The 57,671-nt window shown below is 69.9% G+C and carries 43 protein-coding genes (2 of these 43 only partly in view); 24 read left to right on the top strand and 19 right to left on the bottom strand.

The window, feature by feature from the left end:
- From AABA78_RS06810 to AABA78_RS06780, 7 genes are all read left to right on the top strand, one after another.
- Positions 1 to 297: the 3' portion of an ABC transporter ATP-binding protein gene (locus AABA78_RS06810; RefSeq protein ID WP_338262159.1), read on the top strand. 1,428 nt of this gene lie to the left of the window's left edge; the window shows 297 of its 1,725 coding nt (coding positions 1,429-1,725); its start codon lies beyond the left edge, outside the window; the stop codon is at positions 295 to 297.
- Positions 290 to 2,041 (top strand): ABC transporter ATP-binding protein, encoded by a 1,752-nt coding sequence (locus AABA78_RS06805; protein ID WP_338262158.1) that lies wholly within the window; start codon positions 290 to 292, stop codon positions 2,039 to 2,041. Before AABA78_RS06810 ends, AABA78_RS06805 begins: the two co-directional genes overlap by 8 nt.
- Positions 2,042 to 2,203: 162 nt before the next feature.
- Positions 2,204 to 2,383: a hypothetical protein gene (locus tag AABA78_RS06800; protein ID WP_338262157.1), complete on the top strand. Its 180-nt coding sequence runs from the start codon at positions 2,204 to 2,206 to the stop codon at positions 2,381 to 2,383.
- Between the two features lie 106 nt (positions 2,384 to 2,489).
- Entirely contained in the window at positions 2,490 to 3,968 is a 1,479-nt protein-coding gene (locus AABA78_RS06795; protein ID WP_338262156.1) for a radical SAM/SPASM domain-containing protein, read from the top strand.
- Positions 3,969 to 4,007: 39 nt separating this feature from the next.
- Positions 4,008 to 5,855 (top strand): B12-binding domain-containing radical SAM protein, encoded by a 1,848-nt coding sequence (locus AABA78_RS06790; protein WP_338262155.1) that lies wholly within the window; start codon positions 4,008 to 4,010, stop codon positions 5,853 to 5,855.
- The gene (locus AABA78_RS06785) at positions 5,848 to 7,623 is read left to right on the top strand and encodes a RiPP maturation radical SAM C-methyltransferase (RefSeq protein ID WP_338262154.1); all 1,776 of its coding nucleotides are present in this window, start codon (positions 5,848 to 5,850) and stop codon (positions 7,621 to 7,623) included. The genes AABA78_RS06790 and AABA78_RS06785 overlap by 8 nt, the downstream gene beginning before the upstream one ends.
- 196 nt (positions 7,624 to 7,819) lie before the next feature.
- Positions 7,820 to 8,815: an alpha/beta fold hydrolase gene (locus AABA78_RS06780; RefSeq protein WP_338262153.1), complete on the top strand. Its 996-nt coding sequence runs from the start codon at positions 7,820 to 7,822 to the stop codon at positions 8,813 to 8,815.
- Between the two features lie 104 nt (positions 8,816 to 8,919).
- Here AABA78_RS06780 and AABA78_RS06775 read toward each other — a convergent pair whose 3' ends face one another.
- The 7 genes from AABA78_RS06775 to AABA78_RS06745 all read right to left on the bottom strand — a co-directional run bounded on the left by AABA78_RS06775 (position 8,920) and on the right by AABA78_RS06745 (position 18,591).
- Positions 8,920 to 10,545: a sodium:solute symporter family transporter gene (locus AABA78_RS06775; protein WP_338262152.1), complete on the bottom strand. Its 1,626-nt coding sequence runs from the start codon at positions 10,543 to 10,545 to the stop codon at positions 8,920 to 8,922.
- Positions 10,546 to 10,557: 12 nt separating this feature from the next.
- A complete protein-coding gene (locus tag AABA78_RS06770; RefSeq protein WP_338262151.1) occupies positions 10,558 to 10,836 on the bottom strand; it encodes a DUF485 domain-containing protein in 279 nt (92 codons plus the stop codon).
- 24 nt (positions 10,837 to 10,860) lie between these two features.
- Positions 10,861 to 12,825: an acetate--CoA ligase gene (acs, locus tag AABA78_RS06765; protein ID WP_338262150.1), complete on the bottom strand. Its 1,965-nt coding sequence runs from the start codon at positions 12,823 to 12,825 to the stop codon at positions 10,861 to 10,863.
- 11 nt (positions 12,826 to 12,836) lie between these two features.
- Positions 12,837 to 13,940 (bottom strand): hypothetical protein, encoded by a 1,104-nt coding sequence (locus AABA78_RS06760; RefSeq protein ID WP_338262149.1) that lies wholly within the window; start codon positions 13,938 to 13,940, stop codon positions 12,837 to 12,839.
- A 156-nt stretch (positions 13,941 to 14,096) separates the two neighbouring features.
- Positions 14,097 to 15,482 carry a sigma-54-dependent transcriptional regulator gene (locus tag AABA78_RS06755; RefSeq protein WP_338262148.1) on the bottom strand — a complete coding sequence of 462 codons (1,386 nt, stop codon included), beginning with the start codon at positions 15,480 to 15,482 and terminating at the stop codon, positions 14,097 to 14,099.
- Positions 15,479 to 18,433 carry an ATP-binding protein gene (locus AABA78_RS06750; protein WP_338262147.1) on the bottom strand — a complete coding sequence of 985 codons (2,955 nt, stop codon included), beginning with the start codon at positions 18,431 to 18,433 and terminating at the stop codon, positions 15,479 to 15,481. The genes AABA78_RS06755 and AABA78_RS06750 overlap by 4 nt, the downstream gene beginning before the upstream one ends.
- Positions 18,430 to 18,591: a hypothetical protein gene (locus tag AABA78_RS06745; RefSeq protein WP_171419721.1), complete on the bottom strand. Its 162-nt coding sequence runs from the start codon at positions 18,589 to 18,591 to the stop codon at positions 18,430 to 18,432. The genes AABA78_RS06750 and AABA78_RS06745 overlap by 4 nt, the downstream gene beginning before the upstream one ends.
- A 90-nt stretch (positions 18,592 to 18,681) precedes the next feature.
- Here AABA78_RS06745 and AABA78_RS06740 point away from each other — a divergent pair, with 90 nt between their 5' ends.
- Positions 18,682 to 20,268, top strand: a complete 1,587-nt coding sequence (locus AABA78_RS06740; protein ID WP_338262146.1) for a GspE/PulE family protein — start codon at positions 18,682 to 18,684, stop codon at positions 20,266 to 20,268.
- Here the strand turns inward: AABA78_RS06740 and AABA78_RS06735 are convergent.
- Together AABA78_RS06735 and AABA78_RS06730 are read right to left on the bottom strand one after the other, a co-directional pair.
- A complete protein-coding gene (locus AABA78_RS06735; RefSeq protein ID WP_338262145.1) occupies positions 20,186 to 21,847 on the bottom strand; it encodes a sensor histidine kinase in 1,662 nt (553 codons plus the stop codon). The genes AABA78_RS06740 and AABA78_RS06735 overlap by 83 nt on opposite strands.
- A gap of 197 nt (positions 21,848 to 22,044) precedes the next feature.
- Positions 22,045 to 22,617 (bottom strand): dihydrofolate reductase family protein, encoded by a 573-nt coding sequence (locus tag AABA78_RS06730; protein WP_338262144.1) that lies wholly within the window; start codon positions 22,615 to 22,617, stop codon positions 22,045 to 22,047.
- Positions 22,618 to 22,725: 108 nt separating this feature from the next.
- Between AABA78_RS06730 and AABA78_RS06725 the strand changes: the two genes are divergently transcribed.
- The 5 genes from AABA78_RS06725 to AABA78_RS06705 all read left to right on the top strand — a co-directional run bounded on the left by AABA78_RS06725 (position 22,726) and on the right by AABA78_RS06705 (position 26,853).
- Positions 22,726 to 23,094, top strand: a complete 369-nt coding sequence (locus tag AABA78_RS06725; RefSeq protein WP_338262143.1) for a hypothetical protein — start codon at positions 22,726 to 22,728, stop codon at positions 23,092 to 23,094.
- A gap of 8 nt (positions 23,095 to 23,102) precedes the next feature.
- Positions 23,103 to 23,672 carry an imm11 family protein gene (locus AABA78_RS06720; protein WP_338262142.1) on the top strand — a complete coding sequence of 190 codons (570 nt, stop codon included), beginning with the start codon at positions 23,103 to 23,105 and terminating at the stop codon, positions 23,670 to 23,672.
- Positions 23,673 to 23,736: 64 nt separating this feature from the next.
- On the top strand, positions 23,737 to 24,924 hold the full coding sequence (locus AABA78_RS06715) for a GNAT family N-acetyltransferase (RefSeq protein ID WP_338262141.1): 1,188 nt from the start codon (positions 23,737 to 23,739) through the stop codon (positions 24,922 to 24,924).
- A gap of 76 nt (positions 24,925 to 25,000) precedes the next feature.
- Positions 25,001 to 25,975 carry an NAD-dependent epimerase/dehydratase family protein gene (locus tag AABA78_RS06710; RefSeq protein ID WP_338262140.1) on the top strand — a complete coding sequence of 325 codons (975 nt, stop codon included), beginning with the start codon at positions 25,001 to 25,003 and terminating at the stop codon, positions 25,973 to 25,975.
- An 11-nt stretch (positions 25,976 to 25,986) separates the two neighbouring features.
- The gene (locus AABA78_RS06705) at positions 25,987 to 26,853 is read left to right on the top strand and encodes a WGR domain-containing protein (protein WP_338262139.1); all 867 of its coding nucleotides are present in this window, start codon (positions 25,987 to 25,989) and stop codon (positions 26,851 to 26,853) included.
- Between the two features lie 29 nt (positions 26,854 to 26,882).
- On the opposite strand, the gene AABA78_RS06700 is transcribed toward AABA78_RS06705, so the two are convergent.
- Positions 26,883 to 27,716, bottom strand: coding sequence for a hypothetical protein (locus AABA78_RS06700; protein WP_338262138.1), 834 nt, complete (start codon positions 27,714 to 27,716; stop codon positions 26,883 to 26,885).
- 150 nt (positions 27,717 to 27,866) lie between these two features.
- Here AABA78_RS06700 and AABA78_RS06695 point away from each other — a divergent pair, with 150 nt between their 5' ends.
- The 3 genes from AABA78_RS06695 (at position 27,867) to AABA78_RS06685 (ending at position 32,307) form a co-directional block, all read left to right on the top strand.
- On the top strand, positions 27,867 to 29,063 hold the full coding sequence (locus AABA78_RS06695; RefSeq protein ID WP_338262137.1) for a substrate-binding domain-containing protein: 1,197 nt from the start codon (positions 27,867 to 27,869) through the stop codon (positions 29,061 to 29,063).
- A gap of 261 nt (positions 29,064 to 29,324) precedes the next feature.
- A complete protein-coding gene (locus AABA78_RS06690; protein ID WP_338262136.1) occupies positions 29,325 to 30,800 on the top strand; it encodes a hypothetical protein in 1,476 nt (491 codons plus the stop codon).
- Between the two features lie 19 nt (positions 30,801 to 30,819).
- On the top strand, positions 30,820 to 32,307 hold the full coding sequence (locus AABA78_RS06685; RefSeq protein ID WP_338262135.1) for a hypothetical protein: 1,488 nt from the start codon (positions 30,820 to 30,822) through the stop codon (positions 32,305 to 32,307).
- Between the two features lie 12 nt (positions 32,308 to 32,319).
- Here AABA78_RS06685 and AABA78_RS06680 read toward each other — a convergent pair whose 3' ends face one another.
- From AABA78_RS06680 to AABA78_RS06665, 4 genes are all read right to left on the bottom strand, one after another.
- Entirely contained in the window at positions 32,320 to 32,556 is a 237-nt protein-coding gene (locus AABA78_RS06680; protein WP_338262134.1) for a FruA-associating protein, FapA, read from the bottom strand.
- 174 nt (positions 32,557 to 32,730) lie between these two features.
- A complete protein-coding gene (locus AABA78_RS06675; RefSeq protein ID WP_338262133.1) occupies positions 32,731 to 33,612 on the bottom strand; it encodes an aldo/keto reductase in 882 nt (293 codons plus the stop codon).
- Positions 33,609 to 34,418: a M14 family metallopeptidase gene (locus tag AABA78_RS06670; RefSeq protein ID WP_338262132.1), complete on the bottom strand. Its 810-nt coding sequence runs from the start codon at positions 34,416 to 34,418 to the stop codon at positions 33,609 to 33,611. Before AABA78_RS06670 ends, AABA78_RS06675 begins: the two co-directional genes overlap by 4 nt.
- Before the next feature lie 103 nt (positions 34,419 to 34,521).
- Positions 34,522 to 34,968, bottom strand: a complete 447-nt coding sequence (locus AABA78_RS06665) for a Spy/CpxP family protein refolding chaperone (RefSeq protein ID WP_338262131.1) — start codon at positions 34,966 to 34,968, stop codon at positions 34,522 to 34,524.
- Positions 34,969 to 35,120: 152 nt separating this feature from the next.
- On the opposite strand from AABA78_RS06665, the gene AABA78_RS06660 reads away from it, so the two are divergent.
- Positions 35,121 to 36,035, top strand: a complete 915-nt coding sequence (locus AABA78_RS06660) for a CPBP family intramembrane glutamic endopeptidase (protein WP_338262130.1) — start codon at positions 35,121 to 35,123, stop codon at positions 36,033 to 36,035.
- 2 nt (positions 36,036 to 36,037) lie between these two features.
- On the opposite strand, the gene AABA78_RS06655 is transcribed toward AABA78_RS06660, so the two are convergent.
- Positions 36,038 to 37,210 carry a serine hydrolase domain-containing protein gene (locus AABA78_RS06655; RefSeq protein WP_338262129.1) on the bottom strand — a complete coding sequence of 391 codons (1,173 nt, stop codon included), beginning with the start codon at positions 37,208 to 37,210 and terminating at the stop codon, positions 36,038 to 36,040.
- Positions 37,211 to 37,392: 182 nt separating this feature from the next.
- Between AABA78_RS06655 and AABA78_RS06650 the strand changes: the two genes are divergently transcribed.
- Positions 37,393 to 38,316 (top strand): CPBP family intramembrane glutamic endopeptidase, encoded by a 924-nt coding sequence (locus AABA78_RS06650; RefSeq protein WP_338262128.1) that lies wholly within the window; start codon positions 37,393 to 37,395, stop codon positions 38,314 to 38,316.
- Positions 38,317 to 38,330: 14 nt separating this feature from the next.
- Here the strand turns inward: AABA78_RS06650 and AABA78_RS06645 are convergent, their stop codons facing one another.
- Positions 38,331 to 40,433, bottom strand: a complete 2,103-nt coding sequence (locus tag AABA78_RS06645; RefSeq protein ID WP_338262127.1) for a sulfatase family protein — start codon at positions 40,431 to 40,433, stop codon at positions 38,331 to 38,333.
- 235 nt (positions 40,434 to 40,668) lie between these two features.
- Between AABA78_RS06645 and dnaE the strand changes: the two genes are divergently transcribed.
- The 5 genes from dnaE (at position 40,669) to AABA78_RS06620 (ending at position 52,842) form a co-directional block, all read left to right on the top strand.
- Complete coding sequence (gene dnaE, locus AABA78_RS06640) at positions 40,669 to 44,214, top strand: DNA polymerase III subunit alpha (RefSeq protein WP_338262126.1); 3,546 nt, start codon at positions 40,669 to 40,671, stop codon at positions 44,212 to 44,214.
- A 20-nt stretch (positions 44,215 to 44,234) separates the two neighbouring features.
- Positions 44,235 to 45,038 carry an SDR family oxidoreductase gene (locus AABA78_RS06635; RefSeq protein ID WP_338262125.1) on the top strand — a complete coding sequence of 268 codons (804 nt, stop codon included), beginning with the start codon at positions 44,235 to 44,237 and terminating at the stop codon, positions 45,036 to 45,038.
- A gap of 126 nt (positions 45,039 to 45,164) precedes the next feature.
- Positions 45,165 to 50,117: a lamin tail domain-containing protein gene (locus tag AABA78_RS06630; RefSeq protein WP_338262124.1), complete on the top strand. Its 4,953-nt coding sequence runs from the start codon at positions 45,165 to 45,167 to the stop codon at positions 50,115 to 50,117.
- A 153-nt stretch (positions 50,118 to 50,270) separates the two neighbouring features.
- Complete coding sequence (locus tag AABA78_RS06625; protein WP_338262123.1) at positions 50,271 to 50,696, top strand: Ig-like domain-containing protein; 426 nt, start codon at positions 50,271 to 50,273, stop codon at positions 50,694 to 50,696.
- Between the two features lie 193 nt (positions 50,697 to 50,889).
- Positions 50,890 to 52,842: a M3 family metallopeptidase gene (locus tag AABA78_RS06620; protein ID WP_338262122.1), complete on the top strand. Its 1,953-nt coding sequence runs from the start codon at positions 50,890 to 50,892 to the stop codon at positions 52,840 to 52,842.
- An 18-nt stretch (positions 52,843 to 52,860) separates the two neighbouring features.
- Here the strand turns inward: AABA78_RS06620 and AABA78_RS06615 are convergent, their stop codons facing one another.
- Both AABA78_RS06615 and AABA78_RS06610 read right to left on the bottom strand, forming a co-directional pair.
- A complete protein-coding gene (locus AABA78_RS06615) occupies positions 52,861 to 53,331 on the bottom strand; it encodes a YybH family protein (RefSeq protein WP_338262121.1) in 471 nt (156 codons plus the stop codon).
- A gap of 7 nt (positions 53,332 to 53,338) precedes the next feature.
- Entirely contained in the window at positions 53,339 to 55,846 is a 2,508-nt protein-coding gene (locus tag AABA78_RS06610) for a glycogen/starch/alpha-glucan phosphorylase (protein ID WP_338262120.1), read from the bottom strand.
- Between the two features lie 278 nt (positions 55,847 to 56,124).
- Between AABA78_RS06610 and AABA78_RS06605 the strand changes: the two genes are divergently transcribed.
- Positions 56,125 to 56,712 carry a DUF2378 family protein gene (locus tag AABA78_RS06605; protein ID WP_171415167.1) on the top strand — a complete coding sequence of 196 codons (588 nt, stop codon included), beginning with the start codon at positions 56,125 to 56,127 and terminating at the stop codon, positions 56,710 to 56,712.
- A gap of 80 nt (positions 56,713 to 56,792) precedes the next feature.
- Here the strand turns inward: AABA78_RS06605 and AABA78_RS06600 are convergent, their stop codons facing one another.
- Positions 56,793 to 57,671, bottom strand: the 3' portion of a protein-coding gene (locus tag AABA78_RS06600) for a M23 family metallopeptidase (RefSeq protein WP_338262119.1). Its footprint extends 312 nt past the window's final position; the window shows 879 of its 1,191 coding nt (coding positions 313-1,191); the start codon falls outside the window, past its right edge; its stop codon occupies positions 56,793 to 56,795.

Genomic DNA, 57,671 nt, shown 5'->3' with positions numbered 1-57,671 from the left:
ATGGCGCGCGCACTCGTGCGGGACGCGCCCCTGGTCCTCATCGACGAGGGCACGTCCGCGCTGGATCCGCAGCTTGAGTCCCGGCTCCACGCCGAGGTCTTCGCCCGCAACCCTCGCAAGGCCTTCATCGTGGTGGCCCACCGCTTGAGCGCCATCCGGGATGCCGACTGCATCTACGTCTTCGAAGGGGAGCGCATCATCGAAAGCGGCTCCCACGATGAGCTCCTGACACGGGGAGGGCGGTATGCCGTGCTCTGCCGCGCCCAGACGTGGCGTCAGGAGGAAGCGAATGGCTAGCCGTCGCGACGTGGTCGGGCGGCTGCTGGACTTCCTGGGGCCCGCCAGACGCGAGTTCCTGCTGGGCATCTGCGGGATGGGACTCATCAACCTGGGCCTCAACCTCGGCCTCGCGTTCATCATGGCCCACTTCACCCGCGCGATCCTCGACGGAGACCGGCCCCGGCTCCTGGCGGCGGTGCTGGGTTTCGCCCTCGTCACGGCGACGGCGGCGGTCGCCATCCAGCAGTCCGCCGTCGCGTTGACTCGGAGCGCCGTGCGCGCGGATGGCCACCTGCGGGCCGCGCTCTTTCGCAAGCTGGTCCACGTTCCCCTTCCGGAGCTGGAGGGACGGGGTTCGGGGGAACTGCTGTCCCGGCTCAACTCGGATGCCACCCAGACCGCGATGCTCTACAGGCAGAGCCTTCAAGGCTTGTGCATCACCCTGCTCAATGGGGTGGGCTCGACCGTGGCGATGCTGTTCATCGACTGGCGGGCTGGCCTCCTGGTCATCGGCCTCTCCGCGTTGATGCCGCTTCTCATGCTGCCCCTGCGAAAGCCGCTGGGCGACTGGAGCCGGGCGGTCCAGGAATCTCAATCAGGCTTCCTGGCTGCCGCGGGACAGCTTGTCCAAGGGGCGGCGGTCATCCGCTACTTCAATCTGTCAAAGTGGATCCTGGACAGGGTGGAGGCCCACAACCAGCGCCTGGAGCGCGCTGGCATTCGCCTTGCTTGCCTGGAGTCCACCCGGGGCTTGATTGAAGGCCTGGACCTCGCCGTTTCCACCAGCCTCATCGTGTATGGCGCTTGGCGCGGCCTCCACGAGCCCGATTTCGTTCCCAGACTGCTGGCCCTGGTCCAGGTCAGCCATGGCACGGTCACGCTGTTCGCTGGGCTCGCCAGCGTCTGGGCAGACTTCCAGGTTCGGCTCGCGAGCGCCGAGCGCCTCACCACGCTCCTCTCCCTTCCGGACGAGTCCCGAGCGCCGGGGAGGCATCAAGGACTTCCCGTGCCCGGCCAGGGGCTGACCGTCCGGGGCCTTGGCTTCGCGTATGGCAATGCCTCTGACATCGCCCTCCACGACGTCTCCTTTCACGTCGCACCCGGCCAACGCGTTGCGTTCGTAGGACTGTCAGGAGCGGGCAAGAGCACCCTGTTCAAGTTGCTGCTTGGATTGTACCCATCGGCAACGGGGGACGTCTGGCTTGACGGCTGCGGCATCCACGAGGAAGGCCTTGACGCCTGGCGGCGCTGCTTTGCCTATGTGCCTCAGGGGGCTTCCCTGTTCAGTGGGACGGTCTACGACAACATCCTGGGTGGCCTGCCAGATCCAGGTCCGGAGGCTGTCGAGCAGGCGGCGCGCGCGGCGAACGCCCACGAGTTCATCCAGGTGCTCCCCGCCGGCTACCGCACCGCATTGGAAGAAGGCGCCAGGAACCTGAGTGGCGGCCAACGCCAGCGGATTGCCATTGCGCGCTCCTTCCTCCAAGCCCCCCGCGTGCTGCTCCTGGACGAGCCCACTTCCGCCCTGGATGGAGAGAATGAGCGGCATGTCCAGGAGGCCTTGGACAGACTCATGGCGGGGCGCATCACGCTGCTCATCACCCACCGGCTCTCCGCGTGCCGTGATGCGGACCAGATCTTCTACGTCGAGGCGGGCGCGCTCCAAGAGCACGGGCGCCACGAGGACCTCATGCGATTGCCCGGGGGCAGGTACCGCCGCCTCGTTGACGCGGGGCCCCAACCGCTCAGGCGGGCTGGGTAGGGAGCCGTCTGTCGGTGAACGACGTGAAGCAAGACGGACCCGGGAGATTGGGCTGCCCTTTTGCTGACATGGCAGTGTTTCTGTCTGGCTGGATTTGCATGGCTTGACTATTTAAAAACATTTCCAGACAATTCCTTGCGCCCTAACAAAAGGGAGGTGCGCATGGTGAAGGAAACCGTTTCGTCCGTCGCTCAGTCCAACTCGAAGCCGGAGTCTCCCCTGTCCATCGTCAAGATGAGCTCGGAGCAGCTCAAGGGCTACACGGCCCAGCTGAACGAGTACCTCAACTCGGGGACCGGGACCGCGATCCGCGTCTGCGAGTGCTGCATCAACGTGTCGTAGCCGTTCAGCGCAGCGAAGGCTTCAAGGTCGCTGGGTTCCAGATGAGGTGGCCGCGTGAAGGCTCTTCACGTGGCTGCTCAACTCAAGATGGGAGACGGACATGTTGATGCCAAGCACTTACAACGTGGTGGTACCGCTGAAGGGGAATGACGGGGCAGAGCAGGACTACCACGTGCTCTTCAACACCCTGGCGGGGACCCTGGACGTCATCGATGGGAAGGTGGCCACGGCCCTGAAGGAAGGCGGCGGCGGTTCCCTCCCGCTTCCCCCCGACGTGCTGGGGTATCTGGACCAGCGCGGGTATTACTTCGAGTCCAGGCAGGACGAGGTGCTACGCTCCCGCATCCTCTATGACGAGATGATGCGCTTCCACCGCCAGAGCGCGCGGCAGCCGCTGGTCGTCATTCCCAGCTACAACTGCGACCTGAAATGTCCGTACTGCTGGCAGCGGCTCTATCACATGGATTCGCCCGTCATGTCGGAGGAGATGGCCAACCATCTCTTCGAGGCACTGCCGACGTTCCTGGAGAAGAACCACTCGCCAGACAAGACCGACCTCATCATCTTTGGCGGCGAGCCGTTGCAAGACAAACCCGCGCTGCGGGCGCGTGTCCTGCACCTGCTGGAGCTGGGGCGCCGAGCTGGGTACTCGACCAAGGCCATCTCGAATGGCGTGGGGCTTGCTCCGAACGTGCCGTATCTGAAGGGGAACATCGACGTCATCCAGGTGACCATCGACGGCCCCGCGGAGATCCACAACAAGCGCCGTCCGCTTCCCGGACGCCGTGAGTCGTTCGCCCCTATGATTGAAGGCATTGCCCGCGCTGTCGATGCGGGAATCCACATCAATGTCCGGGTGAACACGGACATGACCAACCTCTACACGCTGCCCGAGTTGTCGGAGTTCGCCCAGGCGCAGCCCTGGTTCTCCAGCGGGCTGGTCCGCTTCCACCTGGCACCCGTGAAGAATCACAACCCCCGCAAGGAGTCGCCCTCCGAGTCCGACCTGCTCCTCAAGGTCCTGGAGCTGGTGGGCCGCGACGAGCGGATGTCCATCTATGACCTAAGCGGGTTCCCGGGCATCAAATACTTCCAGGGGTTCAAGGACTCTGGGCTCTTCTCACCCCACCGGTTCTTCAACTGCGAGGCACAGATCAACTTCTTCGCATTCGACCTGCACGGGGATGTCTATGCCTGCTGGGACACCGCGGGGCTGAAGCATCTGGCCGTGGGCTCGTTCTCGCCGGAGGTGAAGCTGGATCCCACGAAGCTGGGCCAGTGGCGCAAGCGCACGGCGCTCGACATCGCGGGGTGTCAGCCCTGCCCATCGTCCCCGCACTGCGGCGGCGGGTGCCAGTTCCTCGCGCTCGAGCACAAGAAGACGTTCCTGGAGTCCGCGTGTGATTCGATGATGGAGGGCTACGTCCAGGCCATCCAGTCCAACGCGAACTGGCTGCTGGAGCGTGCCCGGGCAGGGGACCACGCGGTGGGGCTCGTCACGGCGCGGGAGGTGGTAACCCCGGTGACGCGGCTCTTCGGACTCGCGGATTCCGACGGCAAGGCGGAACTCATCGGCTGCGCATGATGACCAGCGGCCCGCGCGCACGAACCATCAGGAGGCGGCATGAGTGACGTGGAACCCCGACGTCTGCGGATGCTCTTCTTCCTGGACTACTTCGACCCCGGTAACGGAGGGCGGTTCGTCAATGCGCCCGGACTGCTGCCGCTGATCGGGTCCACTCGAGCCGCTGGCTTCGACGTGGACTTCGTCACCGAGGAGGCCGCCCTGCTCAGGGCGATCGAGGCCCCCGAGGTGGACGTCGTCGGCATCTCCTCCATGGAGCGCCTCCTGCCCCGTTCGGTGGTGCTCGCGAGGACGATCCGACGGCTCCGGCCGGACGTGGTGCTGATGATCGGGGGCAATGCCATCGACCCGTTCGCGCGGGACTTGGCTGGCGGCTTGTTCGATATCGTGGTTCTGGGGGAGGCGGAGCATGCGCTGCCCGCGCTACTGAGGTCGGTGGCGTTGGTGAAGGGGCTCTCACCGGGCGGCAGCCCGCCGACGCCGGTCCGTCGCATTGAGGGTACGGCGCGGCGGCAGGGCCCGGCCTCCGCTGGCGGAGCGCTGCCTCCGGACGCCGTGGACGTCGTCCTCCAGGCGAGCTTCCAGCGCCATGTGCCAGGGCACGGCGCCATGGAGCTGCGCGTGGGCAACGTCTACGTCCGCGACTCGGCCCGCGGGGTCGTCTGGTTCCTGGAGGAGCCAGGCCCGGCCGCGCGCCTGGCTGCCGAGGCCGGCCGGCTCGCGCTGGACACCGGCACGGCACCGGTCGCCCAGGAACTGGATGCCTTATGCGTCCTCCCCTGGGAGGTCCTCTCCCAGGAAGGCTGGAAGCACTTCGAGTTCTACACCCAGCGTGGCTGCCGGTGGGGCCGGTGCCACTTCTGCTCCGTCAGCAACCGGAGCATCCGTGCGCTGAGCCCGGGGAAGGTCGTGGAGGTCATTGCCGAGGCCGCCGGCCGGGGCATGGAGACCATCTCGTTCGCGGATGACCTGTTCGTGCAGGACCCGGCCTGGAACCGGGAGATGCTCGAGCGGCTGCGGGAGCAGGGCCTCCGCGTGAAGTTCCGGGCGCAGACGATGGCGAACCGCTCGGTGTGGCCATTGTTGGAGCTCATGCAGCAGGTGGGCTTCGTGGAGCTGGCCTTCGGGCTGGAGACCCTCAACCCGGAGCGGGCGGAGTTCATGGCCAAGTCGTTCAACGGCAAGGCCTATGTGGAAAACGCCCGGGAGACGGTCTGCAGGACGGCCGCCGCCGGCATCTACCCCATGATCTACATGATCATGGTCGACCCGAAGTCCACCCTGCGGCAGATTGCCTCGGAGCTGGAGGACGTGGTCCGGTTCGCCGGGGACGTCTATGGGCGCACGGGGGTGGTCCCGAAGCTGTCCTATTCGCTGATGATGTTGCCGGTGGCCTGTACGGACGTCACTTCCCGGTTCGAGTCCCATACGACGCGGGTGGAGCTGGATGACGGTGCCTTGGTGATGCCCACCGAGTTCAGGGTTTCGGAGCCGGTGCGGCGCTACCTGCTGATGATCGACCGGGAGACCGCGCAGCTGCCTTCACGCCGTGAGAACCTGTCGTCGCTCGACGCCTACTTGCGTTGCGCGGTGCTGCTGGCCGAGGAGTTCCAGGACCCAGAGCAGGAGGCCATCCAGGCCAGCGTCGAGCGGGGCCTAGAGGCGTTGCGGACGCTGACGGGCCGGCTGGACGCGGACGCCGAGGCGTCGGTCGGCTCGTTGATCGCGCGAGCAAGACACGAGGACTTGGGGGCGCTGCTGGCGGACAGGCGCTATGACTTTCGCCGCTTCGGCGGGTACTTCACGGGCATCCAGCGGTTCTACACGCAGCTGACCGCCGCGATGGAAGGCCGTGCGGAGGAACCCGGAGGGCGCGCGAATGGCTGAACCTGTCGCCCATCCGCCCGCGCGGGTGTTGCTCGTCTGCATGCCCTACCAGAGCGCCTCCCTGTCCTCGCTGGCCATCGCGCTGCTCGCGAGCACGCTGCGGGAGCGGGGCGTGGAGACGGAGGAGGCCTACCTCCACTTCGACTTCGCGCGCTTGGTGGGCGCTTCCGCCTATGCTGACCTTGTCGAGGGAGGAACGCAGCAGGGCCTCCTCGGGGAGATGCTCTTCGCGGAGGGCTTCCATGGCCCCAGCGCCGAGGAGGGAGTCGAACAGCGGCTGGGCCCATGCTTCGGGCCCCCAGCCCAGCGGTCGGCGCTGCTGGCGGAGTTCAGGCGGATCTGCCTGGCGCGAGTCGAGGCGGCCCGGCCGGACCTAGTGGGCTTCTCCACCTCCTGCAACCAGTTGCTGCCTTCGCTCTGGCTCGCGCGGCAGATCAAGGACGTCTGGCCTGGGGTCCGCATCGTCCTGGGCGGCTCGGCCTGTTCACTGCCCATGGGGGAGCGGATCAGCCAGAGCTATGACGTAGTGGACCACGTCGTGAGCGGCTACGGCGAGGCGCCACTTCTGGAGCTGGCCCTGGGCGGCCCGGGGGCGGGGCAGCGGCTCATGGTCAGCGAGCGTCCCGTCAACATGGATGCCCTGCCCCTTCCCGACTACAGCACCTATCTCCAGGCCGCGCATGCGTTCACTGAGGACCCCCATCGCGTGATGCTGGCCTTCGAAAGCTCCCGGGGCTGTTGGTGGGGGCAGAAGAACCACTGCACGTTCTGCGGCTTGAACCGGCTGGAGATGGCCTACAACTCCAAGTCCAGCGCGCGTGTCGTCAAGGAGGTCCGGACCCTGTGGGAGCGCTACGGAAAGCCTCTGTTCGCCACGGATAGCATCCTCTCCCGCGCGCACCTGAAGGAGGTCATGCCGGAGCTGGCCGCGTACGAGAGCAAGCCGGTCCTCTTCTACGAGGTGAAGGCGAACATGACCGGCCGCGAGGTCATGGCGCTGCACAAGGCCAATGTCGCCTGGGTCCAGCCCGGTATCGAGAGCCTCAACTCCCACCTGCTCGCCCTGCTCAAGAAGGGCGTCAAGGCGATCCAGAACCTGGCACTGTTGAAGTGGTGCCGGGAGCTGGGGATCTCCGTGTCCTGGAACCTATTGTGCGGGATCCCGGGGGAGACGATCGAGGACTACGACGCGCAGCTGCGGCTCATCGAGCGGTATCCCCACCTGGCGCCTCCCCAGGGCATGAACCCCATCCGGGTAGACCGCTTCGCTCCGTACTTCAGCGCCTTCGAAAAATACGGCTGGTCAGCCCTCGAACCGCTTGAGGAGTATCGCTTTCTGCATCCCTCCCTGAGCAGGGAAGAACTCAGGGACATCGCCTACCACTTCGATGCGCTGGGGGGCTCCAGTGTCTTCAACGCGTACCGGGACGACGTCCAGGCGTCCTTGGTGCGCTGGAAGCGGGCCCATGCCCGTGGCGATGGGCTGTTCTGGGACGAGCCCCGGGGCCTCATCCTCATCCGTGACGGGGCCGTGTCGCTCATCGAACGCGAGGAGGAACTGGCGGCAGTGATCAACGCCTCGCATGAACTCGTCGCGCTTCCGGCATTGAAGGCGCTCTCGGCGAAGGCTCCCTCGCTCGTCGAGGAGCTGCTCGACATGGGAGTGCTCTACCAGGAGGACAACCGGGTGGTGAACCTCGCGGTCCGAGTGGGCCTGCGCAGCATGGGCATGGCGTGGCAGGGGGCCCCGTCCCAGCCAGGCGCCTGACGGGCAGGTGAGGCCCGCGGGCTAGGCAATGGCCGGACGCGTGGTTCGTTCCCAGTGTGTCAGCGCATCTGGCGCCTGGGAGTTCAAGCACATGATGCAAAGCGTTGGTCGTTTCCCACTTTCGGCACTCGTGCTTGGGCTGTCGCTGACGGCCCTCCCGGCCGCCGCGGAGCAAGCGCCCACGCCCCAGGCGGTCATGCGCGAGGCCCGCCGCAGCGTGCTCACGGACGGCATCGAGAAGGCGGAGGCGGTGCGCATTGGCGGCATCGACCAGTGGATCTCCGTCCGGGGACGCCACAAGGACAACCCGCTGCTGCTCTTCCTGCATGGCGGGCCGGGCTTCACCGCGCTGCCCTCCGCGTACTTCTACCAGGGCGAATGGGAGGAATACTTCACCGTCGCGCACTGGGACCAGCGCGGCGCGGGCAAGACGTACGCCCTCAATCCGCCGGACAAGGTGCGCCCCACCATGACGGTGGACCGCATGGTCGCGGACGCGGAGGAGGTGGTCGCGTACCTGCGCAAGACGTACGGCAAGAAGCGCATCGTGCTCGTGGGCCACAGCTGGGGCACGGTGCTGGGCGTGAAGCTCGCGCAGAAGCACCCGGACTGGTTCGACGCGTACGTGGGTATCAGCCAGGGCGTGGACATCCCGAGGAACGAGGTCCTGGGCTACGAGGCCACGCTCGCCGCGGCGAAGGCGGACGGCAACGCGAAGGCCATCGCGGACCTGGAGTCCATCGCCCCGTTCCCGGACCCCAAGGACCCCGAGCGCACGCTGGCCAACCTGGGCAGGGAGCGCCGCTGGCTCATGCACTATGAGACGCACGGCTGGCGCGCGCCGGACTGGCACGGCGCGGAAGTGTGGCGCTACAGCCCGGACGTCACCGACAAGGACATGCAGGCGCGCGACGAGGGCCTGGACCTGAGCCTCGCGGCGTTCTGGGGGCCCATCACCCAGCTGAACCTCACGAAGGCGAACCGCTTCGCGCTGCCCGTCGTCTTCTTCCACGGCCGGCATGACCGCACCACGTCCGCGCAGCTCCTGGACGCGTGGTACGCCACCGTCCAGGCGCCCTCGAAGAAGCTCGTCTGGTTCGAGGACTCCGCGCACATGGTGCACGAGGAGGAGCCCGGCAAGGTGCTCGTCCACCTGGTGCAGGACGTGCTCCCGCTCACGCGCGGGAAGTAGTCACGGAGAAAAAGAAGGGCGGAACCCGAGCCCCTTTGGAAACTCCCGGGTTCCGCCCTGTCCTCCACGCCGAGGAAGAAACCGTGGAGGACGGCCGAGCAGCCTCAAACCTTTTGGGGTGCCTCCGGGACGCCCGGCGGCACCGAGCCCGCGACGCCGGTGGGGACCGTCACGGGCGGAAGCACCACCGCGCCCACGTGCATGCGGTGCTCCACCTCCGCGAACCGCCGCGACGCCTCCGCCTCCGGCGACAGCAGGGACACCACCCAGCCGACGACGAAGGACAGCGGGAGGGTGACGATGCCCGGGTTCTTCAGCGGGAAGAGGGCGGACGCGTTGCCCAGCAGGTCCACCTGCACCGTGGGCGACAGGAAGATGAGCAGCACCGCGCTGAGGGAGCCCGTCAGCATGCTGGCCACCGCGCCCCGGGTGGTGAAGCCCCTCCACAGCATGGACAGGAGCAGCGCGGGGAAGTTCGCGCTCGCCGCGATGGCGAACGCCAGCCCCACCATGAAGGCCACGTTCTGGTTCTTGAAGAGGACGCCCAGGAGGATGGCCAGGATGCCCAACAGCAGGCTGGAGATGCGCGCCACCTTGAGCTGCTCCGCCTCCGGCGCGTGCCCCTTGCGCACCACGCTGGACCACAGGTCGTGGGACAGCGCCGCCGCGCCCGACAGCGTCAGGCCCGCCACCACCGCGAGGATGGTGGCGAAGGACACCGCGGAGATGAAGCCCAGGAAGCCCGTGCCGCCCACGGCCTCCGCCAGCATGGGCGCGGCCATGTTGCCGCCCTTGTCCACGCCGATGATGGCCTGACGGCCCACCAGCACGGACGCGCCGAAGCCCAGGATGAACGTCACCAGGTAGAAGAAGCCGATGAGCCCCGTGGCGTAGAAGACGCTGGTGCGCGCCGCCTTCGCGTCCGGCACCGTGTAGAAGCGCATCAGGATGTGCGGCAGGCCCGCCGTGCCGAACATCAGCGCCACGCCCAGCGAGACGGCCTCCAGCGGGTTGGACACCAGCTTGCCCGGCGCCAGCGCCTCCGGGCCGTAGCGGTTCGCCGCCTCGCTGAAGAGGGCCGTGGGGCTGAAGCCGAACGGGTACAGCACCGCGCCCGCCAGCGCCGTCGCGCCGCCCAGGAGCAGCACCGCCTTCACAATCTGCACCCACGTCGTGGCGATCATCCCGCCGAACAGCACGTAGAGGATCATCACCGCGCCCACGATGACGACGGCCGTCTCGTAGGAGAGGCCGAACAGCAGGCGGATGAGGTTGCCGGCGCCCACCATCTGGGCAATCAGGTAGAAGACGACGACAGTGAGCGTGCCCACCGCGGCGGACAGGCGCACCGGGGTCTGCTTCAGCCGGTAGGCCACCACGTCCGCGAACGTGTACTTGCCCAGGTTGCGCAGGGGCTCCGCGATGAGGAAGGTCACCACCGGCCAGCCCACCAGCCAGCCCACGGAGTAGATGAGCCCGTCGAAGCCGGACGTGGCCACGAGCCCCGCGATGCCCAGGAAGCTGGCGGCGCTCATGAAGTCACCGGCCAGCGCGAAGCCGTTCTGCGCCGCGCTGATGCCGCCGCCGGCGGCGAAGAACTCGGAGGTCGTCTTCGTCTTGCGCGCGGCCCAGTACGTGATGGCCAGCGTGATGCCGACGAAGAGGAGGAAGAAGAAGATGGCCGTGGTGTTGGGCTGGCCAATCTGCGTGCCCGCGGTCGAGGGATTCATGGGTGGCCTCTGTCAGCGGCGCAGTTCGTCGAGCGCGCGGTCGTACTTGCGGTTCGCCCACAGCATGTAGACACCCGTCAGCACCCAGGCGAGCAGGATGGTGAGCGCCCCCAGCACGATGCCGACGGACAGCCCGGGCACGAGCTGGTGCCCCATCAGCGGCCGGTTGAACGCCACGAGCAGGATGAAGCCCAGGTAGGCGACGAGCATCGCCACCGTCAGCGCGCCGGCCACGCGCCAGCGCCTCGCGGCCAGCGCCTTCAGCAGGTCGTCCTTCGAATTGCCATACATCGGTGCGCTCCGGAAGTGAGGGTTTCAGCGTCGCGAGGCCGGCGGCAGGCCCTTGGTCAACAACTCATCCAGCACGGCGGGGTCCGCGAGCGTGCTCGCGTCGCCCAGGTTCTCCGTCTCGCCGCCGGCGATCTTCCGGAGCATGCGGCGGAGGATTTTTCCCGAGCGCGTCTTGGGCAGGCCCGACACCAGCACCACCCGGTCCGGCGTGGCGATGGGGCCAATCACGTGCCGCACCTGTTCGCGCAAGCTGCCCACCATCTTCTCGTCCGGGGTGCGCAGGAAGTCCGGCTTCACCGTGACGAAGGCGCACACGCCCGTGCCCTTCAGGTCGTGCGGGTAGCCCACCACGGCGGCCTCGGCGACGGCCTCGTGCGCGACGAGCGCGCTCTCCACCTCCGCGGTGCCCAGGCGGTGGCCGGACACGTTGAGCACGTCGTCCACGCGGCCGGTGATCCAGTAGTAGCCGTCCTCGTCGCGGCGGCAGCCGTCGCCGGTGAAGTACAGCGGCAGGAACCGCGCGTAGTACGTCTCCACGAAGCGCGAGTGGTGGCCGTACAGCGTGCGCGCCTGGCCCGGCCACGAGCGCGCGAGGCACAGGTTGCCGCTCACGCCGTTGCCCTCCAGCTTCTTGCCCTCCTCATCCACCAGCACCGGCTCCACGCCGAAGAAGGGCAGGGTGGCGCTGCCGGGCTTGCAGGGCGTCGCGCCCGGCAGCGGGGCAATGAGGATGCCGCCCGTCTCCGTCTGCCACCAGGTGTCCACCACGGGGCAGCGGCCCTCGCCCACCACGTCGTGGAACCAGCGCCAGACCTCCGGGTTGATGGGCTCGCCCACGCTGCCCAACAGGCGCAGCGACTTGCGGGAGGACTTCGTGACGAAGCCGTCGCCCTCCTTGATGAGCGAGCGCAGCGCGGTGGGCGCGGTGTAGAGCGTGGTGGCCTTCAGGTCGTCCACCACCTGCCAGAGGCGGCTCGCGTCGGGCCACGTGGGGGTGGACTCGAAGAGGACCGTGGTGGTGCCGGTGGAGAGCGGGCCGTACACGAGATACGAGTGGCCCGTCACCCAGCCCACGTCCGCGGTGCAGAAGTGCACGTCGTCCGGCTGCGTGTCGAAGATGTAGCGGAAGGTTGTATTGGCGTAGACGAGGTATCCGCCCGTGGTGTGCAGCACGCCCTTGGGCTTCCCGGTGGAGCCGGAGGTGTAGAGGATGAAGAGCGGGTCTTCCGCGTCCATCCACTCCGCGGGGCACACGCCGCGGTGCTTCTGGACCTCCACGTCCAGCCAGTGGTCGCGCCCCTCGCGCATGGGCACGTCCCCGGGCGTGCGGCGCGCGACGAGCACGGACGTCACCTGGGACAGGCCCTCCAGGGCCTCGTCGGTGATGGCCTTGGTGGCCACGCTCTTGGGGCCGCGCGGGCCTTCGTTGGCGGTGATGACGACCTTCGCGCCGGAGTCCCGCACGCGCTCGCGCAGCGAGTCCGCGGAGAAGCCCGCGAACACCACCGAGTGCACCGCGCCGATGCGCGCGCACGCGAGCAGCGAGTACACGAGCTCCGGAATCATGGGCAGGTAGACGATGACGCGGTCGCCCTTCCGCACGCCGTGCGCCTTGAGCACGTTGGCCAGGCGGTTCACGTGGTGCGCGAGGTCGCGGAAGGTGATGGTCTCGTACTCTCCGGGCGTGTTCTTCGCCCAGAGGATGGCGGCCTTGTCCGGGCGCGCCTTCGCGTGGCGGTCCACGCAGTTGACGGTGACGTTGAGCTTGCCGCCCACGAACCAGGCGAAGTCGGCGGCCTGTTCGTTCACCTCGCGGATGGTCTCCGGCGGGTGGAACCAGGTGAGCTGCCGGGCCTGTTCGCCCCAGAAGGCGTCCGGGGCGTCCAGGCTCTGGCGGTAGAGGCGCTGGTACTCCTCCAGGCTTTGCACGTGCGCGGTGCGGCGGAAGGCTTCCTTCGGCGGGAAGAGCGGGTCCGGTTGCGTGGCCATGGTGGGCGTCCTCAGTAGAAGAGCTGGAGCTGGGCGGTGCCGGTGATGCCCGTGGTCGCGTGGGCGATGTCCCCGGCGCGCGACACGGCCACCTCCGTCTTCAGGTTGAAGGTGTGCTTCTGGAACCAGAGGTTGAAGCCGGGCCGGAACGTGAGCAGGTCCTGCGCGGCCACGCGTCCGTTGAAGTACTCGGTGGTGAAGACGGGCTCGATGATGCCGATGCGGTAGCCCAGTTCCACGAAGAAGCCGGTGCCGCTGATGACGTTGTCGAAGCCCTGCTGCCAGGAGAAGACGTTGCTCTGGAGGACGAACTCCTGGTCGTCGCCCACGGGCACGTCCAGGAACACGTCCGCCGCCAGCGCCACCGCGTCGTGGATACCGGAGGCGGTGGCGATGGCGGAGTACTGGAAGTCCCCGGCCACGCCGAACGACAGCAGGGGCTCTTGCGTGAAGTAGATGCCCCGGAGGAACTGGTCGTACTCGTGGCCCCAGACGTTGTAGCGCACCGTGCCCACCGCGCGCGGCAGGTCGTCCGCGTTGACCACCTGCCCGTTCTCCAGCGTCGCGCCCTCCACGCCGTTGAGGATGGCGGCGCGGTACGCCCACGGGCCCGCGAAGCCGCGCACCTGGACGCCCATGTCGCGCCACACCTTGCCCACGCCTGGCGGGTAGCGGATGAGGTCGGAGTGGTAGTCCACCGTGTTGAGCGCGATGGCGCCCTGCAGCGTGTGGTGCGACAGCGGCGCGAGGATGAAGCCCGCCTCCACCCACGTCTTGTCGGCGAACTCGTACGCGACCGTGGCGTCCTGGATGTAGAAGGCGGGGCTGTAGTCGCCGTTCTTGCCGAAGTTCGGCTGGTCCGTGTCGATGAAGAACGACAGCTTCTTCGTGATGGAGCCGAAGACGAGCAGCCGCACACGGCGCAGGAAGAAGTCCGTGCTCACGCCTCCCGTGGGCGCGCCGTCCTTGACGAGCTGCATCTGCGGCTGCAGCAGCACGTCCACGTTGAGGACCGCGTCGTCGCCGAGCTGGATCTTCCCCGCCGCCGCCGGCAGCGCGGTCAGCAGGGCCGTGAGCACCAACAACCGCGACAGGGGAGGGGGCAGGGGGCGCATGGGTCCCCATCCCCTGAGCAACGCGCGTTCCACCCGCGTGCACCCCGGGTTTCAGGACCTTGGGGGTTGGCTCGCCGCGTCAGGGTGTGGCGGAAGGTGACAGGGCGTTACCCCTTGTAACGATTCGTGCAGCGCGTCGTAACAAGGGGGGCCGCGTCAGGCGCGCGTGCGGGGGATGCCCAGCCGCTGGCGCTTCTCCCAGAGTGTCTTGCGGCTGATGCCCAACCGGCGCGCCAGCTCCGTCTCGCCCATGCGGTCCTGGTGCTCCAGCACGAAGCGGCGGAAGTACTCCTCCATGGAGTCCGGCGATTCGGGGGCCTCGCTGACGGGGACGGGCGGGAAGTCCGCCTCCTCCAGCACGGGCGGAGGGCCGTCCACTCCCGGCCCGCCCGGTGGCTCCAGCGCCAGCAGGTCGGCGGTGATGAGCGGGCCGTCCGCGAGGATGACCGCGCGCTCGATGGCGTTCTCCAGCTCGCGCACGTTGCCCGGCCACGGGTGCTGCGCGATGGCCGCCAGCGCGTCCGGGGACAGCGACGCGGACGGGCGCCCCATCCGCTTGCTGGCCCGCTCCAGCAGGTGCCTGGCCAGCGCGGGAAGGTCCTCGCCGCGCTCGCGCAGGGGCGGCAGGCGGATTTCCACGACGCGCAGCCGGAAGTAGAGGTCCTGGCGGAACAGCCCCTCCTGCACGCGACGGGGCAGGTCGCGGTGCGTGGCCGCGAGGATGCGCACGTCCACCTTGCGCGAGCGCGTGGCGCCCACCCGCCGCACCTCGCCGTCCTGGAGCATGCGCAACAGGCGCGCCTGCGCGGGCGCGGGCAGCTCTCCAATCTCATCCAGGAAGAGCGTGCCGCCGTGCGCGGCCTCCACCAGGCCCGCGTGCGCGGCCTGCGCGCCGGTGAAGGCGCCCTTCTCGTGGCCGAACAGCTCGCTCTCCAGCAGGCCTTCGGGGATGGCGGCGCAGTTGACGGCGATGAGCGGCCCCTCCGCGCGCGGGCTCTGCGCGTGGACGGCGCGGGCCACCAGCTCCTTGCCGGTGCCGGACTCGCCCAGCACCAGCACGGTGGCGGCGGACGGGGCCACCTTGCGCACGCGCTCGAACACGTCGCGCATGGCGGGGGAGCTGCCCACCATGCCGCCGGGGGACCAGGTCTGCTCCACTTCGCGCTTGAGCGCGGCGTTCTGGCGGGTGAGGCGGCCCTCGCGCAGCACGCGCTCCACCTGGAGCAGCAGCTCGTCGTGGTCGAAGGGCTTCGCGATGTAGTCCACCGCGCCCAGCTTCATCGCGTCCACGGCGGACTTCACCGTGGCGAAGCTGGTCATGATGAGCACCGGTACGCCCGGACACAGCGCGATGATGTCCGTGCCCGGTGGGCCTGGGAGGCGCAGGTCGGAGAGGACCAGGTCGAAGGCGTCCAGCGCGTGCTCGGCGGCGGCCTCCGGCACGGCGCCGGCCTCCGCCACGTCGTGGCCCGCGCGCGTGAGCAGCCTTCGCAGCTCCGTGCGGATGATGGGCTCGTCCTCGATGACCAGGATGCGGCTCAAGCGGAGGCCTCCTGCTTCAGGGCTTCAGCGCGGGGCAGGCTGAGCGTCACGCGGGTGCCGCCGTCGGGGCGGCCCTCGATGCGCAGCGTGCCGCCGTGCTCGCGCACGATGCCCTCCACCAGCGTGAGGCCCAGCCCGGTGCCCTCGCCGGGCTGCTTGGTGGTGAAGAACGGCTCGAAGATGCGTTGCGACAGCTCTGGGGTGATGCCGTGCCCCCGGTCCTCCACCTGGATGCGCACCTGGTCTCCAGTGGCTTCCGCCATCAGGTCCACGCGCGAGCCCGCGGGCGACGCGTCGATGGCGTTGGTCAAGAGGTTCACCAGCACCTGCTCCAGCCGCTGCGCGTCGCCGCGCACGTCCAGCCCTTCCGGGCTCTGATGCGTGCACTCCACGTCGCGCGCCTTGCGTGACAGTCGCGCCAGCTGCGCGGCCTCCGCGAGCAGCGGCCCCACCGCCACGCGCGTGAAGGGCCGCGACTCGCCGCCCACCGTGCCCGCGTGGCCGAAGCCCACGAGCGCCCGGACGATGGTGTCGATGCGGCGGCACTGCTGGAGGATGAGCCCCACGCGCTCGCGCACGGCCTCCGGGTCCTCCAACTCGTACTTGAGGTTCTGGCTGATGCTGGCGATGGCGGTGAGCGGGTTGCCAATCTCATGCGCCACGCCCGCGGCCACCCGGCCCAGCGACGCCAGCCGGTCCTGGTGCGCGAGCCGCGCGTCCACCGCCTTCCTCTCCGTCCAGTCCTCCACCAGGAACGTGATGCCCGTCTGCCCGCCGCCGTCCCCGTCCGAAGGCGCGAGCCGCGAGCGATGCAGCCGCAGCAGGCGCGGCCTTCCAGCCACCGTGACGCGCACCTCGTCGTCGCCGCCCGGCGCCCGCGCGAGCTCCGCGAAGAGAGGGCCCCAGGGCTCCGGCAGACGCGCGAGCCGCTGGCCCCGCACCGAGTCCATGGGCACGCCCGACAGGGCCTCCAGCGCGGCGTTCCAGAGGACGACCTCGCCGTCCGGGCCCATGGCGCAGACGCCCAGCGGCAGGTCCTCCAGGATGCGGTAGAGGTAGCGGCGCACGACCTCCAGCTCGCGCAAGGGGCCGCGCATGTCGCGCGCGTCGCGCAGCCGCTCCTCCACGAAGCGCAGCTGATCCGCCAGGGCCGTGCGCGCGCCGGGGTCCAGCCGCAGCGCCTCCCCCACCGCGAGCCGCGCCAGCACCGGGCCGATGAGGCCGGAGAGGTTTCGCTCCACGCCGTCGCGCAGGCGGCGCAGCTCCGCGGGCCGGCGCTCGTCCGGGGCCAGGTCCAGCGCCTCGCGCGCGCGGTCCACCTCCGCCGCGGCCACCTGCGCGCCCAGCACCGGCTCCAGCTGCCGGCGGAACTCGTCCGGGGAGCTGGCCTCGACGCTGCCCTCCGCGAGCCCCGGCGCCTCGCGCGCGCACACCCGCGCGGCCTGCTGCTCCTCCACGGACTGGCGCGTGACGAGCGACACCGCCACGAAGCACAGCGCGTTGAGGGCCAGCGAGGTGAAGGTGGCGAAGCCCCAGGGCTCCTCCGCGCCGAAGCCCAGCTTCGCGGAGACCTGGTGGGTCCACGCCACCATCGAGGGCGGCTCCCACAGCGGGGCCACCAGGGTGACGGCCCACGTCGCCGCGCCCGCGCCCAGCCCCGCGAGCAGCCCCGCGCGCGTGGCCTTGGGCCACGTGAGCAGCCCCAGCACCCCCGGCGCGAACTGCGCGGTGGCCACGAAGGACACGAGCCCCAGGTCCACCAGCCCCGTCGTCCGCGCGTTCAGCAGCCGGTAGAAGCCGTAGCCCGCCAGGATGACGGCGGCGATGAGCACGCGCCGGGCCCACAAGAGCCACCCGTACAGGTCGTCCCGTCCGCGCGTGGTGCCCAGCGGCAGCACCAGGTGCGTCAGGCACATGGGCGCGAGCGCGAGCGTGGTGACGATGACCATGGCGCTCGCCGCGGACACGCCGCCCAGGAACGCGATGAGCGCGAGCAGCGGGGCGCCCTTGGCGATGGGCACGGAGAGGACGTGGAAGTCCGCGGGCCAGGGCAGGCCCAGCGCCTCTCCGGACCACAGCAGCACGGGGATGGCCGCGTTGATGAGCAGCATCAACAGCGGGAAGGCCCACGCGACGGTGGCCAGCCCGTCGCGCTCCGGCGCCTCCGTGAAGGCCACGTGGTACTGCCGGGGCGTGAGGAAGGCGGCGATGGTGGAGAGCACCAGCAGCGGCGCCCAGGGCGCGTCACGCGCGGGGCGCTGGAGGTTCTCCACGGCCTCCGGGTGGAGGGTGAGCCAGTCGTTCAGCCCGCCCACGCCGCCGAAGACGGACACCACGCACCAGCCCGCGACGAGGAGCAGCGCCAGCAGCTTCACGCCCGACTCGAAGGCGATGGCCAGCATCAGCCCTTCATGCCGCTCGCGCGGGGCGGGGTGGCGCGCGCCGAAGAGGAGCGCGAAGACGATGAGCACGCCGCAGAAGCCGGGCCCCACCAGCGCGGGGGACGCGGCGGGGCTCAAGAGGCGCGCGGACTCCACGACGGCGCGAATCTGGAGCGCCAGGTAGGGCAGGCTGCCGGCCAGCGCGAACAGCGTCACCGCCGTGCCCGTCACCTGGCCGGGGTAGCGGAAGGCGAGCAGGTCCGCGAGCGAGGTGAGCTGCAGCTCGCGCGTCAGCCGCAAGAGGGGCCGCCACAGCACCGGGGCCAGCAGGCACGCGAGCGTGAGGCCCAGGTAGATGCCCAGGTAGCGGAAGCCGTGGCGGGCCGCGTAGCCCACGCTGCCGAAGTAGGACCAGGACGTGGCGTACACGCCCAGGGCCAGCGCGTACGTCAGCGGGTGCTGGGTGATGCGCGAGGAGATGCGGCCCTGCTCCGCCGCGTACGCCACCAGGAAGAGCACGCCCAGGTAGGCCACGGAGGCGACGACGAGCGGGCCGGGCCCCAGCGTCATGGGCGCGGGCTCCGGTGCGCCACCCACCCGCCCAGGGCGATGACGCCCAGCCACACGAGGAAGGGGAGCGAGGCGGGGGCGCCCTCCGCCAGCCACAGCCTGCGCAGCGGCGAGCCGAACAGCAGCACCGCCACGGCGAACACCAGCAGCGACGGCATGGCGGGAGGATCCGCGGGGGGCCGCGACATGGGGGGCGAGGATAGCAGCCCTGGCGGGGCACGCGGGGGGCCGTGATAAGCCGGCGGGCCATGGCTCCCCCGGACGTGCCCCCGTTCTCCGAACTGCCCCAGTTCACGCTCGACCGCGAATCGCTGCGGCTGCTCCCGGAGTCCTTCTGCCGGCGGCTGGGCGTCGCGGTGATGGGGAAGGTGGACGCGGCCAACGACACGCAAGCCGTGACGGTGGCGATGCTGGACCCGGAGGACCTGTCCGTGCGCTACCGCATCGCGGACTTCCTGCGCCGGCCGGTGCTGCCCGTGCGGCTCAACCGCTATGAAATCGACTCCGCGCTGGAGGTGGGCTTCGGCGCGGGGGTGCACGCGTCGGTGGACGTGGTGCTGAAGGCCGGCACGCCGCTGTCCCACCGGCCCACGCCGGTGGAGCTGGTGAACCACGTGCTCGCGGTGGCGGTGGCGCAGAACGCGTCCGACATCCACCTGGAGAGCTACACGGACGACGTGGACCTGCGCTATCGCGTCGATGGCATCCTCCACCAGACGTACACGGACATCTCCCCGGACTCGCTGCCGGAGGTGGTGAGCCGCATCAAGGTGATGGCGGGGCTGGACATCTCGGAGAAGCGCCGGCCCCAGGACGGCCGCCTGCGCGCGCTCTACGAGAGCGAGGCGGGGCGCAAGTTCGTGGACTTCCGCGTGAGCGTGGTGCCCTCCCCGGCGGGCGAGGACGTGGTCATCCGCCTGCTCGACGCCACGGTGGGGCTGGTGCCCGTGGAGAAGCTGGGGATGACGCCGGAGCTGCAGGCCACGGTGCTGCGGCTGCTGGGCAACCCGGAGGGGCTGGTGCTGGTGACGGGGCCCACCGGCAGCGGCAAGACGACGACGCTGTACGCGGCGCTGGCGCGGCTCAACGACGGGCGCAAGAAGATCATCACCGCGGAGGACCCCATCGAGTACGTGGTCCCCAAGGTGAACCAGAAGCAGGTGTCGCCGCAGATGCCGCACCTGACGCTGCTGCGCGCGCTCCTGCGGCAGGACCCCAACGTGATGCTGGTGGGGGAGATCCGCGACCTGGAGACGGGCAGCACCGCGCTGATGGCGGCGGCCACGGGACACGTGGTGCTGGGCACGCTGCACACGGCGGATGCCATTGGCGCGGTGAGCCGGCTGCGCGGGCTGAAGCTGGAGGACGGCGACATCGCGGAGGCGCTGCTCGCGGTGCTGGCGCAGCGGCTGGTGCGGCGCATCTGCCCGGAGTGCTCCGCGCCCACGACGCCGACGGCGGATCAGCTGGCACTGCTGGGACCGCTGCTGGACGGCGTGCAGCCCCGGGCGGGACAGGGCTGCGAGGCGTGCCGCCACACCGGCTTCAAGGGGCGCGTGGGCCTCTTCGAGCTGCTGGTGGTGGACCCGGAGCTGCAACTGCTCATCGCCACCGGGGCGCCGGGCGTCCAGCTGCGCCGCCACGCCCGGGCGCGCGGCTTCCGCACGCTGGTGGAGGACGCGCTGGCGAAGGTGGCGGACGGGGTCACCACGCTGCACGAGCTGACGCGCGTGGTGCCCTACCGCTACATCCTCACGGCTCGGGAGGAGCGTCTGGGTCAGGCTCGGGAGGAGCGTCAGCTCCGGGCTCAGGTGACGCGTCAGCCTCCGGGGTGACGTTCGTCTCCACGTCCGGGCTCAGGGGCAGCATCACGGTGAAGGTCGAGCCCTCTCCGAGAGCGCTGCGCACCTGGACGATGCCGCCGTGGGCCTCGATGATCTGCTGGGTGATGAAGAGGCCCAGCCCCAGGCCGCCGTAGTTGCGCTCGGACACCGCGCGCACGAAGCGCTCGAAGATGCGCGGCTGGTCCTCGGGCGAGATGCCGATGCCCGCGTCGCGCATGCTCATGACGGCCAGCCCGGACTCCACGCGCACGCGGAGGTGGATGGGCTTGCCGGCGCCGTACTTGAGCGCGTTGGTGAGCAGGTTGGTGATGACCTGGTCCAGGCGGGCGCGGTCCCAGTTCCCCTCGATGGGGGTGGGGGCCTCCAGCGTGACGGCGCACCCGACCTGCAGGGACTGGGGGGCGTAGCGGGCCACGACCTCCTTCGCGAGCGAGACCAGCTCCATGGGCGCCCGGTCCAGCCGCAGCTGGCCCATGCTGATGCGCGAGACGTCCAGCAGGTCCTCGATGAGGTCCGACAGCTTGCGCACCTGCCGGCGGGCCACCTCCAGGTCGCGGGTGATGCGCTCCACGGGCAGGGTGGCGGAAGGGTGGTTCTCCACGGTGCGCAGCAGGGCGGTCAGCTTCAGCTGCAGCGGGGTGAGCGGCGTCTTCAGCTCGTGGGAGGCGACGGAGAGGAACTCGTCCCGGGCGCGCACGGCGTCGCGCAGCATCTCCAGTTCGCGCCGCTCCTGGTGCTGCTTGCGCTGGGTGATGTCGCGCGTCACCTTGGCGTAGCCCACCAGCTGGCCCTGCGCGTCGCGCAGCGCGGTGATGACGACGCTGGCCCAGAAGAGGCTGCCGTCCTTGCGCACGCGCCAGGCCTCCTCCTCGAAGCGGCCCTCGCTGGCGGCCACCTGGAGGGCGTGCCAGGGCTTGCCCCGCGCCACGTCCTCCGGGGGAAAGAAGCGGCTGAAGTGCTGGCCGATGATCTCCTCGGCCTTGTACTGCTTGAAGCGCTCCGCGCCGGCGTTCCAGGTGGAGACCCGGCCGTCGGCGTCCAGCATGTAGATGGCGTAGTCCTGGACGTGCTCGACGAGCAGGCGGAAGCGCTCCTCGCTCTCCCGCAGGCGCTCCTGGGTCTGCTTGCGCTCGGTGAAGTCGCGCGTCACCTTGCCGTAGCCCACGAGCTGGCCCTGCGAGTCGCGCATCGCGGTGATGACGACGTTGGCCCAGAAGAGGCTGCCGTCCTTGCGCACGCGCCAGCCCTCCTCCTCGAAGCGGCCCTCGCGGTTGACGAGCTCCAGCTCCAGCTGGGGCTTGCCGCTGGCGATGTCCTCGGTCGGGTAGAAGCGGCTGAAGTGCTGGCCCAGGATCTCCTCGGCCTTGTAGCCCTTGATGCGTTCGGCGCCGGTGTTCCAGCTGACGATGTAGCCCGCGGGATCCAGCGTGAGGATGGCGTAGTCCCGCACGCTGTCGATGAACAGGCGCAACTGCGCGCCCATGTCTCGAGCGGACTGGGGGCTGACGTACGCGATGTCGCCACCGCTGGCGGAGGAGGGTGGCTGACCGTCGTCCAGGGGACTCCTCATAGGGACTGAAGCGTAATGCACCGTGCGGGTCGTTCGTGGAGGAACGATGTTTTGACTCCATCCACCAGCCAACCCTGCCGGGGACCAGGCTTTCGAGTAGAGCGGAAGCTCACACCCTGCGTGGATGCCGCCTCGCTTCGACCATTGGCCCCAGGTTCAATGCGCAGGTCCGGCACCGCGCCCTGCGGCGGGCCGGGCTAGGGCTCGCGGGGGACGTAGCTCAGGAAGACGACGCCGCTGTCGACCGTGCGCGTGCCGGTGAGCCGCAGGCGGTGGGGCGCGAAGCCCGCGTCGACGAGCCGGATGCCTGCCCCCGCGATGACGGGGTTGAGCTTGATGACATACGCGTCGATTTCGGGGAGCAGTTCAGCCGCGAGCTTGCCGCCGCCGCACAGCCAGATGCCCAGGCCGTCGCGGGCCTTCAGCTCGCGCACGGTGGCGAGCGGCGTGGTGGAGAGGGTGACGCCGGGGTCGGGGCTTTGCGTGAGGGTGCGGGAGAAGACGTAGTGTTCGAGGTGCGGGTACGCGTTGGTGACGCCCGCGTCCAGGCCGACCTGATAGGTGTGCCGGCCCTCCAGCACCGTGTCGAAGTGCTTCCCCGGGCCGGTGATGCCCCTGTGCGCGCGGTAGCCGGCGGGGAGCGTTTCCGGGTACTCGGCGGCGATGGCGTCCAGGTAGTCCGGCTCGATGGCGAAGAAGTCGAACGCCCCGGTGGGCGAGGCGATGAAGCCATCGAGCGAGCTGGCAATGTAATAGGTCAGTTTGCGCATGGGCGTGCTTCCTCCTGACGCCAGGGCTTAGCACCGCGTGGGTGGGGCTGGCTGGTAGAACAGGGGTGCTGGTTGCCTTCTGCACGTCAGTCTCGAAGGAGAGGTGCCATGCGGATCCTGTGGGTGCTGGGAGGAATGGTGCTGGGCTCGGCCCTGACGCTCATCGCCGGGGCCGTGCTGTGGCTGCATGACACGGGGCCCACGCGGTCGTGGATCGAAGTGCGTGTGGAGAATCGCACCGGCCAGGACGTGCGTGAGCTGCGCATCGAGCACGACCACGGCCAGATCGTCCATCGGCCGCTGGGCAAGGGGGACACCGTGGCCCTGGCCTACCCTGTCAGAGGTGAGTCGTCCTACAGCCTCATCGCCGTGCTGGAGGACGGTCGGCAACTGCGAGGTGGTGCTGGCTACATTGAGAGCGGGGCGCGGACGCGGGAAGTGCTGGAGCCGGAGCGGGTGGTCTCGTCGGATCCGTGAGGCGTGTGATGCGACGGTTCTTCGAACTGGACATCGATGTCTATGTGCCGGGGCGCTGGTATCTGCGTGAGCCCACCGACCTGGCGGGGCAGACGGTTCCGGACATTTGGGCGTTTGTTTACGGGCTGCCTGTCATGGACCCCAGGCCGCTGCGTGTTCCTCTGTCCCGGCCCGGTCAGCCGCTGGACTTCGACAAGACGACGGTGGCCGGGACGCCCATCGTCAGTGGGCGCATCGCGTCCGTGTTCCGTGAGATGGCACCGAACGACGTGCAGCTCTTCCCGGTGGAAGTCCAAGGGCAGGTCGAACCGTTCTACCTGCTCAACGTGATGCGCGTGATCCGCTGCATCGACGATGTCGCCTGTGAAGAGGCCCGGCTCTGGACACCCGAGGATGGACGTCCGGACAGGGTGGGCGAGTACCACGTCGTCTCCGGCCTGCGCATCGACACCTTGAAGGTCGGTGATGCGGCCGTCTTCCGCCCTGGGGGCTATCTGCTGCCCATCATCCTGGATGAACAGATCAAGGCCGCCCTGGAACAGAGCGGCATCGTGGGAGGACAGTTCGTCGAGGTCTGAGCCTTCCCGCGCTCCATCCGCTGCGCCATGCTGCGCCGCCTTTCGTCAGCCAAGGGGATGCGGGATGGAGACGGACGCGTACGGACCTCCGAGGAATGAGCAGGAACTGGCCGCCATCGCGGACATCACCGCGCAGGCGTTCGCCATGCCGCTCGCGGACTCCGAGACCGTGGTGCGCAAGAACTTCTCCGAGTCCTCGCTGCGCATCCTGCGCGTGAACGGCGAGGTCGCCGCCACCCTCACCCTCATCCGCATGGGCCAGTTCCTGGGGGGCCGCTCCGTGCCCCTCATCGGCGTGGGCGGCGTGGGCGTCGCTCCCGCGCACCGGGGCGCGGGCGCCGCCACGCGCCTCTTCCATCACTTCCTGCGGGAGATGCGCGACGGGGGCGCCCCCCTCTCCGTCCTCTACCCCGCGACGCAGCCGCTCTACCGGCGCGTGGGCTACGAGGTCGCTGGCGCGCGCTATGAAATCCACGTCGACGCGGCCTCGTTGGAGCTGGGGGAACGCTCCCTGTCCCTGCGCCCCATGCGCCCGTCCGACGACGCGGCGGTGGAGGCCTGCTACCGGCGCTTCGCAGCCCAGCACCACGGCTGGCTGGACCGGGGGGACTACATCTGGCGGCGCGTCCGCACGCCCCGCAACGACACCGCCTACGGCTACGTCGTGGAGGGGACCTCCGGCGTGGAGGGCTACGTGTACCTCGTGCGCGGCCTTTCGCCCCAGGGCGCCGTGCCCAGGCAGGTCCTGAAGCTCACCGACCTCACCGCCACCACGCCCGCCGCCGCGCGCCGGTTGCTTCGCTTCCTGGGCGACCACCGCTCCCTGGCCCAGGACGTGATGTGGTTCGGCGGCGCGGACGAGCCGCTCCTCGCGCTGCTGCGCGAACAGACCTACCAGGTGAAGCTCTCCATGCACTGGATGACGCGCCTGCTGGACGTCCCCCGGGCCCTGGAGGCGCGCGGCTTCGCCCCCGGCCTGTCCGGCGCGCTCCACCTGGACGTGGAGGACGACCTCTTCCCGGAGAACCAGGGGCGCTTCGTGCTGGAGGTGGAGGGCGGCACCGCCCGCGTCCGGCCGGGCGGCGAGGGCCACCTCCAACTGCACGCGCGCGCCCTGGCGCCGCTCTACACCGGCTTCCTCACACCCCGCGCGCTCCAGTTCGCCGGGATGCTGCGCGCGGATGATGCCTCGCTCGACACGGCCAGCGCCCTGTTCGCGGGGCCGGCCCCCTCGCTGCGCGACATGTTCTGACCTTCGGCCCGCGGGCTACCCCGCGCCCCTCCGGGAGTGGTAGGAGCGGCGTCCTCTGTCCGAGGAGGCTTCACACGTGCGAGCGTTCGTCACCGGTGGCTCGGGGTTCGTCGGGAAGCACCTGCTCACGGCGCTCGCGAAGCGCGGGGAGCCGGCGCTCGCGCTGGCCCGTTCCCCCAGCGCCACGGAGGCCGTCCGGGCCGCGGGCGGCGAGCCGTGGGAGGGCGACCTCTCGGATCCAGAGCGCCTGCGCCTGGGCATGGAGGGCTGCGACACCGTCTTCCACGCCGCCGCGCACGTGAAGATGTCCGGCCCCCGCGCGGCCTTCCATGAGGCCAACGTGCGCGGCACGGAGGCCGTGCTGGAGGCCGCTCGCGCTGCGGGCGTGAAGCGCTTCGTGCACGTGAGCACGGAGGCCGTGCTGGTGGATGGCGGCCCCATGGTGAACCTGAACGAAACGCACCCGCTGCCCGCGCGCCCCGTGGGCCCGTACCCGTCCACCAAGGCGGAGGCCGAGTGGCGCGTGCTCCAGGTCAACTCGCCGGAGTTCACCACCGTCGCCGTGCGGCCCCGGATGGTCTGGGGACCGGGGGACACCACCGTGCTGCCCACGCTGGTCGCCGCGGTGAAGTCCGGGCGCTTCCGCTGGATTGGCGGCGGGCACTACCTCACGTCCACCTGCCACGTGGCCAACGCCGTGGAGGGGATGCTGCTGGCCGCGCAGAAGGGGCAGGGCGGCCAGGTGTACTTCCTCACCGACGGCCCGCCCGTGGAGTTCCGCGCCTTCGTCACCGCGCTCCTGAAGACGCAGGGCGTGGAGCCCGGCGACAAGTCCCTGCCCACCGCGCTGGCCGCGACCGTGGCCGTGGTCAGCGACTTCGTCTGGGACCTGCTGGGCCTCAAGAGCGCGCCGCCCCTGTCGCGCACGGAGCTCCTGCTCGCGGGCCAGGAGGTGACGGTGAGCGACGAGAAGGCCCGGCTGGAGCTGGGCTACACGGGCAGCGTGTCGCGCGAGGAGGGACTGCGCGCGCTGGCCGCGAAGGTGGAGTAGCCTCCGCGTCCATGCGCAGGTTCGAGTTCGTCGACGGCAACAGCTCCAAGTTCTGGATGCCCGAGGTGCAGGGCGCCACGTTCATCGTCACCTACGGCCGCATCGGCACCGCGGGGCAGCGCAAGGAGAAGGTCTTCCCGGACGAAGACGCCGCCCTGAAGGAGTACAACAAGAAGGTCGCGGAGAAGGTGCGCGAGGGCTACGCGGAGGTCGGCGCCGAGGCGGGCTCCGCCGCGCCGCCCGCCCCGGCCCCGAAGGCCGCCGCCGCCCCGCCCACCGCGCTCGTGCTGCCGCGCCGCGTGGCCCCCGCCACGCCCGGTCCGGAGGCCGTGGCCGCCGCCGCGGCCGCGCTCACGCTGCTCCAGTCGCGCCTCAAGGGCCCCAGCTGGAAGGTGACGCGGCTGTCTCGCAAGGCCCGCCACGCGCTCCGGGCCCTGGGCGGCGTGGACCCCGCGGCGCACCCGGCCCTGGCCGCGCCCTTCGCCGCGCTGATGGCGCACGTGGTGGGGCCCAAGGCGGAGGGCCGGCTGCCGGTGCGCCACGCGCTGGGGCTCCTGTCCCAGGTGGACGTGGCGGCCTTCCAGCGCGCGGCGGAGATGTGGAAGGCGGCGCCCGCGGGCTCGGTGCCGCCGGGCGTGGCCGCCGCGCGCACGCTCACCGACCCGGAGCTGGCGCTGCGCGTGACGGCGCTCCTCTCGGAGCGCCCCGACCTGCGCGACGGCTCCGAGGACGCGTGGACGAAGCGCTGGGCGACGCTCAAGCCGCACGTGGAGGCCCACCTGTCCGGCGCGGGCCACTCGCTGTCCGCCTTCGTGGGCGGCGTGGACGCGGGCGGCGACGCGCACCTGTCCAAGCGGCTCGCCCGGCTGGGAGCGTGACGCCGGGCACCCGCGCGTCACGCCCAGGCCTACGGTGCGCCTTCCGCCGCGCTGCCACCCTCGGGCGCGGCGGGCTTCTGGAGCGTGGCGGCCGTGGGCTCGCGGTCCACCTCCTCCGCGGGGTAGGCCAGCGCCGCGTCCAGGTACTTCTTCGCCTGCACCCGCCGGCGCTCCGCCTTCGACAGCCCCTCCGGGCTCAGCAGCGCGGGCTCCGCGTCGCCGGACTTCTCCACGACGTGGCCGTCACAGAAGAACCACTCGGTGCGCCCCTCCGGGGACAGCCGCGCGAAGTAGAGGTCCGGCTGGCCCACCTTGGCGGGCTTCGGGCACCACGTCTCGCGCGCCTTCGCCTCGCGCGCCGGGCCCTGCTCGCGCCACTGCTTCTGGGCCTCGCGCAGCGCCGTGGCCGCTTGAAGCTGGGGCGCCAGCGCCATCAGGTCCCGCGCCTCCGTCAGCAGCGTCGCGCCGCGCTGGGCCAGGTCCGGAAACGCGCCCGTGCGCCGGAAGTCGCAGGCCTTCAGCGCCTGGAGGTTGGCCTCGTGCACCTTCAGCACCGGGGGCAGCGTGCGCAGCCCCTCCTCCAGCAGCGCCAGCTGCTTCGCGTGCTCCAGGGCCTTCGGGTCCAGGGCCTGCTCCGTCTCCTTGATGAAGCGCGCCAGCAGGCCGTTCACCGCGGTCAGCTCGTCCTGGAACCAGCGCGGCTCCGCGTCACAGGGGCTCGCCTTCGCCCCCGCGTAGTCCCGATACTCCGCCCGGGACATGCCCAGCGCGTAGTGCTGGACGGGGGGCGCCTGCTTCGCCGCGCAACCCCCGAACGCCGCTCCCAGTCCCAGGAGCGCGATGCTTCGTGCCAGTGTCATCATCCGGGCCATTCTGCCAGCCCTATGAGGCCAAACAACCGGCATGGGCCTTCCTGGAAGGGGGGCGGCCGGGGGAGAAGTCGTGAGTGACAGGGTTGTGACAAAAGCGCCGCCGGGCTTTCCGGGAATGCGGTCCGGAGTACGAGGGGGGACATGAAGCCCCGGATCCTCCTCCTCATTGGGGTGCTGGCCGCGGCGCTGGGGGTGTTCTACCTGCTGGCGGCCCCGGAGGCGCCCCGCGCGCTGACGCCGGAGCCGGAGTCCGCCTCCGCGCCGCTGCCGTCGCGGCGGCGCGTCACGGACATCACGTTCCTCTACAGCACGGAGAAGCGGGCGTGGGTGGAGGCGGCGCTCGCGGACTTCCAGCGGACGCACCCGCGCGTGCGGGTGACGCTGGTGGGACAGGGCTCGCTGGAGGCGGCGCAGGCCATCCTGGAGGGGCGGGAGAAGCCCACGGTGTGGAGCCCGGCGGACAGCGCGGAGCTGCGCATGCTCGCGGCGGACTGGGCGACGGACACGTCGCACGGGCCGCTGTTCGCCACGCAGGGCGAGGCCGCGCCGCATCCGCTGGTCATTACGCCGCTGGTGTTCGTGGGCTGGCAGGACCGGATGGACGTGCTGCGCAAGGCGGACGGCGGCGCGGCCCTGTCGTGGAAGACGCTCCAGCGCGCGGTGGCGAGCGACCGGGGCTGGCCCGCGGTGGGCGGCCCGGCGGAGTGGGGCTTCGTGAAGCTGGGCCACACGGACCCCACGAAGTCCAACTCCGGCCTGCAGGCGCTTCTGTCCGCGACGCTGGAGTACCTGGGCCGCCGCGCGAGCGTGAAGCAGGCGGACCTGCTGGACCCGGGCTACCAGGCGTGGCTCCAGGGCCTGGAGCGGGGCGTGACGCGCTTCGAGCCGTCCACGGGCACGTTCATGACGGACCTGGTGCGCTACGGGCCGTCCCGCTACGACCTGGCGCTGGTGTACGAGAGCCTGGCCATCGCGCAGCTGGGGAACGCGCAGGGGCGGTGGGGGCCGCTGCGGGTGGACTATCCGCCGGTGACGCTGTGGAGCGACCACCCGGCGGCGGTGCTCCAGGCGGACTGGGTGACGCCCGAGCAGCGCGAGGCGGCGCTGGAGTGGGTGGCCTTCCTGCGCAGCCCGGCGGTGCAGGCCCGGGCGCTGGCGTTCGGCTTCCGGCCGGCGGACCCCTCCGTGCCGCTGAAGACGCCGGACGCGGACAACCCGTTCACGCGGCTGGCCGCGCAGGGCATCCGCGTGGACGTGCCGCCCGCGGCGGACGTGCCGGACGCGTCCGTGCTGCGCACGCTGCTGGAGCTGTGGACGCGCATGGGCGTGGGGCGCTGAAAAAACGCACCGCGGGGCCGTCCAAGCGCGGCGGACCGCCGTGGTAGCTTCCCCGCGCGCGGGTGCCGGGCCGGGGTGCCCTCGATGAGTCGAGGGGGAAGTCCAGATGACAGCGCCTCGTCGTGACGCGCCGCTTCCGTCGCCAGGCACTGGCATGTCTGCCATTTCATCCGGCTGTCAGGAATCCCTCCCCAGAAGTGACTCATTGCAGCCCGCCGGGCCGGCCGCGGGCGTATTCCTTCCATGACTGGAAAGAATCACATGTCATCTCATGAAAGCCGCTCGCTCCCTGGGAGCGCCTTGCGGACCCTGCTGGGAACGCTGTGCCTGGTGTTGACCGCCTGCCATTCGGAACCGGGCGGCGGCGGGGACGGTGGCAGCGACGGCGGCGAGAACGGGGGAGCCCCCATCGCGACGGTGACGCGGGACGCGCGCCTGTTGCACGTGGACGAAAGCCAGACGTTCCTCCTGTCCGTCCGGGAGGACGGCACCTACGCGCAGTCCCTGCCCGCGGGGGAGCCCGTGCGCATCGCGGACGTCGTGGAGGCCGCCTACGGCGCGAGCGACGGCAGCTCCGCGGTGATGTGGAGCGCCGCGGTGGGAGGCCTGCGCAAGGTCTGGCTCTGGCGGCCCGGTGCCTCCGGCCTCATTCCCCTCACCTCGAGCGCCCGGGGCGGCGTGCTCCATGACCGCGCGCTCTCCTATGTCGCCTTCCTGGAAGAGGGGGAGAACGGCGTGACCTCCGTCCGCATCGCGCGGATGGCTTCGTGCGCTCCCGGCGCCTGCGTGCCTTCGACGCCGGTGCAGGTCCAGGGGGCGGACGCGAGGCTCTGGAACGGCGGGGGGACGCTGCTCTTCGTGGATGGGATGCGGGCCACGTTGATCGACGCGGCCTCCGACATGGTCACGGCCCTGGGCACGCTTCCGGCGATGCCGGTCCTCTCACCCGGGGGGACCCGCTACGGCTGGGCGGAGGACAACCACGTCGTGCTGTTCGACACCGCCACGGGAGCCCTGCTGTGGGACCACGTCTGGCGGAATGAAGAGTGGAATCCCGGGTGGCTGCCGGCCGGCGCCCCCATGATGCTGGACGAGGTGAACGTCCTCGTGAACACGCAGGGCGCGCAAAGGGGCGCACCGCCGGGCGTTCCGCTGGGGCACTCGCTCTACAAGTGCACGTCCTCGGGATGCACCGAGGCCGTCTCGAAGAACGAGTGCTGGCCCGAGCGGGTCAGCGGCCAGCCGGCCATCTATTGCCGCGAGGAGCTGTGCCCCTTCGTGCGGTGCGACTTCGTCAATTCGTACCGGAACAGCGCGGCGAACTGGCTCTTCGAGGCTGGAGAAGACGGCACCTGGCTGGGACCCGTCTTCTCCCAGGGCTTCCTGGACGCGGCGCGGCTGAAGCCTCAGTCGGGCACGGGCTTCATCGTGGAGTGGGCCTATAACAACGCGACGTCGAAGCTGCTCCTGCAGGGCCCGCAGCCGACGCAGCCGTTCCTGTTCACCCCGGAGCCGAAGCGGCTGTTGTACCGCCAGGCGGTGCAGCGGGCTGACGGCACGCTGGTGGACCACCTCTGGACCTGGGACCGCAGGAATGTGGTCGACCTGGGCTGGGTGGAGGGGACGCCCGCGGAGTCGGGAATCATGCGGGACCACCCGCCCGCGCTCTACCTGGACGTCGCCCAGCCGCGGCCGGACGGGACGCACTCCAATTCCATCATCCGCGTGCCGCTGTAGCTCGAACCTGGAGAAACGTATGTCATTGCGAAGCGCAGGCAGGGCCCTGGGGCTGGTGCTGCTGGGGATGGGGTTGAGCCACTGCAAGGCGGACCCGGACGTGGGGGACGCCGGCGTGGGGGACGCCGGCGTGGAGGACGCGGGTGAGACGCCTGACGCGGGATGGGACGCGGGCCCCCCGGTCCAGATGCTGATGCGGGACGCGTACCTGCTGGATGTGGATGCCCGTCAGCGGTGGCTCGTCGCGGTGGAGTCGGATGGCGGTGGCACGGTGCTCCAGGACCTGGCGACAGGGGAGACACGGCGCATCGCTCCCGCGGCTGAGAGCGGACGCTTCACGAGCGACGGTAACGCGCTGGTCCTCACCCTCTCCTCACAGGAGGGGGGCTCCACCGCCTGGCTGTGGCGGCCCGGCGACGCGGAGGCGTCCGTGATGAGCACCCGCATCTGGGGCCGCGCGGTGGTGAAGGAGGGCGCCACCCCCTACGTCGCCTTCGTCGAGCAGACCGCCGACGGCGGGGCGGACCTGAACAGGGTCTTCCCCCCGGAGTGTGATGGGCAGGCGTGCCAGGTCGAGACGGTGGCGCAGGTCGAGGCAGGCCCGGCCACCGAGCCGGTCCTCGTGGCCGGAGAGCGCTTCCTGTGGATGGCGCTGGGCTCGCGCGTGTGGGCCTTCGACACGGAGCTGGGCACGCTCGCGGAGGCCGGAGGGGATCCGGCCCACTGGCTGCACATCTCCCCGAGCGGAAACCGCTTCGCGCGGCTCACCCCGGAGCGGCACGTCCAGGTGTACGACACCCGCACGCAGGCCCTGCTCTGGGATGTGGCCGCGCCGCAGAGTAACGGAGGCGTCACGCGGGCCGCGTTCTTCGACGAGGACACCTTCATCATCGGCACGTCACTCCCGGTCGGACAGATGCCACCGGATGAACGCTCCTATTCCTGTACTTCGCAGGGGTGCACCTGGATGGGCTCCACGCTCTGCGAGCCCTGGAAGGTGCGCGGTGGGACGGTGATCTACTGCGCGGCCCTGGACTGCTTCGGTAACCGCTGCACGATGGTCTACAGGTTGATGAGACGGCCAGGCGAGGAGTTCTCCTACGTGGGCTTGCTCATCGACCACGCGCCCGCCGTGAGCGACGACCTGACGAGCGCGGTGTGGATGGCCTACGAGCTGCGGGATAGCTGGGGCGGCCCCCGGGTCCTGCGCTGGGACCGCGCGCCGCGCCCGCTCACCTTCCGAACGCGGATCGACATGGAGGTCTTCGACTTCGTGCCGGGGCAACAGCGGTTCGTCTTCGTCAATCCGAAGCAGGGCGCCGATGGCGGCGTGGAGAAGGTCCTCTCGGTATGGGACGGGACGACCGTGGAGGGGGTGGGCGTGGTCGAAGGCCAACCCAGCCGCCCCCTCACCCGGGCCAACCCGCCCGCGCTCTACCTGAACGATACCCAGCGGCAGTCGGATGGCGGTGCCACCTCGCCGGTCATCCAGCGCTTCGCGCTCTGAAATCCCGGACGCCTACCGCGCGTGCGCCACGAACTCCGCGACGCGCAGCGCCCAGGCCTCAGCGGAGTCCAGCTCCGAGCGGGCGTCGGCGTAGCGGTCGAACGACGACTCCGAACCGTCCCGCGCGAAGAGGGCTTCGTTGAAGTCCTTCTGCGCCGTGGTGAGCCACTGGCTCGCGCGCATGCGCAGCCAGTTCGCCACCTGGGGCGTGGGCTCGATCTGGTTCAGGTCCAGCGAAGTGGGGTGCATCTCCACCGACTCTCCATCCTTCTCAAACTCTGGCGTCACGTTCATGGACCGGATGGTTGGCATGCACCCAAGAGCAGGCACCCGGCCCGCATGGACGAGACAAACGTCGATGGTGAGCAGTTGATCGCGCTGAAATCTTCGCTGCTTGACGGAACGCCAGACTGGCGGGCTGCGTCAGATGACGCCATCCCACCCGGTGTCATGGCGGCGGAAGGCGTCCCGGATGGCCTGAAAGGTGGTCTCCGGGAGGGGGCCCTGCTCCAGGGTGCGCGCGTTGGCGCGGAGGTTGTCCAGCCGCGTGGTGCCCACGATGCAGGTGGCGACGCCGGGCGCGAACGCGGTGAAGCGCAGCGCCAGCTCCGGCCAGTCCAGGCCGTCCGTCTGGAGGGCCATGCGCTGCATGCGCTCCCAGTACTCGCCCACGTCGTGCGCGTAGGGGCGCCCCGGGAAGCGCCACGGTGCGTTGGCCAGGGGCCGCTTGGCGATGACGCCCACGCCGCGCTCCCGGGCCTTCGCCACGCCGTGGTCCAGTGAGCGCTGGTCGAAGAGGTTCACGGACGTCTGCACCACCGCGAACGCGCCCGTCTCCAGCGCGGCGTCCAGCCCGGCGTTGTCGCCCGAGTACGCGGCCGCCCGCACCTTGCCCGCCTGCACCGCGCGGGTGAGCGCCTCCACCAGCCCCGGGCGGTGGAGCACGTCCGGCGGACACGAGTGGAAGTGCAGCACGTCAATCACGTCGGTGCGCAACCGCTGGAGGGCCAGGTCCACGCCGCGCGTGATGCACTCGGGCGTCCAGTCCTCCACGCCGGGCACGCCGTAGCCGCACTTGGTGGACAGCACGAACTCCCGGCGCCGAGCGCCGAGGAACCGGCCGATTCGCTCCTCGGACACGCCGTAGCTGGGCGCGGTGTCGATGAGGGTGATGCCCGCGTCCAGCACGCCGTGGAGGAGCGCCTCCGCGTCGGAGTCGCCCAGCGCTTCGCTGCCCACGGGCCCCGCGCCGAAGCCGAGCGCGGACACCGTGAGGCCGCTGTTTCCCAGGGGACGTTGAATCATCGCGTGGGGCCCTCGCCACGCGCGGCCAGGTCGATGAAGCCGCGGATCCAGATGAGGTTCACGGCGTCGCACGCGTCCTGCGACGTGGGCGTGGTGGTCTCCAGCGCGGCGGCATAGGGCACGCCCTGGCGCATGTACCAGTCGGTGACGCTGCCGTCGTGGAAGACGATGAGGCCGTGCTCGTCCGCGTAGGCGTTGTCATCCACCTTGCGGCTCTTCACCACGGTGGCATGCGCGGCGGCGGCCTCCATCAGCGGGCGGTAGGCGGCCTTGTCCCCGAAGGTGTACGCGTACGTCGCGACGCCGCCCAGGTAGTTGTCCTGGTGGATGTCGAGCGCGGCGTCCGGGGCGGGGAAGCGCGCCAGGTCGCTTCTCACGGCGCGCGTCTCCTTGGGGCCGCCGTCGTACAGGGCCCAGCGGAGGATGGGCGGGTCGCCCACGAGCTCGCCGCGCCACTCGCCGGGGGCGATTTCATAGCGCATGAAGTCGTTGTTGGGCTTCTCGCCGCTGCGGTTGTAGCGCGTGCCGTCCTCGAAGCCGGAGGGGTTGATGCACGGGTAGACGCGCAGGCCCACGCCCTTCGACTTCGCGTACGCGACGATGTCCGGCAGGTGCTTCGCGAGCGTCAGCGGGCCGGCGGGTTCCTCGCCATGGAAGCCGGACGTGATGACGAGCCAGCGGTCGCCGGGGACGATGAGGCGGAAGAGGGGATAGTCGCGCCCCCCTTCGTTCACCTGGCCATATTCGGAGAGCTCACCCAGGGAGGCGTGGGAGCGGATGCGTCGCGCGTAGTCGGTGTAATCCACCGTCCGACCATAACCGCGCGCGTCATCCCTGCCCATGAAGGTTCACGGTGAGACACGGGATGTGTCATGCCGAGCGCACCGTGAAGGGACTGTCCGGGTGGGTCTACTTCGCGCCGGTGTGTTCGCGGATGTCGCTGGCCAGCTCCTGGCGCTGGGCCGGGGTGAGCGTGCGGTGGACCTCGAGCACGGCATCCACGGCCTTGTGCGCGAAGGCGCGCGCGGCGTCGATGCGCGCGTCCACCAGGGCGTGGAGCTTCGTGGCGTCGGGCGTGGCGGACTCCAGCTGGGTGACGGCCTCGGCGCGGGCGGCCTGCTGTCCTTCCATGAGCGACTGGCCCTCGGACAGGAGGCGGTACTTCACGGCGTGGATGGAGGTGCGCTGGGCCTCGGTGGCGTTGAGGTCATCCAGCGTGTCGTCCAGCTTCCAGGTGACCATCTGATTGATGCGCTCCGGGTCGGGCGTGCCGCGGTGGTGGCGGCCCCATCCGAACCCGGTGAGGAGGGTGACGGCGACGACGGCGGTACCGGCGATGGCGAGCGTCTTCTTCATGGCGTGTGACTCCAGATGCGTGGGGTTGTCTTTCCCGCTGCTTGACTGGAGCCAATATGGAAGGCGCGGGTTGCGGTGGTTTGAGCCGGGGGTGAAGAAGTGTGAAGGGCGGGCTTCATCGGCGTCACCGGGGAGCACTATCGTCGCGCGCCATGGAATCCCCTTCAGTCCCTGTTGCCTCCGCGCCCGTGCGGCGCCCGCGTGTCTGGACGGTGCTGGTCGCGTTCGTGGTGCTGTTCGGGCTGCTCGTCATTGGCAGCACCCTCGTGACCCACATCGCCACGAGCATCGAAGCGGCGAAAGCCGGCGTGGATTTGAGCGACAGCGTGGCCCAAGCGGCCCTGGCGGAGAAGGTGGAGTCCCTGCCGTGGCCGACCGTCGCGCTGGTGATGATGGTCGGCACCGTGGCGCTGAGCCTCGCGCTCCTGGGCGGCCGGTTGTCCCCGCAGCCCCTGCGCGAGCGGCTGCGCCTGCGGGCCGGAGTGCCGCTGCCAGCCTGGGCCTGGCTCACGGCGGCGGTGGGCTGCTTCGCGGTGGGCCAGTGCCTGGAGAGCCTGGCCGTCCTCACGGGGGCATGGAACTGGACCGGGTCGTTGAAAGGGTTCCAGGCCGCGAGCCAGGGGCCGCTCGGGACCTTCGCGCTGCTGTTGTTCTTCGGTTCGCCGGTGGCGGGCACGGCGGAGGAGCTCTTCTTCCGAGGCTACGTGCAGACGCGGCTGGTGGACCGCTGGGGCCCCAAGGCGGGCGTCGTGGGGGCCGCCACGCTCTTCGGCCTGCTGCACCTGGATCCCATCCATGGCCCCATCACCCTGGTGGTGGCCCTGTTCCTGGGCTGGCTCGCGGTGCACACGGGAAGCGTGCGGCTGCCCATCTTCGTCCACATCCTCAACAACGGGGCGTCCTTCCTCCTCGGTCGCTACGCGCCGCCGTCGTCGGAGTACCCGACCTCCGTGCACACGGCGTTGCTCTGCGTGAGCGCGCTCCTGGTGGTGGGGGCCGTGGTGCTGCTGCGGCGCATCCCCGAAGCCCCGAAGCCGGCGGCGCCTGTAGTGCTCGCGGGTGCGTGAGTTCAGCGTCCGTCCCAGAACGCCATGTCGCCGTACTCCCAATCCCAGGGCACGCCAGCCTCGCCCAACACGAAGCGCACGAGGTGGGGATAGGCAGGCTCGGCACGGACGTCGTTGCTCAGGATGAGCACGCAACGGCGTCCGCGAGGCAGGCACACGAGGGTGTTGGCGGTGCTGTCGTTGTGGCCGTTCTTGAAGAACCCGTGACCTTGCGGACCGTCGAACACCACCACGCCCAGGCCCGCCGCCAGGTCCTTGCGCCGGGCCTCCGGCGGCAGTTCGTCCTGGAGGGTCGGGAACTGGCTCTTGGTGGTGATGGGCAGCTGCGGCGAGGTCATCCGGGTGAAGACTTCCGGCGACAGCCCTTCGCCACGCACCAGCGCGGCGGCGAAGCGCGACAGGTCGTCGAGGGTGGTGTCCATGGAACCGGCCGCGCGCACCCGGCTGCGTTCATCGTGCAGTTCCACGCTGCCGTCTGCCTTCCATCCATCGGCCAGGTTGCTCGCGAAGTCCGGCCGCCACGTCATGCTGGTCGTGCGCATGCCGAAGCGGTCGAACACGCGTCGTTGCAGCTCCGCGCCCACGTCGAGCCCCAGCCCGCGTTCGAGCACGAACTGCATCAGGATGATGCCGTCGCCTGAGTAAGCGAAGCGGCTGCCGGGAGCGAAGTGGATGCGCAGCCGCTCGTCAGGTTCCAGGAAGCCGAAGTTGGCGAAGCCCGCGCTGTGGGTGAGCAGGACGCGCGGCGTGATGTCCCGCCAGCGTTCGTCACCGGCCAGGTGGGACCAGATCGAGTAACGGTCCTCGTCCGGATACTCAGGCAACGGCTTGTCCAGGTACTCCGAGATGGACGTGTCGAGGTCGATGCGCTTCTCGTCCGCGAGCTGCATCACGAGGTACGCGAAGACCGTCTTGGTGATGGACGCGCCATACATCACCGTGTCCGTGCGCAGCGGCTCGCCCTTCGCATCGCGAGCACCGTAGGCCCGGGACGCCACTACGCGCCCGTCGTCAATGACAGCGATGGCCAGCCCCTTCGCGCCGGTCGCGGCCATCGCGCGAGCCGCTTCCGCATCCAGGGCGGCCACGTCCGGAATGGATGGCGTCTCGCGGCGCGCGGACGTCGTTGCACAGCCGCAGACAAGCAACACACCCAGACCCCAGGCACGCAGCACGTTCCGCAATCGGCTCTCCTCTGTTGCGCGGCTCCATCCGCGAAGCCGGATGTAGACCCTATCGTTCGAGGGCAGGCTATCAAGCACTCCAACGGTGGAGCCTGCGGACGATTGCGAGCGAGGCCGGTCCTGCCGGAAAGCGCATTCGCGGCACAGCCCGCACGGGACTACCATCGTCCGCCATGGATTCTCCCTCCGAGCCAGTCTCCGCCGTCACCTCGCCGGTCCCTGCGTCACCGCGCCCGCGCGTGTGGACGGTGCTGGTGGCATTCCTGCTGCTGCTGATGGGGATCCTCGTGGTGAGCATCACGGTGGCCAGCATCGCGATGGCTGTGGAGATCGCCCGCTCGGGAGTGGATCCCCGGGACAGCAAGGCCATCCTGGCCCTGACGGAGCAGCTCAAGACGATGTCGTGGCTGCAGGTGGCGGGCGTGATGACGTCCAGTCTCCTGGGGATGACCGCCGCGCTCCTGGGCGGGGTCCTGTCTCCGAAGCCGCTGAAGGAGCGACTGCGGCTGGGCAAGGGGACACCGTTGCCGGCATGGGCCTGGGGGGCCGCGCTGGTGGGTTGCTTCACGATGGGACAGGCGATGGAGAGCCTGTCCGTCCTCACGGGTATATGGGATTACACGGCGTCACTGAAGGCGTTGCAGGCTACGAGCCAGGGTTCGTTCGCGACCTTCGCGTTGCTCTTGTTCTTCGGCACGCTGGTGGCGGGCACGGCGGAGGAGCTCTTCTTCCGGGGCTATGTGCAGACGCGGCTGGTGGAGCGCTGGGGGAGGTGGGCTGGCATCGCTGGAGCCGCAGCCCTCTTCGGCCTCCTGCACCTGGACCCCATCCACAGCCCCATGGCCCTGATGATGGGCCTGTTCCTGGGCTGGCTCGCGGAGCGCACGGGCAGCCTGCGCCTGCCCATCTTCGTCCACATCCTCAACAACCTGACGTCGTTCCTGCTCTCTCGCTACGCGCCGTCCACCGCGCAGCTGCCGGCCGCCGTGCACGTGACGTTGCTGGCGGTGTGCTCACTGGCATTCGTGGGAGTGGTGATGGCGCTGCGGCGCGTGGATGCCCGGCCTCCGGAGCCCGCCGTGCTCGCCGGGTCCTGAAGCGCTTCCTGGCTTCACGGCCCCACGGCGCCCCGAACCTCGCCCGTCCCATCCGGCAGCTCCGCCGCGAGCTTCGCCCGCAGTGTTGCCACGACGTTCGGATGATCTCCCGCCACGTCCCGCAGTTCCGACGGATCCGCCACCGTGTCGAACAACTGCACCCGCACTCCGTCCGGAGTAGGCAGCTCCAGCAACTTCCACCGACCCAGATACACCCCACGGTGCCGGGCCCTACGCACCGGCCCTTCCCACTCCGGCTTGAGCGCAATCTCCCCCGTGTCGCCCTCCACCATCGCAATCTCATACAGCCACGGATATGGCATGCGCACCGTCTGGTACGGCTGACCGTCCCGGTCGCTGAACCACACGTCCGTCTCAATCAGCGCCGGCACGTCCGGCAGCGGCTTGGGCTCCGCTCCCGGCCGCGCCAGCGACGCCAACGAGCGCCCCCGGAACGACTCCGGCGCGGGCACACCCATGAGGTCCAGCACCGTCGGCGCCACGTCCAGCGAGCGCGCCCGCTGTGCCACCTCCCGCCCTGACGCCACCTTCCCGGGCAGCCGCACCGCGAACGGGATGCGCAGCCCCACGCTGCCCCACAGGTGGTCGCCGTGCCCCTGGCCCAGCCCCTCGTCCTCCAGGTGCTCGCCGTGGTCCGACAGCAGGACCACCAGCGTGTCGTCCCACCGCCCCCGCCGCTCCAGGTCCGCGCGCACGCTCCCCACGAGCCCGTCGAACGTGCGCACCGCCGCGTCGTAGTTCGCCGCCAGCGCCGCGACGTCCTCCGGCGTGGTCGCGGGCGCGTCCGGATCCACCTCCATCCGGGGCGTCGCCCCGAAGCGCCACGGCCCCCGGTAGCCGTGCTCCACGTACTGTCCCTCCTGCGGCCACGGCGCCGCGTAGGGGAAGTGCGTGGACGACGCGAACACCACCAGCGCGAACGGCGCGTTCTCCGGCATCCCATCCAGCACGTGCCGCACCCGCGTGCGCAGCGGGGCCGGATCCGTCAGCTCCGGGAACTCGCTCCGCTCCTCGAACAGCCCCGGCGCCAGCGCCGTCCACGGCAGCAGCGCCACGTGGGTGATCAGCATCCGCTGCCGCACCAGGTCCGGGAAGCGGAAGTCCGGCGCGGACACCACCTGGAAGCCATACGGGAAGCGCGAGAAGTGGTCCCCCGCGTAGTCCGCCACCACCGCCGTGCGGTAGCCCTGCGCTCCCAGCGCCGTGGCCAGCGTGGTGAGCTTCTCCTCGCGCGCCTCGCGTCCCACCAGCGTGTGCACCACCGGGTGCTCGCCCGCGTACTGCGACGTGAGCAGCGTCGTCCATGACGGCGCCGTGCGCGGCACCTGCACCACCGTGTCGTTGAAGCGCGTGCCTTCCCCCATCAGCCGGTCGATGTTCGGCGACGTGGCCCGCGGGTAGCCGTTGCCCGACAGGTGGTCCGGCCGGAGCCCGTCCGACGCCAGGATGAGCAGGTTCGGCCGCGCGGGCCCGCGGGCCTCCGCCCCACCTGCCGTCCGCGTCAGCCCCAGCCCCGTGAAGCCCGCCACCGCCGCCGCGGCCGTCACGCCGCCCAGCACGCCGCGCCAGCGAGGTGACTCCGACAGCCACCGGCCCACCACCGCCAGCACGCTCAACACCGGCAGCACCAGCGCGGCCAGGGTCCAACCCGATGGCTGCGTGCCGCTCAGCCCCCGCAGCACCGCCGCCGTCACCTCCGAGCGCGCATACAGCGTCGCCGCGTACAGGTGCGGATGCCGCGCCATGTCCGCCGCCACCAGGAACCCCTCCACCACCAGGCACCCCAGGCCGCTCAGCCAGAACACCGCGCGCCGGCTCCGCTCCGCCGCCCACAGCCCGGCCCCCAAGAGCGCCCCCAGCACCAGCCCCACCACGCAGTACGCGCCAATGAGCCGCGCCACCTGCCACAGCACCACGCTCCGCCACGTGTTCCAGACGTACTCCGTGACGACGCCGCTCTCGTTCCCCTGGTAACCCAGTTGCATGTTCAGCAGGGCACAGAGCGTGTAGAGCGCCAGGAAGACGAGCAGGCCCGCCCGGCAGCCAAGCAGGAGGGCGCGGGCGAGCGTCGGCGGTGTACGGGCGAAGGCGGGCATCCTGGGGCAGCGTGGTCACGAATCCCACGGTGGCCACCCCACGGCCGGTGGGAGTGCCCACGCCCGGACGGACGGGGGGCGGAATTCCGCTCCCGGTGTCTCCCAGGCCGGATTTCCGGGCCCCGCACACGCGCGTCCCGCTTCTTTCTTCTGGCCCCGTCACTGGACTGGCGAGCAGGGGTTGCGGGCTCTAGTGTTCAGGCGCCTCTTTCTTCACCCGGGAGCCGGAACGCCCATGTCCTTTACCCACCTTCACCTCCACACCCTCTATTCGCTGCTGGATGGGGCCATCCGGATGAAGGACCTCATCAAGACGGTGAAGGAGAAGGGCATGTCGAGCGTGGCCGTGACGGACCACGGCAACATGTTCGGCACCATCGACTTCTACAAGAAGGCGAAGGACGCCGGCATCAAGCCCATCCTCGGCCTGGAGGCGTACGTCGCCGGCCCCAAGGGGCGCGAGGACCGCTCGGAGAAGGTGGCCCACCACCTCATCCTCCTGGCCAAGAACGCGGAGGGCTACGCGAACCTGCGCTACCTGTCCTCCACCGCGTACATGAACGGGTTCTACTACCACCCGCGCATCGACAAGCAGGTGCTCGCGGAGCACAGCAAGGGGCTCGTCGGCCTCACCGCGTGCCTGGGCGGTGAAGTCACGAGCGCGTGCTTCCGCGGCGACATGGACAACGCCCGCCGCGTGGCCGCTGAATACAAGGGCATCTTCGAGCCCGACAGCTTCTACCTGGAGGTCCAGTCCAACGGGATGACCGAGCAGGACAAGGCCAACGAGAACCTCAAGCAGCTCTCGCGTGACCTGGACATCCCGCTCGTCGCCACCGCGGACGCGCACTACATCAAGCGCGAGGACGCCAAGGCGCACGAGCTGCTCATGTGCATCGCCAGCGGCAAGACGCTGGCGGACAACAAGCGCCTGCGCCACTCCACCGACAAGCTCTACGTCACCAGCCCGGAGGAGATGCTCGGCTTCTTCGCGGACTCGCCGGAGGCCGTGCACAACTCCATGCGCATCGCGGAGATGTGCAACGTGGAGCTGAAGCTGGGCAAGCCCATGCTCCCCACGTTCAAGGTGCCGGACGGCCACACGCCGGACACCTTCATGTCGGAGCTGGCCTACGAGGGCCTGCGCCAGCGCTTCAAGGAGCTGGAGGGCCAGTACCCCATCGACCGCGAGCAGTACCAGGCGCGCCTCACGCTGGAGCTGGGCGTCATCCAGCGCATGGGCTTCAGCGGCTACTTCCTCATCGTCCAGGACTTCATCAACTGGGCCAAGGACCACAACATCCCGGTGGGCCCGGGCCGTGGCTCCGGCGCAGGTTCCCTGGTGGCCTACGCGCTGCGCATCACCGACCTGGACCCCATCCCGTACAACCTCCTCTTCGAGCGCTTTCTCAACCCGGAGCGCGTGTCGATGCCGGACTTCGATATCGACTTCTGCCAGGACCGGCGCGACGAGGTCATCAAGTACGTGGGCCGCAAGTACGGCGAGATGAACGTGGGGCAGATCATCACGTTCGGCTCGCTCAAGGCCAAGAGCGTGCTGCGCGACGTGTGCCGCGTCTTCGGCCTGCCCTTCAGCGAAGGCGACCGCATCGCCAAGCTGGTACCCGAGGTCCTCAACATCACCTTGAAGGAGGCCATCGAGATGGAGCCTCGCCTCAAGGAGATGATCGAAAAGCCCCAGAACATCGGCGAGGTGGAGGGCAACCCCGTCACCACCAAGGACGTGCTGGAAATTGCGCTCGCGCTGGAGGGCCTGCACCGCCAGCCCGGCATGCACGCCGCGGGCGTGGTCATCGCGGACAAGCCGCTCTGGGAGTTCGTGCCCGTCTACCAGCCGCCGGGTGAGAAGATCCTCATCACCCAGTTCGCCAAGGACGAGGTGGAGGCCGCGGGCCTGGTGAAGTTCGACTTCCTCGGCCTCAAGACGCTCACCGTCATCCAGCACGCGCTGGACCTGGTGAACCGCAACCACGGCAAGGACATCAAGCGGCACGAGATCCCGCTGCACGACGAGAAGATGTGGCAGTTGATGGCGGAAGGCGACACCGCCGGCGTCTTCCAGATGGAGTCCAGCGGCTTCACCGAAATGGTGATGAAGCTCAAGCCCACCTGCTTCGAAGACGTCATCGCCGCCGGCGCGCTCTACCGCCCGGGTCCGCTGGACTCCGGCATGGTGGACGTCTTCATCAACCGCAAGCACGGCCGGGAGAAGGTGGCCTACCCGCACCCCAACCTGGAGCCGGTGCTCAAGGACACCTACGGCGTCATCGTCTACCAGGAACAGGTGATGCAGATCTCCCAGGTGCTGGGAGGCTACACCCTGGGCCGCGCGGACCTCCTTCGCCGCGCGATGGGCAAGAAGAAGGCCGAGGTCATGCAGGCCGAGCGGGCCGGCTTCCTGGAGGGCTGCAAGACCAACAACGTGGACCTGAAGGTCGCGGGCGAAATCTTCGACCTGATGGAGAAGTTCGCCGAGTACGGCTTCAACAAGAGCCACTCCGCGGCGTACGGCCTGGTCACCATCCACACGGCGTGGCTCAAGGCCCACTACCCGTGCGAATTCATGGCCGCCCTTCTCACCAGCGAGAAGGATAACACCGACAAGGTGGTGAAGCACATCGGCGAGGCCCGCGAGTCGGGCACGCAGGTGCTGCCGCCGGACGTGAACCAGTCCGACATGGCCTTCGGCGCGGTGGAGGGGAAGATCCGCTTCGGGCTGGGCGCCATCAAGGGCGTGGGCGAGGGCGCCATCGAGTCCATCCTGGAGGCGCGCAAGGAAGGCCCCTTCAAGAGCCTCTTCGACTTCTGCGAGCGCGTGGACGGCCGCCGCGTCAACCGCAAGGTGCTGGAGGCGCTGGTGAAGGCGGGCGCCTTCGACTTCGAGAAGCGCCCCCGCGCCCAGCTCTTCGAGACGATTGAGCGCGCGATGAACCGCGGCTCCTCCAGCCAGAAGGACAAGGCCGCGGGCCAGAGCTCGCTGTTCGGCATGCTCGCGGGCCCCGCGTCCGCCGGTACCGGCCTCAAGGACGACTACGCGCAGGTGGAGGAGTGGCCGGAGAAGGAGCGCCTGGCCTACGAGAAGGAGGCCATCGGCTTCTACGTGTCCGGCCACCCGCTGTACCAGTACGAGAAGGAGCTCAAGCGCTACGCGCGGCCCATCACCGCCGTGCAGCGCGCGCGCCGCGACGAGAAGCTCACCGTGGCGGGCATCATCACCGTGCTGCGCGAGCGCCCCACCAAGACGGGCAAGCGCATGGCGTGGGTCACCATCGAAGACCTGTCCGGCTCCACGGAGTTGGTGTGCTTCCCGGGCAAGGACGGCACGCGCAACGTGATGGGCAAGGACGGCAAGTGGTCCAAGCAGGGCCCCAAGCCGGGCTACGAGCACTGGGAGCACCTGCTCAAGTCGGACGACCCCATCCTCGTCACCGGCACCGTGCAGATTTCCCAGCGCGACGAGAACACGCCCACCGCGGAGCTCATCGTCGAGGACATCCAGAGCCTCAAGGCCGTGCGCGAGAAGCGCACCAAGCGCCTGGAGCTGCGCCTGCCCGCGGACGTCGTCACCGAGGAGCGGCTGGCCAGGCTCAACGAGCTGGCGAAGAAGTACGCGGGCGCGACGCCGGTGGCGGTGAGCGTGCTGTTCCCGGGGGAAGCGGAGGCGCACATCTCCGGCACCACGCTCAAGGTGCAGGTGAACGACGATTTGCTCCTCGCGGTGGACCGCCTCTTCGGGCAGAAGGTCGTGGAGTTCGGCTGACAGCGAAAGGAAGCGACTCCATGGCGGACAGCGTGTTCAAGGACGGGCTGCTCAAGGGCAAGACGGCGTTCGTCTCCGGCGGCAGCAGCGGCATCAACCTCGGCATCGCCACCGCGTTCGTGAAGGCGGGCGCGAAGGTGGCCATCAACGGCCGCAACGTGGAGAAGCTGGAGGGCGCGGTGAAGGGCCTCCAGGCCCACGGCACCGCGATGGGCGTGGCCGCCGACGTGCGCGACTACGCGTCCGTGGAGAAGGCCCTCCAGCAGGTGAAGGACGCGTACGGCGAAATCGACGTGCTGGTGTGCGGCGCCGCCGGCAACTTCCCCGCGCCCGCGCTGGGCATGTCCTCCAACGGCTTCAAGGCGGTGATGGACATCGACGTGCTGGGCACCTTCAACGTGTCCCGCGCCGCCTTCGAACACCTGCGCAAGCCGGGCGCCTCCGTCATCAACATCTCCGCGCCCCAGGCCTACCTGCCCATGGCCATGCAGGCCCACGTGTGCGCCGCCAAGGCCGGCGTGGACATGCTCACCCGCGTGCTCGCCATCGAGTGGGGCGGCGCGGGCGTGCGCATCAACGCCATCACCCCGGGTCCCATCGAGGGCACGGAGGGTATGAGCCGCCTGGCCCCGTCGGAGGGCTCGCGCCAGAAGCTCGCGGAGGCCCTGCCGCTGCAGCGCTTCGGCACCCCGGACGACATCGCCCGGCTGGCCCTCTTCCTGTCCTCCGACGCCGCGTCCTTCATCACCGGCGCCATCATGGTGTGCGACGGCGGCCAGTCCCTCCTGGGCGGCGCCGCCGTGCTCCAGGCCATCAACGGCTGATTTTCAGTTGATGTGCAAAGTTCCGGCCCTGCTTAGCGGGGGCCGGGGGATGTCTGCTAGAAAGCACTGCAACCCCGCGTGAAGCGAATGCTGCCGCGCGGGGCTGCTCGCTGGACGGAGACATCCATGTCCCCACGGATTGCTGTGCTCGCCCGCTGTCTGGGGTTGAGCGTGCTGTGTCTGGGCCTGTCGCTGGGCTGCAATGATTCCGGAACGCCGCCGAACCCACCGCCCGAGGTGGAAGGCGTGGTGGACGCGGCGGCCTCCACGGTGGCGGTGGACCGGCCCACGGGGGTGCTCGCGAACGGCCAGGACCTGGCGGTCGTCACGGTGACGGCGCTGCGCAAGGCGGACGGCTCGCGGCTGTCCGGACGCGCGGTGACGGTGACGGTGGAGGGGGAGGGCGCCTCCGTCGTGCAGCCCGCGGAGGTCACGGACATCTCCGGCGTGGCGCAGGCGTGGGTGGCGTCCACGGTGCCGGGCGTGAAGACGGTGAAGGCGTCCGTGAAGGACGACACCGGCAAGATGGTGCCGCTCACCGCGACGGCCACGGTGGACTTCGCGGCCGTCAGCACGGTGAAGACGCTGGCGTTCCGCTCGGCGCTGCCGGATGGCGTGGCGGGCGAGCCGCTCAAGCTCCTGGTGGTGGAGGTGCGGGACGGCGCCGGCGCGGTGGTGACGGACAGCACGGCGGAGGTGACGCTGTCGCTGGGCTCCGGCGGCATCGTGTTCCCGGAGGGGCTGCTGACGGTGGCGGCGGTGAACGGCGTCGCGACCTTCCCGGACGTGGTGCTGAAGAAGGCGGGCAAGGGCTACCACTTCATCGCGAACGCGCCGGGCTTCGCGCCCGTGGCCAGCACCCCCTTCGCGGTGGCGCCCGGTGCGGTGGTGGCGGTGGGGCTGGACCGTTTCCTGGAGACCGCCACGGCGGGCGTGGCGGAGGCCCTGGAGGTCACGCTCGCGGACATGTACTCCAACACGGTCACGACCTACACGGGCACGGTGACGATGACCTCCACGGACGCGGCCGCGACGCTGCCGGCCGCGCACACCTTCACCGCCGCGGACGCGGGCAAGTTCAAGTTCCAGGGCATCACCTTCCGCACGGCCGGGCCTCAGTTCCTGATGCTCAAGGACAGCGCGGGGGCCTTCTCGTCCACCTTCCCCCGGGTGAACGTTTCCGCCGCGGCGGCCTCGAAGCTGGTCTTCACGCAGCAGCCTGCCACGCCCGTGTCGACGCGCGCTTCGCTGGGGACGGTGAAGGTGGCGCTGCAGGACGCCTTCGGCAACGGGGTGCCGGTGACGTCGCCGTCGGTGACGCTGTCGCTGCCGGCGGGGGCCTTCACGCTGGGCGGGACCGTGAGCGTGGCGCCGGTGGACGGCGTCGCGACGTTCACGGGCTTGAGCATCGCGGGCCATGGCACCACGCACCTGGTGGCCTCCGCGCAGGGCCTGCAGGACGGGAGCAGCGCGGACGTGCAGGTGGTGGACGACGTGGCGCCCGCGAAGCCGGTGCTGACGCAGACCGGCGCCACGGAGACGGGCCTCACCGTGCAGTGGACGGGCGTGGGGGATGACGGCGTGCAGGGGCAGCTGGCGTCGCAGGAGCTGCGCTACTCCACGTCCGCCATCACCACGGACGCGGCCTTCAACGCGGCGACGCCGGTGACCGTCGGCGCTCCCGTGCCCCCGGGCACGGTGCAGTCCGCGACCCTCTCCGGCCTGGCGGCGGGCAAGACGTACCACGTGGCGTTGAAGGCCACGGACGCGCACGGCAACTCCTCGCGCTCGGACAGCCTGGCGGTGTCCACAGTGGACCCGCAGGTGACGCAGCTGGCGTTCACGACGCAGCCTTCGAACGGCAACGCGGGCTCGGCGCTCGCGGACGTGAAGGTGTCGCTGCTGGACGCGCGGGGAGACGTCGTCCCCCTGGCCACCACGGCGGTGACGTTGACCCTCACCGGCCAGCCGGGCTTCCCGGCGGTGACGGTGGAGGCGGTGAACGGCGTGGTCACATTCTCCGGCCTGCGCGTGGATACGGCGGGCACGTTCACCTTCACGGCCACGGCGGGCTCGCTGACGCAGGTGAGCGAGACCTTCACGGTGGGCGCGGGCGCCGCGGCGAAGCTCGTGCTGTCGGCCTTCTCGGACCCGGTCGACGCGGGCGAAGAGAACGACGTGACCGTGTCCGTGGTGGATGCCTTCGGCAACCGCATCCAGGACTACGCCGGCACGGTGCACTTCACGTCCTCGGACGCGCAGGCGGTGCTGCCTCCGGACGCGGTCTTCGCTCCGGCGGTCCAGGGGGAGAAGACCGTCTCCGGCCTCGTGTTCAAGACGGCGGGGACGCAGTCGCTCACCGCCACGGACACCGCGACCCCGGCCCTCACCGCGACGGTGGATGCCGACGTGCGCGCCAGCACGGCCGCGTCCTTCGAACTCGTCGCGAGCGCGGGCCCCTTCGGTGCGGGCCAGTCCCTGAGCTTCGAGCTGGTGGCGCGTGACACCTACGGCAACGTGGCGAAGGACTACGCGTCCACGGTGACGTTCTCCTCCACGGACTCGCAGGCGGTGCTGCCCGGCGCGTATACGTTCACCCTGCTGGACGAGGGCCGGCACACCTTCAACGTGGAGCTGCGCACCGACGGGGACCAGACGGTCCTCGCGGAGGACGTGGCGGACCCGTCGCTCACGGCCTCGCACACCTTCACCATCCTCACTGCATCCGCGGACCACCTGGTCTTCGTCTACGCGCCCACGACAGGCTCGGTGCGGGAGTCCCTGTCGGGCATCCAGGTGGCCGTGAAGGACTCCTTCGGCAACAACGTCACCGGTACGTCGGTGGACGTGCAGCTGGCGCTGGTGGGCGGCACCTTCGCGCAGGGCATCCCCACGCGCGCCACCGTGGACAGCGTGGCCACCTTCATCGGCCTCAGCGTCGATGACGAAGGCACGTACCAGATCCGCGCGAGCGCGGACGGCCTCCAGGACATCACGTCCGAGGACCTGAACATCTACGACACGCAGGCGCCGGCCGCCGCGCCGAACTTCAGCGCGACGGCGGTGGACGGGGCCAGCATCCGGCTGGACTGGCAGGCGCCGGGCGATGACGGTGTCCTGGGGACGGCCGCGCGCTACGAGCTGCGCTACGCCACGTTCGCCCTCAATGACATCACCTTCGGCGCGGGCACGCTCGTGACGGGCCTGGGCGCGCCCCGGACGGCGGGCACGGCGGAGTCCTTCACCGTCACCGGCCTGACGGAGGGCACGACGTACTACTTCGCGCTGAAGACGTTCGACGGCGCGGGCGGCGCCAGCACGCTGGCCACCGCGAGCACCGCCACCACCGACCCGTGCAGCGGCTACGTGTGCACGCCGCCCGCGTCCCAGTGCGCGGAGGACGGCACGTCGCTGGAGGTCTACTCGTCGGTGTGTGAGGTGCAGAACGGCGCGCCGACCTGCGTGGACGGCGATATGACGATTCAGGCCTGCCCTGGCGCGAACGCGGTCTGCTACGCGGGCGCGTGCGCCAACGCGCCGCACCCGGGCGCGGGCGAGCTGGTCATCTCCGAGGTGATGCACTCACCGTCCGCGGGTACCACGGAGTACGTGGAGCTGACCAACACCACGTCGAAGCTGCTGGACGCCAATGGCATGGTGATGGACCTGGTGGACAGCGCCGGCACGGCCACGCCCATCACGCTGAACCATGGTCACGCGCTGCTGGTGCCGGCGGGGGGCCGCACGGTGCTCGCGCAGAACGCGAACTTCGCCAACAACGGTGGCGTGGCGGCGAACCATGCCTGGGGCACGGACAAGTCCCTGGACAGCACGGGCTCCATCACGCTCAAGCAGGGCGCGGTGACGGTGGACAGCCTCACGTACACGAGCGCGTTCCCCCAGACGACGGGCCGGGCCATGAGCCTCGCGTCCAGCATCGTGGGGACGAAGGGCAGCGCGCGGTCCTGGTACTGGTGTGACTCCACCGGCAGCCTGTCCGGCGGGGACCGGGGCACGCCCGGCCAGGCCAACGACGACTGCGGCCTGAACGTGGAGAAGCCGCTCAACTACTGCGTCATCCAGTACCCGAAGACGTTCCCGTCCCCTGACGGCACCTACCCGGCGAGCATCGCCGTCAACAGCAGCTACGACATCTTCAGCCAGTTCTACAGCTACGACGTCACGACGCGGAACCAGAAGGGCAATGACGCCTACCCGCGCATCGAGGCGCAGCTGGGCTACGGCACGGACCCCACCAACCCGGCGGGCTGGACGTGGACGGCGGCGGACTTCAACGCGGGCTTCACCACGCCGAGCAGCAACAACGACGAGATGAAGGCGACGCTGCAGATCCCCACGGCAGGTACGTACAGCTACGGCTTCCGCTACCGGTTCACGGACGCGGGGGCGCCGTGGGTGTACTGCGATCAGAACGGCAAGACCGTGCCGCCCGCGGGCACCTACGGCTCCGTGACGGTGAGCAAGGCTCCGCTGACGAACCACATCGTCATCAGCGAGTTCAGCGGCGGCAACGGAACGGGCACGGCCGCGACGGACGAGTTCATCGAGCTCTACAACCCGACGAACGCGGACGTGGACCTGTCCAACTGGCAGGTCAGCTACAAGTCGGCCACCGGGACCACCTGGAGCTCGACCGTCACCATTCCGGCTGGAAAGGTCATCCGCGCCCACGGATATTTCCTCCTGGCCGGGGCGAACTACAGCGGCGGTGCCACCGCCCCCGCGGACGTCTCGTACACCTTCGACGCCTCCGCCTCCACGACCGCCGGTGGCCACGTCCGCATCCAGCGCCTCGTGAGCGGGACGTACGTGGACGTGGACAAGCTGGGCTGGGGCACCGGGAACGCCCCCGAGGGCACCGCGGCCCCGTCCCATCCGGCGGTGGGCGGAAGCCTGGAGCGCAAGGCCGTCTCCACCTCCACCTCCACCACCATGGCAGTGGGCGGCGCGGACGCCGCCCGAGGCAACGCTCAGGACACGGACAACAACGGTCAGGACTTCGTGACCCGCGCCGCCCGGCAGCCCCAGTGCTCCACGAGCCCGCTCGAGTTCTACTGACGCCCCCGTCTCACCCCTGAGAAGTCCCAGGAAGGCCGCCTCCGGCACGCCCGCCGGGGCGGCCTTCCGCCGTTCCTGGCGCACCGCTGCCCATGACAGACTCCGCCCGCCGCATGCCCGCTCCGGGCGCGGGCTGTCCGGGAAGGAAGGCTCATGTCTTCACGTCGCGTGCTGCTGGTTCGGTGTCTGGTGATGGGACTGCTGGCCCTGGGCGTCCCGGTGGGCTGTGGCGAGGAGCCGAAGGTCCCCTCCACCCGGGTGGCCTCGGAGAAGTGCTCGGTGGACCTCTCCCCGAGCGCGGATCCGTTGAGGGCGAACGGTGAGGACACCATGGTCGTCACGGTCACGGTGCGCAACGAGGACGCCATGCCGCTGTCCGGACGCGCCGTGAACGTGCAAATGGGCACCGGCGATGGCTTCACCCTCCGGCAGGAGAAAAGCCTCACGGACAACCAGGGCCAGAACCGCGTGGAGGTGCGAGCCACCACCCCTGGCACCAAGACGCTGTACGTGTCGACCACCGAGCTGGAGGGGGGACTGCGGGTCAGCATCGCCGAGGTGTCGATCGACTTCCGATGAGCCCCCTCCGCGGCGCCCATGGGGGGCGACTGGCTGAAGCCCGCCCGTCCGCCGCCCGACGGACGGGGCAGGGGAGGGCGTCCACTGCCCGCCACCCGCCTTCGCCGTGCAATACGGATGCTGCCAGGGCGTGCGGGGCGCATTAGCTTTGGGCCCTTCGCCGCACACCCACGGCTTGAGAGGAGCCCTTCCCGTGTCCGAGCCCCTGGTCCCCGACGCCGCCCGCCATGTCACCTGCCCGCCGGAGGAGTTCCGCCGCGCGAGCGAGGAGGCCCTGGCCAAGGCCCGCGACGGCATCGCGCGCCTGAAGACGCTGCCCGCCTCCACGCCCCCCCGCGAGGTGCTGGAGCTGTTCGACGAGTCCTCCGCCGCGCTCGATGACGCCGCCGCGCGCGCCAGCGTCGTGCGCCACACCCACCCCGAGGCCGCCCTGCGCGAGGCCGCGGAGCAGGCCGAGCAGGCCATCGAGAACCTGGCCAACGACATCCGCATGGACCGGGGCGTCTACGACGTCCTGGCGGGCGTGAGCCTGGCCAACGAGGACGCCGCCACGCGCAAGTGGATGGAGAAGGTGCTGCGCGACTTCCGCCGCGCCGGCGTGGACCGCGACGACGCCACCCGCGCGAAGGTGAAGGCGCTCCAGGAGGAGCTGGTCCGCATTGGCCAGGAGTTCAGCCGCAACATCAGCCAGGACACCCGCAAGGTGGCGCTGCCCCCGGCCGCGCTGGACGGCCTGCCGCAGGACTACGTGCGCGCGCACGCCCCCGGCGACGACGGCCAGGTGCGCATCTCCACGGACTACCCGGACCTGGTGCCCTTCCTCACCTACGCGCGCGACGGCAAGGCCCGCGAGGAACTCTGGCGCGCCAACCGCCAGCGCGGCTACCCCGCCAACGTGAGCGTGCTCCAGAGTCTGGTCCAGAAGCGCCACGAGCTGGCCACGCTCCTGGGCTACCCGCACTGGGCCGCCTACGCCACCGAGGACAAGATGGTGCGCACCGCGGACGCCGCGGGCACCTTCATCCGGAAGATCGCGGACGCGTCGGAGGAGCGCATGAAGCGCGACTACGCGGTGCTCCTGGAGCGCAAGCGCAAGGACGACCCGAAGGCGGACCGGGTGGACCCCTGGGACTCCGGCTACCTGGATGACCGCGTGAAGGCGGAGCAGTACGCCTTCGACTCGCAGACGGTGCGCCCCTACTTTGAATACACGCGCGTGAAGCAGGGCGTGTTGGATCTCACCGCGCGCCTGTTCGGCGTCACCTACAAGCCGGTGAAGGACGTGCCGGTGTGGCACCCGGACGTGGAGGCCTACGACGTCTATGAGGGCGCCACGCTCAAGGGCCGCTTCTTCCTGGACATGCACCTGCGCGCGGACAAGTACAAGCACGCGGCCCAGTTCACGCTGACCAGCGGCAAGGCGGGGCGGCGGCTTCCGGAAGGCGCGCTCATCTGCAACTTCCCCAAGCCCGGCGCGGAGCCCGCGCTCATGCAGCACGGCGACGTGGAGACCTTCTTCCACGAGTTCGGGCACCTCTTGCACCACATCTTCGGTGGCCACACGAAGTGGGCGGGCCTGTCCGGCGTGCGCACGGAGTGGGACTTCGTGGAGGCCCCTTCACAGATGCTGGAGGAGTGGGCGCGCGACGTGACGTGCCTGCAGACCTTCGCGAAGCACTACCAGACGGGGGAGGCGCTGCCCGCGGAGCTGGTGGAGCGCATGCTCGCCGCGGACGAGTTCGGCAAGGGCCTCTTCGTGCGCCAGCAGATGTTCTACGCGGCGCTCAGCCTGGAGCTGTACCGGCGCGACCCGAAGAACCTGGACGCCACCGCGCTCGTGCGCGAGCTGCAGAGCCAGTACGTCCCCTTCCCGTACCTGGAGGGCACGTACTTCCACCTCACCTTCGGGCACCTGGACGGGTACTCGTCCAACTACTACACGTACATGTGGTCGCTCGTCATCGCGAAGGACCTCTTCACGGTGTTCCAGACGAAGGGCCTGCTCAACCCGGAGCCCGCGCAGGCCTACCGCCGCGCGGTGCTGGAGCCGGGCGGCTCCGACGACGCCGCCCGACTGGTGCACCGGTTCCTGGGCCGCGACTACGACTTCCGCGCGTACGAGGCCTGGCTCAACAAGGCCGCGTGAGCCCTGGCGTGGGCCGCTTCACGCCGGCCCGCGCCGCACCTTCGGGAGCCCCGCCTGCGCGTAGGTCCGCTTCTCGCGCAGGCGGCCGTTCTCCCAGTGCAGCACGTCCAGCCCGTACCAGCCGAAGTCCCGGCCATACATCAGCCGGTACAGCCACGGCTTGAGCGCGCCCGGGCCGGACAGGTCGTGCTGGCACCTCCAGCGAAGCACCACCTTGCCCGCGGGCGCGTCCACCACCAGGTCCTCCGTGAGGAAGCGGATGCGCCCGAAGTCCCCCCGGAACTGCGGGGCGAAGGCGGCGCGAATGGCCGCGAGCCCCCGGCAGTGGACGCCGTCATACGTCTCGTAGACGGCGTCCGGGTGGAACCAGCCCATCACCGCGTCCAGGTCGTCGCGGTTGAATGCGTCGGTGAAGTCCAGCACCCACCGCTCCAACTGCTCGCGGCCGGCCTGTCGGCTCTCTTCTGAAGGGGATGGGCCCGTGCTCATGGCGGAGTCACTCCACCGTCGTCTGCTGCACCTTCCAGATCTCCTCCGCGTACTGCTTGATGGTGCGGTCGGAGGAGAAGATGCCCGCGCGGGCCACGTTGATGATGCACTTCTTCGTCCAGGACTCCTGATCCCTGTAGGCGCGCGCCACGTCCTCCTGCTTCGCCGCGTAGGCCGCGAAGTCCGCCAGCACCAGGTAGCGGTCCTCGTTGAGCAGGCTGTCCACCAGCGGCTGGAAGAGGTTGCGGTCCTCGGGGGAGAAGAAGCCGGAGCGGATGAGGTCCAACGCCTCGCGCAGCTCCGTGTTGGCCTCGTACACCTCGCGCGGCCGGTAGCCGGCCTTCTTGCGCGCGATGACCTCGTCCGCCGTGAGGCCGAAGAGGAAGAAGTTCTCGTCGCCCACCGCGTCCCGGATTTCCACGTTGGCGCCGTCCAGCGTGCCCAGCGTCAGCGCGCCGTTGAGCATCAGCTTCATGTTGCCCGTGCCGGAGGCCTCCCAGCCCGCCGTGGAAATCTGCTCGGACACGTCCGCCGCGGGGATGATGCGCTCCGCCAGGCTCACGCGGTAGTTGGGCAGGAACACCACCTGCAACCCCGTGGCGCCCGCGTCGCTGTTGACCACCTCCGCGATGCCGTTGATGAGCCGGATGGTCAGCTTCGCCAGGTGGTAGCCCGGCGCCGCCTTCGCGCCGAAGAGGAACGCGCGCGGCGTGATGACGCTCGCCGGGTCCCTGCGCGCCTTCATCCACAGCGCCACGATGTGGATGGCGTCCAAGAGCTGCCGCTTGTACTCGTGCAGGCGCTTGATCTGCACGTCGAAGATGGCGTCCGGGTTGAGCTGCACCCAGCGCAAGTCGCGCACGTGCTGGGCCAGCTCCTCCTTGTTGGCGCGCTTCACCTCGCGGAAGGCCTTGCGGAACTCCGCGTCCTCCGCGTGCGCCTCCAGCTTCTGGAGCTGGTCCAGGTCCGTGGTCCAGCCCTCGCCAATGCGGCTCGTGATCAGCTTGGACAGGCGCGGGTTGCACCACGCCAGCCACCGGCGCGGCGTCACGCCGTTGGTCTTGTTGTTGAAGCGCTCCGGGTACATCTGCGCGAAGTCCGGCAGCACGTCCCGGCGCAGGAGGTCCGTGTGCAGCGCGGCCACGCCGTTGATGCTGTGGCTGCCCACGACGGCGAGGTGGGCCATGCGGATCTTCTTCTCCGGGCCCTCCTCCACCAGGCTCATCCGCTGCTGCTTCTCCACGTCGAACGGGTAGCGGATCTGCACCTGGCGCATGAAGCGCTGGTTGATCTCGAAGATGATTTCGAGGTGGCGGGGCAACAGCCGCTCGAACAGCGACACCGGCCAGCGCTCCATGGCCTCCGCCAGCAGCGTGTGGTTGGTGTAGCCGAACGTCTCCTGGGTGATGGACCAGGCCTCGTCCCAGAGCAGGCGCTTCTCGTCCACCAGCACGCGCATCAGCTCCGCCACGCCAATGGCCGGGTGCGTGTCATTGAGCTGGATGGCGCACTTGCGGCTGAAGTCACGGAAGTCGTTGTGGTTCTTCAGGTAGCGCCGGACGATGTCCGCGATGGAGCACGCCACGAAGAAGTACTGCTGCTTGAGGCGCAGCTCCTTGCCCGCCTGGAACGCGTCGTTGGGGTAGAGGACCTTGGAGATGACCTCCGAGTCGTTCTTCTCCACCACCGAGCGCTCGTAGTCGCCCGCGTTGAACAGCAGCAGGTCGAACTCCGCGCTCGCGCGCGCCTGCCACAGCCGCAGCGTGTTGACGGTGTTGTTGCCGTAGCCCGCGATGGGCGTGTCGTACGGCACGCCCACCACCGTCTTGCCGCCCACCCAGCGCGCCACCGGCCGGCCATCCGGACCCTGGTGGTGCTCCACGCGCCCGAAGAAGCGCACCGGCACCGCCTTCTCCGGCCGGACGATCTCCCACGGGTTGCCGAACTTCAGCCACTCGTCCGCGCGCTCCACCTGGTGTCCCTCCACCAGGTCCTGGGAGAAGATGCCGAACTCGTAGCGGATGCCGTAGCCCATGCCCGGGTAGCCCAGGGTGGCCAGCGAGTCCAGGAAGCACGCCGCCAGCCGGCCCAGGCCGCCGTTGCCCAGGCCTGCGTCCGGCTCCATCTCCAACAGCTGCGTCAGGTCCACGCCGACTTCCTGCATGGCGGCGGCCGCGGCGTCGTACATGTTGAGGTTGAGCAGGTTGTTGCCCAGCGCCCGCCCCAGCAGGTACTCCGCGGAGAGGTAATAGGCGCGCTTGACGTCCTGCTCGTAGTAGGTGCGCGCCGTCTTCACCCAGCGGTCCGTGAGGCGGTCGCGCACGGCCAGCGACAGGGCCATGAAGCGGTCATGCGGGGTGGCCGTCTCCGGGTTCTTGCCGCGCGAATACCGCACGTGTTCGAAGAAGCCGCGACGGACGCTGGCCGCGTCGAGCCCGGTGCGGCCGCTGTCTTCGGGAGTTCCCGAGGCGGAGGGCGGGGGCGGGGCGGGGCGCGCGGAGGCGGGAGGAGCCATAAGTCGGTCGTCTCGAGGTTCGAGAAGGGGTTGAAGTGCTGCCGGAAGCGCCCGCGCTTTTGACGCGGGGCGGCCATGACGGAAGGCTACCGTGTCACGCCAGCCCAGGGCAGGGGAAACCCACGCCCCCCGCTCGGGGTCGGCCGCTTCCCCCGCCAGGGAGGGAAGGTGCCCCACGACCCGCCGTGACGCGACGCGGCCCCAGGGAATGACAGACATGTGAAGCCGCCTTCGGAGAGAGACCGGAAGCACGTGGAATTGGAGTACAACGCAAGCGAATGTCCCTCCCCCTGGACGACCTGGAGCAGCGCATCGCCCTGACCCGGCCCGGGGACACCGTGCGGGGGTTGAGCTTCGCGGCGGTGCTGCGGCTGACGCATGAGCGGCTGGGGCGCGACGCCGCGGAGCGCCTGCGCGCGCCGCTCATGCAGCGCAGCCCGGTGGACTTCTTCTCCTACCCGGCGGTGGACTTCCTGCGGTTGATTGGCTTTGCGTCGGAGGCGCTCCAGCCCGGGTACGGCACGCGCGAAGCCGCCCTGCGGGCGTGCGGGGAGGCCATCGTCGGGACCTTCTTCGAGTCCACGGTGGGGCAGACGCTCCTGCGCCTCACCGCGGGCGCGGGCGACCCCAAGCGCATGTACAGCAACGCGCCCGCCTCGTACGGCACCGCCGTCAGCTACGGGCAGCGCGAGTACCTGGCCCTGGGCGACAAGCGCGTGCGGCTGACCTTCAAGGGGGACCTGCTGCCCGTGCAGGTCCACGAGGGCATCCTCGGCGGCGTCCTCACCGCGCTCCACCGCGAGGGCCACGTGCGGGGCACCGAGCGGGGCCTGGGCGACTCCGAGTTCCTCATCGAGTGGGCCTGACGGCCCGGCGAAAAGCGACGGGCCCCGCTCCACCGTGAAGGGGAGGGGGCCCGGGGGCCTTGCACGTGGGCGGTGTGCCGTTACTTCGCGGCGGCGGGCGGCGGGCCCGCCTTGCCGGCGACGGCGGCCACGGACACGGCGTCCAGCTGCTGGGCCATGTCGTGCGCCTTGGCGAGGAAGTCCGCCGTCAGCTCCTTGGGCAGCGGATCCGCGCGGGGGAACTTCTGGGTGAGGGGGTTGGCGTAGGCGCCGTTGCGCTTCAGGCCGAAGTGCAGGTGCGGGCCGGTGGAGCGGCCGGTGTTGCCGGAGTAGGCAATCACCTGCTTCTGCCGCACGCGCTGGCCGGAGCGCACGCCGTCGCCGAAGCGCGACAGGTGCATGTACTGCGTCTCCATGCCGTTGGCGTGGCGCAGCACCACCATGTTGCCCGCGGCGCCCGCGTTGCCCGCGGACACGACGGTGCCGTCCGCCACGGCCCACACCGGGGTGCCAATGGGCGTGCCGTAGTCCACGCCGTTGTGGTTCTTCACGTACTGGAGCACCGGGTGGAATCGCGACCCGAAGCTGCTGGTGATGTGCGCGTACTTCAGCGGGCTCTTGAGGAAGGTCTTCTTCGCGCTGGCGCCGTCCTCCTGGAAGAAGTTGGCCTCGCCGTTGGGCAGCACGTAGCGGAACACGCGCTTGTTGCCCACCAGGCCGCCTTCATACGTGGCCGCCAGCACCTCGCCGTAGCGCAGCACGCGGCCCTTGGAGACGAACTTCTCCACCAGCGCCTTGGCCTTATCGCCCTTGCGCACGTCGCGGTAGAAGTCGATGTCCCACGCGAACACGTCCGACAGCACCAGGCCGATGGACGGGTCCTCTCCCGCAGCCAGCGTCGCCTCGTACAGGGACGAGTTGATCTCCAGCGACACGAGCGACACCTGCTTCTCCACCTCGATGGAGCGCTTGCTGCCGAC

This window comes from Corallococcus caeni, assembly GCF_036245865.1.
GTDB classification, from domain to species: domain Bacteria; phylum Myxococcota; class Myxococcia; order Myxococcales; family Myxococcaceae; genus Corallococcus; species Corallococcus caeni.
The sequence above is the reverse complement of the archived record's forward strand: the minus strand, read 5'-3'. Positions and strand labels throughout refer to the sequence as shown.

What these genes read in the sequence shown, in the direction of transcription:
- AABA78_RS06805 (WP_338262158.1), top strand. Translation starts at nt 290, where the DNA reads ATGGCTAGCCGTCGCGACGTGGTCGGGCGGCTGCTGGACTTCCTGGGG.
- AABA78_RS06800 (WP_338262157.1), top strand. Translation starts at nt 2,204, where the DNA reads ATGGTGAAGGAAACCGTTTCGTCCGTCGCTCAGTCCAACTCGAAGCCG.
- AABA78_RS06795 (WP_338262156.1), top strand. Translation starts at nt 2,490, where the DNA reads ATGCCAAGCACTTACAACGTGGTGGTACCGCTGAAGGGGAATGACGGG.
- AABA78_RS06790 (WP_338262155.1), top strand. Translation starts at nt 4,008, where the DNA reads ATGAGTGACGTGGAACCCCGACGTCTGCGGATGCTCTTCTTCCTGGAC.
- AABA78_RS06785 (WP_338262154.1), top strand. Translation starts at nt 5,848, where the DNA reads ATGGCTGAACCTGTCGCCCATCCGCCCGCGCGGGTGTTGCTCGTCTGC.
- AABA78_RS06780 (WP_338262153.1), top strand. Translation starts at nt 7,820, where the DNA reads ATGCGCGAGGCCCGCCGCAGCGTGCTCACGGACGGCATCGAGAAGGCG.
- AABA78_RS06775 (WP_338262152.1), bottom strand. Translation starts at nt 10,545, where the DNA reads ATGAATCCCTCGACCGCGGGCACGCAGATTGGCCAGCCCAACACCACG.
- AABA78_RS06770 (WP_338262151.1), bottom strand. Translation starts at nt 10,836, where the DNA reads ATGTATGGCAATTCGAAGGACGACCTGCTGAAGGCGCTGGCCGCGAGG.
- acs (WP_338262150.1), bottom strand. Translation starts at nt 12,825, where the DNA reads ATGGCCACGCAACCGGACCCGCTCTTCCCGCCGAAGGAAGCCTTCCGC.
- AABA78_RS06760 (WP_338262149.1), bottom strand. Translation starts at nt 13,940, where the DNA reads ATGCGCCCCCTGCCCCCTCCCCTGTCGCGGTTGTTGGTGCTCACGGCC.
- AABA78_RS06750 (WP_338262147.1), bottom strand. Translation starts at nt 18,433, where the DNA reads ATGACGCTGGGGCCCGGCCCGCTCGTCGTCGCCTCCGTGGCCTACCTG.
- AABA78_RS06745 (WP_171419721.1), bottom strand. Translation starts at nt 18,591, where the DNA reads ATGCCGTCGCTGCTGGTGTTCGCCGTGGCGGTGCTGCTGTTCGGCTCG.
- AABA78_RS06740 (WP_338262146.1), top strand. Translation starts at nt 18,682, where the DNA reads ATGGCTCCCCCGGACGTGCCCCCGTTCTCCGAACTGCCCCAGTTCACG.
- AABA78_RS06735 (WP_338262145.1), bottom strand. Translation starts at nt 21,847, where the DNA reads ATGAGGAGTCCCCTGGACGACGGTCAGCCACCCTCCTCCGCCAGCGGT.
- AABA78_RS06730 (WP_338262144.1), bottom strand. Translation starts at nt 22,617, where the DNA reads ATGCGCAAACTGACCTATTACATTGCCAGCTCGCTCGATGGCTTCATC.
- AABA78_RS06725 (WP_338262143.1), top strand. Translation starts at nt 22,726, where the DNA reads ATGCGGATCCTGTGGGTGCTGGGAGGAATGGTGCTGGGCTCGGCCCTG.
- AABA78_RS06720 (WP_338262142.1), top strand. Translation starts at nt 23,103, where the DNA reads ATGCGACGGTTCTTCGAACTGGACATCGATGTCTATGTGCCGGGGCGC.
- AABA78_RS06715 (WP_338262141.1), top strand. Translation starts at nt 23,737, where the DNA reads ATGGAGACGGACGCGTACGGACCTCCGAGGAATGAGCAGGAACTGGCC.
- AABA78_RS06705 (WP_338262139.1), top strand. Translation starts at nt 25,987, where the DNA reads ATGCGCAGGTTCGAGTTCGTCGACGGCAACAGCTCCAAGTTCTGGATG.
- AABA78_RS06700 (WP_338262138.1), bottom strand. Translation starts at nt 27,716, where the DNA reads ATGATGACACTGGCACGAAGCATCGCGCTCCTGGGACTGGGAGCGGCG.
- AABA78_RS06695 (WP_338262137.1), top strand. Translation starts at nt 27,867, where the DNA reads ATGAAGCCCCGGATCCTCCTCCTCATTGGGGTGCTGGCCGCGGCGCTG.
- AABA78_RS06690 (WP_338262136.1), top strand. Translation starts at nt 29,325, where the DNA reads ATGTCATCTCATGAAAGCCGCTCGCTCCCTGGGAGCGCCTTGCGGACC.
- AABA78_RS06685 (WP_338262135.1), top strand. Translation starts at nt 30,820, where the DNA reads ATGTCATTGCGAAGCGCAGGCAGGGCCCTGGGGCTGGTGCTGCTGGGG.
- AABA78_RS06680 (WP_338262134.1), bottom strand. Translation starts at nt 32,556, where the DNA reads ATGCACCCCACTTCGCTGGACCTGAACCAGATCGAGCCCACGCCCCAG.
- AABA78_RS06675 (WP_338262133.1), bottom strand. Translation starts at nt 33,612, where the DNA reads ATGATTCAACGTCCCCTGGGAAACAGCGGCCTCACGGTGTCCGCGCTC.
- AABA78_RS06665 (WP_338262131.1), bottom strand. Translation starts at nt 34,968, where the DNA reads ATGAAGAAGACGCTCGCCATCGCCGGTACCGCCGTCGTCGCCGTCACC.
- AABA78_RS06660 (WP_338262130.1), top strand. Translation starts at nt 35,121, where the DNA reads ATGGAATCCCCTTCAGTCCCTGTTGCCTCCGCGCCCGTGCGGCGCCCG.
- AABA78_RS06650 (WP_338262128.1), top strand. Translation starts at nt 37,393, where the DNA reads ATGGATTCTCCCTCCGAGCCAGTCTCCGCCGTCACCTCGCCGGTCCCT.
- AABA78_RS06645 (WP_338262127.1), bottom strand. Translation starts at nt 40,433, where the DNA reads ATGCCCGCCTTCGCCCGTACACCGCCGACGCTCGCCCGCGCCCTCCTG.
- dnaE (WP_338262126.1), top strand. Translation starts at nt 40,669, where the DNA reads ATGTCCTTTACCCACCTTCACCTCCACACCCTCTATTCGCTGCTGGAT.
- AABA78_RS06635 (WP_338262125.1), top strand. Translation starts at nt 44,235, where the DNA reads ATGGCGGACAGCGTGTTCAAGGACGGGCTGCTCAAGGGCAAGACGGCG.
- AABA78_RS06630 (WP_338262124.1), top strand. Translation starts at nt 45,165, where the DNA reads ATGTCCCCACGGATTGCTGTGCTCGCCCGCTGTCTGGGGTTGAGCGTG.
- AABA78_RS06625 (WP_338262123.1), top strand. Translation starts at nt 50,271, where the DNA reads ATGTCTTCACGTCGCGTGCTGCTGGTTCGGTGTCTGGTGATGGGACTG.
- AABA78_RS06615 (WP_338262121.1), bottom strand. Translation starts at nt 53,331, where the DNA reads ATGAGCACGGGCCCATCCCCTTCAGAAGAGAGCCGACAGGCCGGCCGC.
- AABA78_RS06610 (WP_338262120.1), bottom strand. Translation starts at nt 55,846, where the DNA reads ATGGCTCCTCCCGCCTCCGCGCGCCCCGCCCCGCCCCCGCCCTCCGCC.
- AABA78_RS06605 (WP_171415167.1), top strand. Translation starts at nt 56,125, where the DNA reads ATGTCCCTCCCCCTGGACGACCTGGAGCAGCGCATCGCCCTGACCCGG.